Origin of the sequence: Pontibacter sp. HSC-36F09, from assembly GCF_024171605.1 — a bacterium.
Taxonomy (GTDB): domain Bacteria; phylum Bacteroidota; class Bacteroidia; order Cytophagales; family Hymenobacteraceae; genus Pontibacter.
In genome coordinates this window covers 1267084-1324754 of record NZ_JALKAA010000001.1, presented here as the reverse complement: position 1 = coordinate 1324754, position 57671 = coordinate 1267084, and the positions used below count along the sequence as shown (strand labels likewise).

General features: G+C 50.2%; 54 protein-coding genes (2 of these 54 only partly in view). 25 read left to right on the top strand and 29 right to left on the bottom strand.

Going from position 1 to position 57671, the window contains the following annotated elements; translation table 11 throughout:
• The 6 genes from lipA to L1278_RS06030 all read right to left on the bottom strand — a co-directional run.
• Positions 1–503, bottom strand: the 5' portion of a protein-coding gene (lipA, locus tag L1278_RS06055) for a lipoyl synthase (protein WP_229733858.1). The gene continues 400 nt to the left of window position 1, outside the view; only the first 503 of its 903 coding nucleotides appear in the window; its start codon is at positions 501–503; the stop codon falls past the left edge of the window.
• A gap of 134 nt (positions 504–637) precedes the next feature.
• Positions 638–1366: a hypothetical protein gene (locus tag L1278_RS06050; protein ID WP_253401912.1), complete on the bottom strand. Its 729-nt coding sequence runs from the start codon at positions 1364–1366 to the stop codon at positions 638–640.
• 157 nt (positions 1367–1523) lie between these two features.
• Positions 1524–1865, bottom strand: coding sequence for a bacillithiol system redox-active protein YtxJ (gene ytxJ, locus L1278_RS06045; RefSeq protein ID WP_253401910.1), 342 nt, complete (start codon positions 1863–1865; stop codon positions 1524–1526).
• A 16-nt stretch (positions 1866–1881) separates the two neighbouring features.
• Complete coding sequence (locus L1278_RS06040) at positions 1882–2232, bottom strand: hypothetical protein (RefSeq protein ID WP_253401908.1); 351 nt, start codon at positions 2230–2232, stop codon at positions 1882–1884.
• A gap of 54 nt (positions 2233–2286) precedes the next feature.
• Positions 2287–2490: a hypothetical protein gene (locus tag L1278_RS06035; protein ID WP_253401906.1), complete on the bottom strand. Its 204-nt coding sequence runs from the start codon at positions 2488–2490 to the stop codon at positions 2287–2289.
• 35 nt (positions 2491–2525) lie between these two features.
• The gene (locus L1278_RS06030) at positions 2526–4505 is read right to left on the bottom strand and encodes a thiamine pyrophosphate-dependent enzyme (protein WP_253401904.1); all 1980 of its coding nucleotides are present in this window, start codon (positions 4503–4505) and stop codon (positions 2526–2528) included.
• 297 nt (positions 4506–4802) lie between these two features.
• Between L1278_RS06030 and L1278_RS06025 the strand changes: the two genes are divergently transcribed.
• From L1278_RS06025 to L1278_RS05985, 9 genes are all read left to right on the top strand, one after another.
• Positions 4803–6068, top strand: a complete 1266-nt coding sequence (locus tag L1278_RS06025; RefSeq protein WP_253401903.1) for a pitrilysin family protein — start codon at positions 4803–4805, stop codon at positions 6066–6068.
• 165 nt (positions 6069–6233) lie between these two features.
• Positions 6234–6686 carry a PepSY-like domain-containing protein gene (locus tag L1278_RS06020; protein WP_253401901.1) on the top strand — a complete coding sequence of 151 codons (453 nt, stop codon included), beginning with the start codon at positions 6234–6236 and terminating at the stop codon, positions 6684–6686.
• A gap of 238 nt (positions 6687–6924) precedes the next feature.
• On the top strand, positions 6925–7365 hold the full coding sequence (locus L1278_RS06015) for a hypothetical protein (RefSeq protein WP_253401899.1): 441 nt from the start codon (positions 6925–6927) through the stop codon (positions 7363–7365).
• Positions 7366–7475: 110 nt separating this feature from the next.
• Positions 7476–7925 carry a MarR family winged helix-turn-helix transcriptional regulator gene (locus L1278_RS06010; protein WP_253401897.1) on the top strand — a complete coding sequence of 150 codons (450 nt, stop codon included), beginning with the start codon at positions 7476–7478 and terminating at the stop codon, positions 7923–7925.
• Positions 7926–7984: 59 nt separating this feature from the next.
• A complete protein-coding gene (locus L1278_RS06005; protein WP_253401894.1) occupies positions 7985–8812 on the top strand; it encodes an aldo/keto reductase in 828 nt (275 codons plus the stop codon).
• A 278-nt stretch (positions 8813–9090) separates the two neighbouring features.
• Positions 9091–10191 (top strand): alkene reductase, encoded by a 1101-nt coding sequence (locus tag L1278_RS06000; RefSeq protein ID WP_253401892.1) that lies wholly within the window; start codon positions 9091–9093, stop codon positions 10189–10191.
• A gap of 198 nt (positions 10192–10389) precedes the next feature.
• Positions 10390–10875: a 2-C-methyl-D-erythritol 2,4-cyclodiphosphate synthase gene (gene ispF / locus L1278_RS05995; RefSeq protein ID WP_253401890.1), complete on the top strand. Its 486-nt coding sequence runs from the start codon at positions 10390–10392 to the stop codon at positions 10873–10875.
• A 34-nt stretch (positions 10876–10909) separates the two neighbouring features.
• Positions 10910–12562 carry a M28 family peptidase gene (locus L1278_RS05990; protein ID WP_253401888.1) on the top strand — a complete coding sequence of 551 codons (1653 nt, stop codon included), beginning with the start codon at positions 10910–10912 and terminating at the stop codon, positions 12560–12562.
• A 149-nt stretch (positions 12563–12711) separates the two neighbouring features.
• On the top strand, positions 12712–14088 hold the full coding sequence (locus tag L1278_RS05985) for a LutB/LldF family L-lactate oxidation iron-sulfur protein (RefSeq protein ID WP_253401886.1): 1377 nt from the start codon (positions 12712–12714) through the stop codon (positions 14086–14088).
• A 577-nt stretch (positions 14089–14665) separates the two neighbouring features.
• On the opposite strand, the gene L1278_RS05980 is transcribed toward L1278_RS05985, so the two are convergent.
• Complete coding sequence (locus L1278_RS05980; protein WP_253401884.1) at positions 14666–15619, bottom strand: asparagine synthetase A; 954 nt, start codon at positions 15617–15619, stop codon at positions 14666–14668.
• Positions 15620–15773: 154 nt separating this feature from the next.
• On the opposite strand from L1278_RS05980, the gene L1278_RS05975 reads away from it, so the two are divergent.
• Positions 15774–16238 (top strand): Lrp/AsnC ligand binding domain-containing protein, encoded by a 465-nt coding sequence (locus L1278_RS05975; protein ID WP_253401882.1) that lies wholly within the window; start codon positions 15774–15776, stop codon positions 16236–16238.
• Between the two features lie 76 nt (positions 16239–16314).
• On the opposite strand, the gene L1278_RS05970 is transcribed toward L1278_RS05975, so the two are convergent.
• The 3 genes from L1278_RS05970 to sdaAA form a co-directional block, all read right to left on the bottom strand.
• Positions 16315–17571 (bottom strand): pyridoxal phosphate-dependent aminotransferase, encoded by a 1257-nt coding sequence (locus tag L1278_RS05970; protein WP_253401881.1) that lies wholly within the window; start codon positions 17569–17571, stop codon positions 16315–16317.
• A 531-nt stretch (positions 17572–18102) separates the two neighbouring features.
• On the bottom strand, positions 18103–19278 hold the full coding sequence (locus L1278_RS05965) for a DUF4407 domain-containing protein (RefSeq protein WP_253401878.1): 1176 nt from the start codon (positions 19276–19278) through the stop codon (positions 18103–18105).
• Between the two features lie 273 nt (positions 19279–19551).
• Entirely contained in the window at positions 19552–20460 is a 909-nt protein-coding gene (gene sdaAA, locus L1278_RS05960; protein ID WP_253401876.1) for an L-serine ammonia-lyase, iron-sulfur-dependent, subunit alpha, read from the bottom strand.
• A 202-nt stretch (positions 20461–20662) separates the two neighbouring features.
• Between sdaAA and L1278_RS05955 the strand changes: the two genes are divergently transcribed.
• From L1278_RS05955 to L1278_RS05940, 4 genes are all read left to right on the top strand, one after another.
• Entirely contained in the window at positions 20663–20950 is a 288-nt protein-coding gene (locus tag L1278_RS05955; protein WP_253401874.1) for an acylphosphatase, read from the top strand.
• A 58-nt stretch (positions 20951–21008) separates the two neighbouring features.
• On the top strand, positions 21009–21869 hold the full coding sequence (locus tag L1278_RS05950) for a YDG/SRA domain-containing protein (protein WP_253401872.1): 861 nt from the start codon (positions 21009–21011) through the stop codon (positions 21867–21869).
• 7 nt (positions 21870–21876) lie between these two features.
• A complete protein-coding gene (locus L1278_RS05945) occupies positions 21877–22428 on the top strand; it encodes a Crp/Fnr family transcriptional regulator (RefSeq protein WP_253401870.1) in 552 nt (183 codons plus the stop codon).
• Between the two features lie 86 nt (positions 22429–22514).
• Positions 22515–23072 (top strand): DinB family protein, encoded by a 558-nt coding sequence (locus L1278_RS05940; RefSeq protein ID WP_253401868.1) that lies wholly within the window; start codon positions 22515–22517, stop codon positions 23070–23072.
• 27 nt (positions 23073–23099) lie between these two features.
• Here the strand turns inward: L1278_RS05940 and L1278_RS05935 are convergent, their stop codons facing one another.
• Positions 23100–23780 carry a hypothetical protein gene (locus L1278_RS05935; protein ID WP_253401866.1) on the bottom strand — a complete coding sequence of 227 codons (681 nt, stop codon included), beginning with the start codon at positions 23778–23780 and terminating at the stop codon, positions 23100–23102.
• Between the two features lie 278 nt (positions 23781–24058).
• Between L1278_RS05935 and L1278_RS05930 the strand changes: the two genes are divergently transcribed.
• Positions 24059–24685, top strand: a complete 627-nt coding sequence (locus L1278_RS05930; RefSeq protein ID WP_253401864.1) for a YitT family protein — start codon at positions 24059–24061, stop codon at positions 24683–24685.
• An 11-nt stretch (positions 24686–24696) separates the two neighbouring features.
• On the opposite strand, the gene L1278_RS05925 is transcribed toward L1278_RS05930, so the two are convergent.
• Entirely contained in the window at positions 24697–26115 is a 1419-nt protein-coding gene (locus L1278_RS05925) for a thioredoxin-like domain-containing protein (RefSeq protein ID WP_253401862.1), read from the bottom strand.
• Positions 26116–26302: 187 nt separating this feature from the next.
• Between L1278_RS05925 and L1278_RS05920 the strand changes: the two genes are divergently transcribed.
• The 3 genes from L1278_RS05920 (at position 26303) to L1278_RS05910 (ending at position 28210) form a co-directional block, all read left to right on the top strand.
• On the top strand, positions 26303–26791 hold the full coding sequence (locus tag L1278_RS05920; RefSeq protein WP_253401860.1) for an NADH-quinone oxidoreductase subunit A: 489 nt from the start codon (positions 26303–26305) through the stop codon (positions 26789–26791).
• A 135-nt stretch (positions 26792–26926) separates the two neighbouring features.
• Positions 26927–27550 (top strand): NADH-quinone oxidoreductase subunit NuoB, encoded by a 624-nt coding sequence (nuoB, locus tag L1278_RS05915; protein ID WP_253401857.1) that lies wholly within the window; start codon positions 26927–26929, stop codon positions 27548–27550.
• Positions 27551–27610: 60 nt separating this feature from the next.
• Positions 27611–28210 (top strand): NADH-quinone oxidoreductase subunit C, encoded by a 600-nt coding sequence (locus L1278_RS05910; RefSeq protein ID WP_253401855.1) that lies wholly within the window; start codon positions 27611–27613, stop codon positions 28208–28210.
• A gap of 8 nt (positions 28211–28218) precedes the next feature.
• Here the strand turns inward: L1278_RS05910 and L1278_RS05905 are convergent, their stop codons facing one another.
• From L1278_RS05905 to L1278_RS05890, 4 genes are all read right to left on the bottom strand, one after another.
• Positions 28219–28671, bottom strand: a complete 453-nt coding sequence (locus L1278_RS05905; RefSeq protein WP_253401853.1) for a GNAT family N-acetyltransferase — start codon at positions 28669–28671, stop codon at positions 28219–28221.
• Between the two features lie 15 nt (positions 28672–28686).
• Positions 28687–29715, bottom strand: a complete 1029-nt coding sequence (locus L1278_RS05900) for an OmpA family protein (protein ID WP_253401851.1) — start codon at positions 29713–29715, stop codon at positions 28687–28689.
• Between the two features lie 46 nt (positions 29716–29761).
• Complete coding sequence (locus tag L1278_RS05895; RefSeq protein WP_253401849.1) at positions 29762–31051, bottom strand: M1 family aminopeptidase; 1290 nt, start codon at positions 31049–31051, stop codon at positions 29762–29764.
• 374 nt (positions 31052–31425) lie between these two features.
• Positions 31426–31908 carry a hypothetical protein gene (locus L1278_RS05890; RefSeq protein WP_253401847.1) on the bottom strand — a complete coding sequence of 161 codons (483 nt, stop codon included), beginning with the start codon at positions 31906–31908 and terminating at the stop codon, positions 31426–31428.
• Positions 31909–32129: 221 nt separating this feature from the next.
• On the opposite strand from L1278_RS05890, the gene L1278_RS05885 reads away from it, so the two are divergent.
• The 4 genes from L1278_RS05885 to L1278_RS05870 all read left to right on the top strand — a co-directional run bounded on the left by L1278_RS05885 (position 32130) and on the right by L1278_RS05870 (position 38480).
• Positions 32130–33335, top strand: a complete 1206-nt coding sequence (locus L1278_RS05885) for an NADH-quinone oxidoreductase subunit D (RefSeq protein WP_253401845.1) — start codon at positions 32130–32132, stop codon at positions 33333–33335.
• Between the two features lie 143 nt (positions 33336–33478).
• The gene (locus L1278_RS05880) at positions 33479–34336 is read left to right on the top strand and encodes a phosphatase PAP2 family protein (RefSeq protein ID WP_253401843.1); all 858 of its coding nucleotides are present in this window, start codon (positions 33479–33481) and stop codon (positions 34334–34336) included.
• 81 nt (positions 34337–34417) lie between these two features.
• Positions 34418–36832 carry a DUF5686 and carboxypeptidase-like regulatory domain-containing protein gene (locus tag L1278_RS05875; RefSeq protein ID WP_253401841.1) on the top strand — a complete coding sequence of 805 codons (2415 nt, stop codon included), beginning with the start codon at positions 34418–34420 and terminating at the stop codon, positions 36830–36832.
• A gap of 136 nt (positions 36833–36968) precedes the next feature.
• On the top strand, positions 36969–38480 hold the full coding sequence (locus L1278_RS05870; RefSeq protein ID WP_253401839.1) for an NAD(P)H-hydrate dehydratase: 1512 nt from the start codon (positions 36969–36971) through the stop codon (positions 38478–38480).
• Here the strand turns inward: L1278_RS05870 and L1278_RS05865 are convergent.
• The 11 genes from L1278_RS05865 to L1278_RS05815 all read right to left on the bottom strand — a co-directional run bounded on the left by L1278_RS05865 (position 38477) and on the right by L1278_RS05815 (position 47758).
• Positions 38477–39361, bottom strand: coding sequence for a UbiA family prenyltransferase (locus L1278_RS05865; protein ID WP_253401837.1), 885 nt, complete (start codon positions 39359–39361; stop codon positions 38477–38479). The genes L1278_RS05870 and L1278_RS05865 overlap by 4 nt on opposite strands.
• Before the next feature lie 113 nt (positions 39362–39474).
• Complete coding sequence (locus L1278_RS05860; protein WP_253401835.1) at positions 39475–40047, bottom strand: inorganic diphosphatase; 573 nt, start codon at positions 40045–40047, stop codon at positions 39475–39477.
• Positions 40048–40095: 48 nt separating this feature from the next.
• The gene (gene pafA / locus L1278_RS05855; protein WP_253401833.1) at positions 40096–41811 is read right to left on the bottom strand and encodes an alkaline phosphatase PafA; all 1716 of its coding nucleotides are present in this window, start codon (positions 41809–41811) and stop codon (positions 40096–40098) included.
• A gap of 169 nt (positions 41812–41980) precedes the next feature.
• A complete protein-coding gene (gene atpG / locus L1278_RS05850) occupies positions 41981–42868 on the bottom strand; it encodes an ATP synthase F1 subunit gamma (RefSeq protein ID WP_253401831.1) in 888 nt (295 codons plus the stop codon).
• 68 nt (positions 42869–42936) lie between these two features.
• Positions 42937–44517 carry a F0F1 ATP synthase subunit alpha gene (gene atpA / locus L1278_RS05845; RefSeq protein ID WP_253401829.1) on the bottom strand — a complete coding sequence of 527 codons (1581 nt, stop codon included), beginning with the start codon at positions 44515–44517 and terminating at the stop codon, positions 42937–42939.
• A 2-nt stretch (positions 44518–44519) separates the two neighbouring features.
• The gene (atpH, locus tag L1278_RS05840) at positions 44520–45077 is read right to left on the bottom strand and encodes an ATP synthase F1 subunit delta (protein ID WP_220627318.1); all 558 of its coding nucleotides are present in this window, start codon (positions 45075–45077) and stop codon (positions 44520–44522) included.
• Between the two features lie 54 nt (positions 45078–45131).
• Positions 45132–45626: a F0F1 ATP synthase subunit B gene (locus L1278_RS05835; protein WP_220627317.1), complete on the bottom strand. Its 495-nt coding sequence runs from the start codon at positions 45624–45626 to the stop codon at positions 45132–45134.
• 132 nt (positions 45627–45758) lie between these two features.
• On the bottom strand, positions 45759–46022 hold the full coding sequence (gene atpE, locus L1278_RS05830) for an ATP synthase F0 subunit C (RefSeq protein WP_007653345.1): 264 nt from the start codon (positions 46020–46022) through the stop codon (positions 45759–45761).
• Positions 46023–46059: 37 nt separating this feature from the next.
• Positions 46060–47094, bottom strand: coding sequence for a F0F1 ATP synthase subunit A (gene atpB, locus L1278_RS05825; protein ID WP_253401827.1), 1035 nt, complete (start codon positions 47092–47094; stop codon positions 46060–46062).
• A gap of 44 nt (positions 47095–47138) precedes the next feature.
• Positions 47139–47522, bottom strand: a complete 384-nt coding sequence (locus tag L1278_RS05820) for a hypothetical protein (protein WP_253401825.1) — start codon at positions 47520–47522, stop codon at positions 47139–47141.
• Between the two features lie 5 nt (positions 47523–47527).
• The gene (locus L1278_RS05815; RefSeq protein WP_253401823.1) at positions 47528–47758 is read right to left on the bottom strand and encodes an AtpZ/AtpI family protein; all 231 of its coding nucleotides are present in this window, start codon (positions 47756–47758) and stop codon (positions 47528–47530) included.
• 315 nt (positions 47759–48073) lie between these two features.
• Here L1278_RS05815 and L1278_RS05810 point away from each other — a divergent pair, with 315 nt between their 5' ends.
• Genes L1278_RS05810 through uvrC form a run of 3 tightly spaced genes read left to right on the top strand, consistent with a single transcriptional unit; the run spans position 48074 to position 55091 of the window.
• Positions 48074–50953, top strand: a complete 2880-nt coding sequence (locus L1278_RS05810) for a tetratricopeptide repeat protein (RefSeq protein ID WP_253401821.1) — start codon at positions 48074–48076, stop codon at positions 50951–50953.
• Position 50954: 1 nt separating this feature from the next.
• The gene (locus L1278_RS05805; RefSeq protein ID WP_253401818.1) at positions 50955–53261 is read left to right on the top strand and encodes a penicillin-binding protein 1A; all 2307 of its coding nucleotides are present in this window, start codon (positions 50955–50957) and stop codon (positions 53259–53261) included.
• 12 nt (positions 53262–53273) lie between these two features.
• Positions 53274–55091 (top strand): excinuclease ABC subunit UvrC, encoded by a 1818-nt coding sequence (gene uvrC / locus L1278_RS05800; protein ID WP_253401816.1) that lies wholly within the window; start codon positions 53274–53276, stop codon positions 55089–55091.
• Between the two features lie 277 nt (positions 55092–55368).
• On the opposite strand, the gene gldN is transcribed toward uvrC, so the two are convergent.
• Together gldN and gldM are read right to left on the bottom strand one after the other, a co-directional pair.
• A complete protein-coding gene (gene gldN, locus L1278_RS05795) occupies positions 55369–56226 on the bottom strand; it encodes a gliding motility protein GldN (protein WP_253401814.1) in 858 nt (285 codons plus the stop codon).
• 24 nt (positions 56227–56250) lie between these two features.
• Positions 56251–57671, bottom strand: partial view of a gliding motility protein GldM gene (gene gldM, locus L1278_RS05790; RefSeq protein ID WP_253401812.1) — the 3' portion only. Its footprint extends 178 nt past the window's final position; the window shows 1421 of its 1599 coding nt (coding positions 179–1599); its start codon lies off the right edge, out of view; the stop codon is at positions 56251–56253.

The window sequence follows — 57671 nt, the reverse complement described above, 5'->3', positions numbered from 1 at the left end:
ATCGTGATCAGCGCGTCCCAGCTAGCTTTTACATCAGGTATAAGGGTTTCGATGGTAGTGGCAGGAGAAAGTTCTTTTACCATGCGCACAGTCTCGTGCCAGATGGCGGCACCGCGGTCTTTCAGTTCGTCGCGGTTCACAGAAGTTATCACGGCGTGCTTCACGCCCATCAGCTGAATAGCTTCAGCTACGCGGCGTGGCTCGTCTACGTCGTATTCGTTAGGGCGGCCCGTGGCCACGGCACAGAAAGAGCAGCTGCGCGTACACACATTGCCCAGAATCATGAAAGTGGCTGTGCCGGCTCCCCAGCACTCGCCCATGTTCGGGCAGTTACCGCTCTCACAGATGGTATGCAGCTTATACTCGTCTACGATGTTTCTTACCTTCGCATACTCTTTCCCTACCGGCAGCTTTACGCGCAGCCAATTTGGCTTGCGGGGCTGACCCAAAGCGTTGAGCCCCTCGGGCTTAGCGTTAGGTTGTATTACCGGAAGTGTCATCATTTCATCCATGCTGCAAAGATAGGTATAATGCGTTAAGACTTCAGCAAATGCGCCAGGAAATTAAGGCAATACTGCCTATGCCCCGGGCACTTCTTTCTCAACAAACGGTTGCATGGAAATGTTCTTGGTGCCTCTTATTTGCGACGGCCGTAGTAGATGTTCAGGTACACGGAGGTGAAGGTACTGTAGTTTTCGGTCTGCGGGATCATGACCATGTCCTTAAAGAATTTCTCCACCATAAAACCCAGTTCTATACCTGTGATGCTCTCGCGGTAACGGCCGTACTCAAAGCTCATACCTAACTTAGCATGCACGCCCAGGTTGATGTTGGTTTCGCCCAGACCGGTCAGCACGTTGGCGTTCCCCAGTGTGTTTTCGAAGCTCAGGTGTTTGTTTGGGTCATAGGCCTCAGTGCGCACGTCATTGCCCAGGCCGCTGCCATAGTCGTACCGGATGTAGTAAGGTATAAGCAGGCCGAGTGAGGGCCCGACAGCTCCCAGGGCGTTCACCTGAACACCACTTTCTGCTGCCTTGCGGAACAGTACATGTTCCAGACCGTAATGTGGGCGCACTGAGAAGAAGTGGTTTTGCTTACCTGCAATGAAATGGTCGCCGGAGCCCGGGTTGTAAAGTCTGTTCTCTTTTGGATGCTTGATTTCCACGACCTCGAGTCCGCCGAAACGGTAGAGCCGCTCTTTCATGAACCAGGAACTACGCACAAAAGCACCGCCCAGCAAACCGCCATTCGAGTTCAGGTTGATGCCGTAACTTAGCTCATTGCTAAAGTCATCGTCAGACTGAGCTGTTGCCGGCAACACCAGCAGCAGCGTCATGGCAATTGTGAGTACCAGGTTTCTAGCCACCTTTATACAGTTTGGGTTAGGTATGTTCTATCAAAAAGCCAGATCCAAAAGCAGGCAGGTATCAGGCGTTCGAAGCCATACAGCCCGGCACAAAACCCCAGGCAGGTAGGGCTACTTATAAATGCGTACTAAAGCTTACCGTCTACGCAGCTGCGCATTAAACCGCCAGGCTCTTTTTCATAGAGTCAATGCTGATACCCAGGTGCGAGGCATCATACGTGCACATACCGTCCTGGATCAGCAGCAACTGGGGCGATTGGTGCTGTACCTGGAACACCTCCGCTATTTCGTTTGAAACCGGGCGGTAGCGCAACAGGTCAAGGTAATAGGGCTTGATATGGTCTACGCTGGCGCCATCCCACTGGCGCTCCAGTCTGCTTTTGGCAGTGGAACTGATAGAGCAGGACGTGCTGTGCTTGAATATCACCACCGGGGTGTTCTTCGACTCTTCAATTATATTATCTAACTGCTCTACGCTTGTAAGCGGATGCCAATTCATTGCTATCTGGTTAGGTTTACTTTTCCTTCTTCCGGAAAAGCCTGAATTTCTTTTTTTCACGTTCGGCTGGGCCTTGCTGCACAGCCTCTTTCGTGCTGGAGTGCTTTGGCTTGAACAAACCCTGACGCTTACGCACTTTGCCGGACTCGCCTTTCTTCAAGGTATAGGCATCCATGTTCAGGTGGGATTCCTTGTAGGTGGTGGCCTCTACCTGGTCGGCATCGCGCAGCGCTTTCCGCATCAGGCGCCCATGCTTGTCCGTCATGTTATAGGTGATCTGACTAAAGGCAGGCATAGCCGCTAAAAGCAGCATACCTGTCATTACCACCAAACGCTTCGTTTGTTTATCAAATCCCAGGTTCTTCATAACAGCTTTCCGTCTACAGTTGTTATACTGAATTCGGGAATAGGGGTTGCTCCCCTAAAAAATTCCCATGCGCTTCTTTTTCACACGACCATTCTTGTCCATGCTTACTTTCACCGACTCCAGCCCGGATGCATTCTTACCCGATACCTTGGCTGTTTTTCCAGGTTTCGGACAAGGTATACCCTTGCGCTGGCAGCCCGTTCCGAATAGCAGCGCCATGCACAGCAGGCCCATTACCCAATATCTACTTTTCTGCATCACACTGCAATATAAGTTTATCTAAGCTAATTTCCTTAAAACGCCATGATGCTCTCCACCTTCTCGCGCAGACGCTGCTTTGGCAGAAACTCCTGCTCCAGCGGCGGCGCAAACGGCACGGCTGTGTCCAGACTGGCAACCCGTGTCACCGGTCCGTCCAGCAGCTCGAAGCAATGCTCTCCGATCCAGGCCGCAATCTCGCCGCCTATACCGCCGGTCATGGTGTCTTCGTGCAATACAATAACGCGTCCAGTGCGGGCCACAGTATCGCGCACGGCTTCTTTGTCCCAGGGCAGCAGCGAGCGCAGGTCGAGTATGTCGAAGCTGATATCCGTCATCTCCTGCTGCAGTTGCTTGGCCCAGTGCACGCCCATACCATAGGTGACGATGGAAATATCAGACCCCTCGGCCACCAACCTGGCTTTGCCGATCTCCACGGTATAGTAATCGTCCGGAATCTCCTGCGAAATGGAACGGTAAAGCATCTTGTGCTCAAAATACATCACCGGGTTCGGGTCTTCAATGGCCGCGTTCAGCAAACCTTTCGCGTCGTATGGTGAGGATGGGTATACGATCTTGAGCCCCGGCGTATGGAAGAACCAGGCTTCGTTGCTCTGTGAGTGGAATGGTCCGGCGGCCGTACCGGCACCTGTTGGCATCCGCACCACCACATCGGCATTTTGGCCCCAACGATAGTGGCTCTTGGCGAGGTTGTTCACGATCTGGCTGAAGCCGGCACTCACGAAATCTGCAAACTGCATCTCGACCATGCTCTTCTTACCCTTCACCGACATACCCAGGCCTATACCTAAAATAGCCGATTCGCAAAGCGGCGTATTGCGCACACGATCTTTGCCGAATTTATCAACAAAGCCTTCTGTTATTTTAAACACGCCTCCGTACTCGGCAATGTCCTGCCCCATCAGCACCAGTTCCGGATAGCGCTCCATGCTCTGGCGCAGTCCGTCCGAAATGGCGTCTACATAGCGTCGCTCGGTTTTGGCATCTGTTTCCGATTTGATCACTTCCTGCTCGAAAGGACGGTACATGTCTTCCAGTTCTTCCTCGCGGTTTGCCTCTGGCATTGGCGTGGCGAAGGCGGTCTGTAGTCCTTCTTCGATCTCAGTCTTTATTTCTTCGCGTATACCTTCTATCGCTTTTGGCGTCAGAATCACTTCATCCAGCAAGTACTTTTCAAAGTTCTCTACCGGGTCTTTCTTCGACCACTTCTCGAACAGCTCCTGCGGCACATACTTAGTGCCGCTGGCCTCTTCATGCCCGCGCATGCGGAACGTGATGGCCTCGATCAGCATCGGACGCGGGTTCTTGCGCATGCTGTAGGCAGCCTGTCGCACCGTGTCGTATACCTCTACTATATTATTGCCATCGATCTGCAGGGCGTCTATGCCATAGGCCGGGCCTTTGTCTGTGAAGTGCTTGAATTTGAATTGTTCGTTGCTTGGTGTGGAAAGTCCGTAACCGTTGTTCTCGATCATGAAGATAACCGGCAGGTTCCAGACAGCTGCCACGTTCAGCGCCTCGTGGAAGTCTCCTTCACTAGCACCGCCGTCGCCACTGAACACCAGCGCTACTTTCTCTTTGTTATCCAGCAGGTCAGCCAGGGCTATACCGTCGGCCACTGCCAACTGCGGACCCAGGTGCGAAATCATGCCCACAATATGGTGCTCGTTGGAGCCGAAGTGGAAAGAGCGGTCGCGGCCTTTTGTGAAGCCGGTTTTTTTGCCCTGAAACTGCGCAAAGAGTCTGTCCAACGGCACATTACGACCCGTGAATACACCCAGATTGCGGTGCAGCGGCAAAATGTATTCATCTGACTCCAGCGCCATGGCCGATCCTACGGAGATAGCCTCCTGGCCTATACCTGAAAACCACTTGCTCACCTTGCCCTGGCGAAGCAGCACGAGCATGCGCTCCTCAATCATGCGGGGTTTCAGGATACCTTTATATAGTGCGATCAGTTCGTCGTCGGAATATTCTTTGCGGTTATAGTTCATCTTATGATGCGAAAAATTCGTTGTGATATGGCAGCATAACGTTTGCTTTAGCCGCCGATTATGGTGCTAATTTATAAATTTGTTCGGTACTTCGTGCCTTAGCGGCATCGGCATTCGCAACAAGCGGCAACCGAAAGACCGTAAAGAGAGCAAAAGCTACAGAAAACCTGTCAGGCCTGCAAGTATTTGCCGGTTTTGCTTGAACAGGACACAAGGTATACCTGTTGAAAAAGAAATGACAGGAAAGAAATCAGGCTAAGGTAACGTCAGTTGCCGTCCTTTAAAGAGAAGAAGATTATGATACATTTCGAGGAATTTACGCTGGATAACGGCCTCCGTGTGATCGTGCACGAAGACCATACCTCACCTATGGCCGTGCTGAACGTGCTGTACGACGTGGGCTCCCGCGATGAGGTAGAGCAGCACACCGGTTTTGCGCACCTGTTTGAGCACCTGATGTTCAGCGGCTCTAAGAACATACCAGTATACGACGAGCCCCTGCAGCGCGTGGGCGGCGAAAACAACGCCTTCACCAGCCCTGATATCACCAACTATTACCTCTCCCTGCCGGCCCAGAACATTGAAACTGGTTTCTGGCTGGAGTCGGACCGTATGCTGGACCTGGCCTTTAGCGATCATGGACTCGAAGTGCAGCGCAAGGTGGTGGTAGAGGAGTTTAAGCAAAATTACCTCAACCAACCTTACGGTGACGTATGGCTGAAGCTGCGCCCGCTGGCCTACGAGCAGCACCCGTATAAATGGGCGACCATCGGCAAGGAGATCGCGCACATCGAAGACGCGACCATGGACATCGTGAAAGCGTTCCACAGGAAACATTACTCCCCAAGCAACGCCATACTAGTGGTAGCCGGCAACGTGACCTTTGACAGGGCGAAAGAACTGACTGAGAAATGGTTCGGCCCTATACCTGCCGGTGAAAAGTACGAGCGCGCTATACCTCATGAGCCGAAGCAGCAGGCGCCGCGCGTGCTCGAGACCAGCGCCGACGTACCGTTGAGCGCCATCTATAAGGCTTATCATATGCCGCACCGCAACCACGAAGACTACTATGCCGTCGACCTGATCAGCGATATACTGGGCCGTGGCAAATCTTCCCGTCTTTACGAGCAGCTTGTGAAAGAGCAAAAACTATTCAACTCTATTTCCGCTTCCGTGACAGGCTCCATTGAACCAGGCTTGCTGATCATCCAGGGCAAACTCAACGAAGGTATAGACCTGCAGGAAGCCAACACCGCCATTGAGGCCATCAACAAAGAACTGATGGAAAAACTGGTAGATGAAGAAGAGCTGAATAAAGTAAAAAATCAAGCCGAAACCTCACTCGTGTTCTCCGAAATTGAGCTGCTGAACCGCGCTATGAACCTGGCTTATGGCAAACTTCTCGGCGACGCGAACTTCGTGAACACCGAAGGCGAGAAAATTCAGGCCATCACGCCGCAGGATATTTTGCGCTGCGCCAAACAGGTGCTTGACCCGAACAATTGCTCCACGTTACTTTATAAAGCCGAAAAGAAAGAGCAAGCAGTAGAGCAGGAGGCGTAAGCAAGGTATAGCAATTATTTTAAAAAATTTAAAAAGCGGCTGCCAGGTATATGGCAGCCGCTTTTTGTTGCTCATGGTTTGCAAAAAACACCGATCCTCCAGATTTCCTTCAAAATCGCTCAGTAACTAGGAATAAGTAATTTTTTAAACATAAAACTTAATACCATGAGAGCAACCGCTTTTGCATTCCTTTTAATGACCGGCACCCTACTGTCTTGTGATAACAACGATGATGATATGAAGATTGAGGACGTGCCTGCTACTGTGCGCGAAGCCCTGCTGAGCAGCTTCCCGGACGCAACAGGTATAGACTGGGAGAAAAAGGGAGAAGACTTCGAAGCCGATTTTGATGTAGACAGGGTAGACTACAACGCCATGCTCAACGCATCCGGCACTGTGATGAAACATAAGTACGATATACCTGAAACCGAGCTTCCGGAGGCAATCCGGGCAACCATCAGCCAGAGTTACGCTGACCATAAAATAGACGATCCGGAAGTGCTGGTACAGAACGGCGATACCTTATACCAGGTAGAACTGGACCATACGACCAGCACGGACGAAAAACTCGTCTTCTCGAGCGACGGCCAAAAGGTAGATCAGGCTTATTGGGATTAATTTCCTGTCGAACGCATTTTAAAGGAGGCCCGGGGCAATGCGCCTTGGGCCTTTTTTGAAATAATGACTGATCTATCTCTGCTTGTCTTGTTCCTGCTTTTCTCTGCCAGCCTTTATACCTATACATCGGCCTCAAAAGCTTCAAATGTCCTAAAATAAGTATTCTACAAATTTTCTTCAGATTTACTTTGTAATCTTAGTTCCTAATTACCTACTTGTCCTTTATTACAGCCTATTTATGAAGCAGCAACTTATCGCCACCGTTCTGTTGTCAGCAACTATGATTTCCTGTGATGACGACGTTATGCCTGAGAAAGTACCACTGGAAGTGCGTCAAAATTTACTGACTACTTTTCCGCTTGCCTTCGATATAGCCTGGGAGAAAAGTGGCAAAGACTACGAAGCTGACTTTACCGTGCATGCCGCCGAGCACAGTGCGCTTTTCCAAAATGCGGGAGCACTGACGCAGTACAAGCGCGCTATACCTACATCAGAGCTACCAGAAGCCGTTGCTAGTGCTATCGCCAAAAACTTTCCAAGGTATAAGCTTAAGGAAGCAGAAGCCTTCGTAAAAAACCACACCACTTCTTACCAGATCGTCCTTGAAAGCCAGACAGCAGAAATTGAAGCTGTTTTTTCAGCAGACGGCCAGCAACTCCGGCAACCTTATTGGGACTAGGGAAAAACTTCTTTCTATTTCTGAGTCAGATAAATTGCCAGGTGCAACTTTTCGGGCACAACATTTGTATATACAAACAACAAGATTAACTTTGCACCAACAACCAGCCTATGCGGATAGAAGACGAAATACAGCAGAAAGACTTCAAGGACGATCACCGTCGGATGGTGGTTAATCTGTTGTTCACAAACAATTGGCTGAATCAGCAGTTTATACCTTTCTTTAAGCAGTTTGGGCTAACGCTGCAGCAGCACAATGTATTGAGTATTGTGCGTGGGCAGCAACCGAAACCGGTTTGCTTCGGCGAGGTGCAGGAACGCATGGTAGACCGCAACTCCAATGTAACCCGCCTTGTGGACAAGCTAATCGAGAAAGGTTACGTGACCCGCGACATCTGCCAGGCCAACCGCCGCATGATCGAGTTACGACTAACCTCGAAAGGAACCGATTTGATGAACCAGATAGACGAGCAAATGCCCGCCTTCTTTCAGCGCTTCCATAACCTGACGCAGGATGAGGCTGTTTTAGTGAGCAAGTTGCTGGATAAGCTCAGAGGCTGAGCTATTTTTTTATCTAAATATTTGTATGCACAAATAATGTACACACTGAAATTATACCTATGAAAAACATCACCATAAAAAACGCGACTATACCTGCCATAGGCTTGGGCACTTTTCAGTTAGAGAACGAATTGGCCCGCGAAATAACGGCAGCCGCCATTTCAGCAGGTTACCGCCACATCGATACAGCGCAGGCATACAAGAACGAGTCAGGCGTTGGCTCCGCCATTAAAGATGCAGGTATAGACCGCGACGAGATTTTCCTGACCACGAAAGTTTTCAGGGAGCGATTGTCGAAGAAGGATTTTATGCCCTCAGTAGAGGACAGCCTGCGCGAACTCAAAACCGATTATGTGGACCTGTTGCTGATCCATTGGCCGAACCGCAACGTGCCCGTGGCTGAGTACATGGACCAGTTGATGGAAGCCCAGCAAAAAGGCTACACCAAACACATCGGCGTCAGTAACCACCCCACCGCCCTCCTCGACGAGGTGCTGGCCACGGGCGCCGACATCATTACTAACCAGGTAGAGTACCATCCTTTGATCAACCAGACAAAGCTTTATACCTACCTACGCGAGCATGGCATTTCGCTGACGGCCTACAGCCCGATCGCGCAAGGTAAAGTGCTCGGCAACCCTGTCTTAAAAGAGATAGGCGAAAAGTACGGCAAGAACGAAGTGCAGGTATCGCTGCGCTGGCTGGTGCAGCAGGACGGTGTGATGGCTATACCTAGAACTTCCAAAACAGAGCGCCTGAAGGACAACCTGAACATTTTCGACTTTGAGCTGTCAACTGAAGACACCGCTCAGATAGACCAACTGAAAAAAGATAACCAGCGGGTAGTTAATCCTTCTTTTGCACCTGACTGGGACCAGGTAGTTTAGGAATTCAGGAATTTGAGAAGTTTGAAGTTATAAACTTACTAAATACGACTTCGCTAACCTTTCACCACCTGTACCTGGACAATCAAAAGAAGCTATCAGAGTCAGCACGATAACACACACTCGCCAGAGGCGAACGAGAGCATAGAGCAGATTTTGTAGGAACAGGTTGCGACCTGTCCGAATCGTGCACGAAAAATCCATGATCAAGCAACGGATTATGATTAACAGAATCGTGCACCTAACCATTTAACAATCCAATAATTTAACAATTCATAAAAATGTCACAACCACTTTTAAGACCGATAAAACTCCACGATTTAGAACTGAAGAACCGCGTGATCATGGCACCCATGACGCGCAGCCGCGCCAACAACGAAGGCAACGTAGCCAACGACCTGATGGCAACCTACTATAGCCAACGCGCCAGCGCCGGTTTGATCATCTCTGAAGGGTCTCAAATCTCAGAGCAGGCCGTAGGGTATATCAACACGCCCGGCATTCACAGCCAGGAGCAGGTAGCGGGCTGGAAAAAAGTAACCAGCGCCGTGCACAAAGAAGGAGGCAAGATTTTCGCACAACTATGGCACGTGGGCCGTATGTCGCACCCTGACTTCCATGGCGGAAAGCTGCCGGTTGCTCCATCGGCCATTAACCCTAACGACAAGGCCTTCACGCCGGAGGGTTTCAAAGATACTGTTACACCACACGAGCTCACTATACCTGAAATCAAGCAGATTGTGCAGGACTTTAAAACGGCTGCCCGCAACGCAATCGATGCCGGTTTTGACGGTGTGGAAGTGCATGCCTCCAATGGCTACCTGCTGCACCAGTTCTTTGTGAGCACAGCCAACGTGCGCACCGATGACTACGGTGGCTCTGTAAAGAACCGCGCCCGCATCCTGTTCGAGGTACTGGACGCCATTAAGGAAGTGGTGCCGCAGCATCGTATCGGTGTGCGCCTGAACCCAAGCATGCACGGCGGTTTCGGCATCACGGTGAATGAGGACACTATCCCGACTTTCGACTACATTGTAGAGCAACTGAACAAATACAGCCTGGCATACCTGCACCTGACCGAAGCTTCGCCAGCCAACAAGGATGTACCGCACATTGAGCCGCAAGTGGCTAAGCGCTATCGTCCGAAGTATAACGGCAACCTGATCATCAACGGAGGCTTTAAGCAGGAGACAGGTAATCAGGTGATTGCCGATGGCGACGCTGACATGGTGGCTTTTGGGGTGCCGTTTATTGGAAACCCTGACCTGGTGGAGCGTTTTGCCGAGAACGCGGAGCTACAGCAGGCAGACCCAGGCAAATTCTATGCGCCCGGCCCTGAAGGCTATGTGGATTACCCGACCCTGGCAGAAGTGGAAGCCTAAGCGGTTCTTAAATAGAACATAGGCAAGAGCCAGCTACCGTAACCGGTGGCTGGCTCTTGCTTTTTAAACCTTTCTGCCTGATTTAAGTCTATACCCTTGAAAAATGCGCCTGCCGATTAATGACTAAAGTGTAAAAGAGACTATATTTACTTTTTATACCTGCCTTATCAGGCATGCGCTATACCTTCAACACTTACTATGAAATTTAAAATAAGAACGGGCTTTGGCTACGACGTGCACCAACTGCAGGAAGGGCTGGACTTCTGGCTTGGTGGTATTAAGATTCCGCACACGCACGGCGCACTCGGCCATTCTGACGCCGATGTGCTGACGCACGTTATCTGCGATGCGCTGCTGGGTGCTGCCAACCTGCGCGACATCGGCTACCATTTCTCTGACAAAGACCCGCAGTACAAAGGCATCGACAGCAAGATCCTGCTCAAAGAAGTGGTGCACCTGCTCTCCCGCGAAGGCTACGAGATCGGCAACATCGACTCGACCATTTGCTTGCAAGAGCCGAAAGTAAATCCGCATATACCTGATATGAAAGCCTGCCTGGCAAATGTAATGGGTATACCTGAAAGTGACATTTCCATTAAGGCCACCACCACCGAGCACCTGGGCTTTGTGGGCAAAAAAGAAGGCGTGGCCGCTTTTGCAACTGTACTTATCTATAAGCAATAACAATCACTAACCCTTTTCTTCACCTACTACAAACATGAAGTATAACAAGTTTTATGTGTATGCGCTGGCAGCCTTCCTGACCACAGGTTGCGCCACGACGCCTACTACAACTACCAGCACCACAGCTGAGGCACCGGTTGCAGACGCTGAGCGTCTTCGTGAAGCAGCTCCTAAGTATGCGTCCACTATCACTGCCGCTGACCTGTCCAAGCACCTCAACATCATCGCTTCAGATGAGTACGAAGGTCGCGATACGGGATCTAAGGGTCTGCAGATGGCCGCTGAGTACATCTCCCGCGAATTTAAAGAAGACGGCCTGGCCGGACCTGTAAAGAACAACGCCAACCCATACTATCAGCCAGTTAATCTGGAGCGCAGCCAGTGGGGCGAAGGCTACATCATGATCGGCAAGCAAAAGTTCATGATGGGTCAGGACTTCTTCGTGCTGGGCGCTTCGCCATACCAGACCGAGCAAACTGCTGAAGTAGTTTTTGCAGGCTACGGCATCGATGCTGATACCTACTCTGACTACGCCAACCTCGACGTGACCGGTAAAATGGTTGTGGTGCTGGCCGGTGAGCCGAAAAGCGCCGACGGCAAGTTCCTGGTGAGCGGCACTGAAAAGGCTTCTGACTGGGGCAACGACTTCCGCACCAAGCGCAACGCCGCTACCAAGCGTGGCGCTAAAAGCGTACTGATGGTAACAGGCAACAACGCCGATGAATTCAAGACCATGACCCAGCGCTATCGCAACTTCCTGACGCGTCCGTCCATCGGTTTGAAGGGCAACGGTGCACAGGGAGGAGCCACAGCTGCCATGATGGTGTCGCCACAAGTAGGCGCAGCTTTGCTAGGTACTACACCTGAGAAAATGCTGGCCTATGCCAACACTATAGCCAAAGCAGGCAAACCAACTGCCGGTACGTTCACTGCTGTGAAGGACGTGAAGGTGAAGACTGAGCGTAACAGCACAGCGCTTCCGTCTGACAACGTACTGGGCTACATTGAGGGCACTGACAAGAAAGACGAAGTGATTGTGGTAACCGCCCACTACGACCACGTAGGTATAGAGGACGGCCAGATCTTTAACGGCGCCAACGACGACGGCTCTGGCACCGTGGCTGTGGTTGAGCTGGCCGAGGCTTTTGCTCAGGCTAAGAAAGACGGCTTCGGCCCACGCCGCAGCATCCTGTTCATGCTCGTGACAGCTGAAGAAAAAGGCCTGCTGGGTTCTGAATACTATGCCAACAACCCGGTATTCCCGCTGGAGAACACGGTAGCCAACATCAACATCGACATGATCGGCCGCATGGACTTCGACGCAGAGAAGACGAATGACCAGAACTACATCTATGTAATCGGTGCTGACAAACTTTCTTCTGAACTGCACAAGATCAACGAAGAGGTAAACCAGAAGCACGTAGGCCTGCGCCTTGACTACAAGTTCAACGACGAGAACGACCCGAACCGTTTCTACTACCGCTCTGACCACTACAACTTTGCCAAGCATGGTATTCCGATCGTGTTCTACTTCAACGGCGTGCACGCCGACTATCATAAGGAAAGCGACACAGTAGACAAGATTCTTTTTGAGAAAGCTGAGAAGGCTGCTCGTCTGGCGTTCCACGTGACCTGGGAGCTTGCCAACCGCGACAACCGCATTGTAGTGGACAGCAACAAAAAGTAATACACTAAACCCGCACCAGCGGCCGTTTATCATAAAAACAATCCGCTTTTATTAGCTTTGAGGAAAACACCCTAACTTTAAGGGTGTTTTTCTTTTAATAGCACTTCCTGAAATCAGCCATTTTCGGGAAAGACCATAGGGTTTAACTTATGAGTAGACTTAAACAGTTTCTGCAGGACGCCGAAACGAAATCATTTGATTTGGGCCACCGCTCCACCATTAAGTTCAACATCGGCAAGTATAACGCCGCTGTGCAACGTGGCCTTACCCAATACAGCGATCACGAGCTCGCCCGCGAAAGGGCTTCTTTCATAAAAACTAACGCCATCAACAACTTAGACAAGTACCTGATGGAGTTTGAGTCTAACTTCACGGCCCGTGGTGGCAAGGTGATCTGGGCCCGCAATGCCGAAGAGGCGCTCAAGGAGATCGGCCAGATCATGAAGCGCAAGCGCGCCCGTTCGGTGGTGAAATCGAAGTCGATGACGACGGAGGAGATTCATTTGAATAACTTCCTGGAAAAGAATGGAATCGAAACGGTAGAGACGGACCTGGGGGAGTACATTGTGCAGTTAGCTGAGCAACGGCCTTACCATATTGTGACGCCTGCCATGCATATGTCCAAGAAGGATATTGCTGACCTGTTTGTAAAGAAGCTTAACATCGCCCCGACCGACAGCGCCGAAGAACTGGTAGCCACTGCCCGCCGCTTGCTGCGCGCCAAGTATACCGAGGCCGAAGTAGGTATAACCGGTGGCAACTTCCTGCTGGCCGACATTGGAGGTATCGCAATTACTGAAAACGAAGGCAACGGCCGTTTGTCCACTGCCTTCCCGAAAACGCACATCGCCATTGTAGGTATAGAAAAGATGCTTCCTTCGGTGATGGACCTCGACCTCTTCTGGCCTTTGCTCAGCACCAGCGGCACCGGTCAACAAGTGACGATCTACAACACAATTTTCACAGGTCCGCGCCAGGCAAACGAGAAGGACGGTCCGGAGGAAATGTATGTGGTGCTGCTCGACAACGGACGCACAGACTTGCTGGCCCTGCCTGAGAAGCGGGAAGCACTGAACTGCATCCGTTGCGGCGCCTGCCTGAACGTGTGCCCGGTATACAAGAACATCGGCGGCCATACCTACGAGAGCACCTACAGCGGCCCGATCGGTTCGGTAATCACGCCGCATTACAACGGCATGGCCGAAAATAAGCACCTGAGTTTTGCCAGTTCGCTTTGCGGCGCCTGTACCTCCGTCTGCCCTGTCAAGATCAATATCCACAACCTATTGCTGCTTAACCGTCGCCAGAGTGTGGAACAAGGTTTTACTGAAAAGAGCGAGCGAACCACCTTTAAGCTTTGGTTAAAAGCCATGAAGAGCCGCAAACTGCTGAACATGGCTCCGGCCGGCGTGAAAAACTTCGTGCTGAAGCAAGTGCTGAAAGATACCTGGAGCAAGCGTAGAGAACCTTTGCAAGTAGCGCCGAAGTCGTTTAACCAGCTTTGGAAAGAGCGGCAAGGGAAGTAAATGTTGTCTGAATCTTCATATAGGGCTCCTACCCCAAGGATTTTCAGGATTTAAGGATTTGCAGGATTCCCACAAATACCGGGTCAAACCACCCCTGCCCCTCCTTGTCCAAGGAGGGGAGTTTTAGGCCGCTGCCAGTTCAAAGGTATAGGCGCTGCGGTCTCTGTTAAAGACCACTGACACGCACTGAAAGACTACCTTGCACGGCAGCTATGAAACTGACAGCAGTGCTAGGTGCACCCTTGACGATTTTGTGTTTGAGCGGTCAGCGAGTTTAAAAGCGTCTTGATTTTTTTGCTTACTTTTTTCATCAAGGAAAAAAGTAAGGCCCGCCCGGCCAGGGCAAGCTATAGAACAAATTAGGTTGCTATACCTGCAGCAGCAGTTGCTACAAAGCAAAGTAACCAATACTTGGGCTAGAGGCCCCTCCATAGTAGTCAAGAGCGAGGACGCTCGCGCTATAAACTTTCTTCAAAATACAAAAAGGCCTGCAAACTCAAATTGCAGGCCTTTTATGTTCCATTATCCGCCTGGTCTCCCAGGCAATTATTATTACCGTCGTCCATACTTTATACCTTTAAAAAATGGCGGGGGTGCATGGTTTACGGGAAAATACCGTTACTTCATTCACATCTTTCAGACGGCAGATAAAGCGCGTCATACGTTCCACACCGAATCCGGCACCGGCAGTTTTAGGTAGCAAGCCCGCTCTGGCGATTTCCAGGTAATGCTTAAACGTTTCGGTATTGGTGCCGACTTCGGCCATGCGCTTCAAAATCTGCTTGTACTCGTGCTCACGCTCGGCGCCTGACAATCCCTCGCCAAATCCCTCCGGCCAAATCACGTCGTAGTTCAGGTAGGTACCGCGGCGGCTTGGGTCTTCCTTGTCGTAGAATTCGCGCTTGTGGTTGATCAGCCAGAACGGCTCAGTCGACTCTTCAGATTGAATCGCTTCATAGTCCGGGCCAAGTGCGGCTTCCAGCTTTTCGGTGCGGTATACGGGCCACTTCTCGTACTGCGGCAGCAACTCGCCACGCAACTCTGTAAGAAGCTCCGGAATATCTCTGTTCAGGCTGGCGAAGATGTAGTTGACCAGTTCTTCCATAAACTCCATCACAAAAAAGCGGTCCTTGCCACGGAATTCGAAGTCTACCTGTGTGAACTCGAACAAATGGCGGCCTGTGCCAGCGCGATCCGAAAACTCAAGGCGCACGTTGGGCGACACAATGTAGAGGCTTTCCAGTTCAGGATTTACCAATGCCAGTTGCTTGTGGAAAATCATCGATTTAGTGAGGCTCCAACGCTGGTCCGCATAGCCGATAGAGGCATCCACAACGCCATGATTGAGCGGATCGGTAATAGGCGAAAGCATCAGCGGCATCAGCTGCGTGAGCCCTTTTTTGAACATGAAGTCGTGCGTGGCACGGATAATTCCCTGCTGTACTTTGAGCACTTTGGGCAGGGACGGGCGGCTCAGGTGCTTCATCGTAGCTTCGAGTGCCGTCGGTTCTGTGAGTGTCTGCAATTCCATTCTATCTAATTATTAATGAATTGGTGTATTGCAAACATACTTAATCATTATTTTTGTTGAAAATTATTTAACATTTAAATAGATTTGTTGAAAATTGACTAATATATATCATTTGTTTTTACTGAACCTCTAAAATTTAGCTTTCATATAGGGTATGGATTTAAAAATTGATAATCTCGACCGCCAGATTCTGCACCTGCTGATGCAGAATGTGAACCGCGCCTACACGGATATTGCCAAAGAACTAGGCGTTTCAGGCGGCACGATACACGTGCGACTCAAGAAAATGACGGAGATGGGCATTGTGCAGGGTGCACAACTGCTGATTAATCCGGCGGCCATAGGCTACGATATTTGCGCCTTTATCGGGGTGTTTCTGGAGAAGGGCTCGGCCTACAAAGAAGTGGTGGAGAAAATGCGACTTATACCTGAAATTGTAGAGCTCCACTATACCACTGGCGCCTACAGCATGTTCGTCAAAATTATTTGCCGCGACACGAAGCATCTGCGCGAAGTGCTCAACGAGAAAATGCAAGGTATAGCAGGCGTGCACCGCACCGAAACCTTCATTTCGCTGGAGGAGAGTATTACGCGGCAGATTTCGGTAGGGGTTGAGTAGGTATAGCAAAGCCGCTCCAAACTGATTTGAAGCGGCTTTGTTATACCTGAGTCTATTAATGTGATTTCGTTATACTTTATTTCAACTTCTGAAGCGCTTCTCTTAACCTGCCCAGCGAGTCTTTTATACTTTCCAGCGAAGCACCGCCAACTGACAGTCGGAACCAGCCTAGCGCCGGATCAGAACCGAAGGCAGAGAACGGAACAACGGCCAGTTTGGCTTCCTGAAGTATGTAGAAACTGATGTCTTTGCTGGTTTGCAGCACCTGGCCAGATGGTGTGATTTTACCCGCCAGGTCGAGTTTGGCAGAAAGGTAAATAGCACCCATCGGCTCGATGGCATCCACATTATACCCTTCGTTTTTCAGGTCTTTGAAAGCGTGGTAGAGCATGTCCAGACTCGCGCGCACGTTGTGCTTGAACTCGTCCAGGAACACATCCACCGCATCGGTTTGGTGCAGGAATCGGGCCGTTGCCATTTGCTCGGCTTTCGGAGCCCAGGCACCTACGTGACCCAGAATCGCCTTCATTTTATCAATTACCACCGTTGGGCCGAAAGCGTAACCAACCCGCACGCCGGTAGCAGCGAAGCATTTGGAAGTGCCGTCGATGTAAATGGTATAGTCGCGCAGTTCAGGGCGCAGGTTCACGGGGTCGTAATGCTTGTGCTCGCCAAAAGTCAGCATCCAGTAGATCTGGTCATACAAGATGTAAAGTGGCTTTTCGCCTGCACCACGACTTTTGTTTTCGGCAATCACCAGATCACAGATGTCTTCCAGATCTTTTTTGGAGAACATCGTGCCCGTTGGGTTGAGTGGAGAGCAAAGAGCCAGTAGCGTCGCGCCCTTCAGGCTGGAGGCTACATCGGCAGCGGTCGGCATGAAGTTATTGTCCGGGCTGGTCTCTACCATTACAGGCGTTGCGCTGGAAAGGTGGCAGTAATGGTTGTTGTTCCACGATGGCGTCGGGAAAACCACTTTGTCGCCCGGATCCACGAGGGCCAGGTAAGTTGCGTAGATAAGCGGACGGGAACCACCGGCTACCAGAATATCATTTTCGGAGTAAGTCAGGCCCAGTCGGTCGCGGGTGAAATCGGCGACAGCTTTGCGTAGCACGGCTACCCCATTGGCGGGCGGGTAATTGGTATGTCCTTCGGCGTAGGCTTCAGCAATGCCAGCCCGCAGTTCGCCAGGTATAGGAAATATCTTTGGGTCGAAGTCGCCGATGGTAAGGTTGCAGATTTGCTCACCTTTGGCAATCATTGCGTTTACTTCACCGGCGAGTTTGATAATCTCGGAGCCGATGAGGTTTTGCGCCATTTTTGAAACGTTCATGCGCCAGTAAGTTAGTACGCGACAAGATACTAACTTCTGGAAAAAGTATGGCCCTAACGCGGTACAAAAACTGATTTATACCATCGTTGAGTTGATCCGGTGCTGTAGGGTTATACCTTGTGCTGCATGACTTGCGGGAGTATCTTCACCTTATGCTCAACCATAAATTTCAGCTTTGAGGCCCTGAGGATGTATAGCACACATCATGACTATCCCCTTGAGGACAGAGTCATTTCATTCTGGCAGATTCTCCCCTTGAGGGGAGAGAGGGGTGTTTACAGCTTCGTACAAATTGCAGATTAGTCGATCACTGGCAATTTAACTTCGAAAGTTACACCCCTATAATCCCCTCAAGGGGATAGTCTTTGAGATTGCAACAGGCCATCCCTCAAGGGGACAGTTGCTAGAAAGAGATGCATCTAAACCAAGAAATATGAGAGAAGATAAAGTACTCTCGCTTGCGCTCTAAGTATAGAACCAGAACGTGAACCCTATATCTTACTCAGGTATAGAACAATCTCAAGAACCTGCCTACCATTTATAATAACTACTCTCCTCCCCGTCATTCAGAATATCAGCGGCGGTATTGGGGCTGCGACTGATGTCGGCTAGTTTGCGCTCGCGCCACACGGCAGCTGACTCGCGGACTACATCGAGGTGTGCATCTGATTTCAGGCGCTCTTCTTCGCGCTTGGCGTCGATTTCAAATTCCTGACGAGCTGCAAATTTGGCTTCGGCTACAGCCTGACGGGTATCGTACTGTTTCTGGCGCTCCTGCACCCGGTGCATTTCCTGCGTCGTACGCTCGTGCTCCAGACCTTTCAGGATGTCGTCGTAAGGACCTTTGCTCGTGATCAGCTTGGTGAAGATCGGGGCTGTTTCGAGGCAGACAAACAGCAGCGTAATGAAGAACACGGGCAGCCACGGCAATTGGTTCAAGGCATCAATTCTGGCCATCAGACCGTCGTAGTTCGAAAAGCTTTCCTGTCCTTCTGCCACGGTGCTGTCGTACTGCTTCATGAGGTCGGCAATTCGCTGCTCTTTTACCAGAATGCGGTCGGCGGCACTGGCTTGCAGGAGTTTTAGTTCTTCGTCTACCTTATCGTACTGGCGTTTTTTCTCTTCGTAAATAGGACCTCTGCCTATTTTGCCGGTACCGCCTGTGCCATCGGCTTCAGCGGCCACCTGTTCGTAAAGCTTGTTGCGCTCCTGTATTTTGGCTTCCACTTCTGCCCGTATACCTGCAATCTCTGACTTTACGGAATCTACCTCGACAAACTGCTTGTTCACCAAGGATTTGTGCTGAATAGCCAGCTCAGCCTGCTTTTCTTTCAGAACAGCCTGTATCTCTTTGTCGAATATCTTCAGTTCCAGCGGTTTGGAAATAACCACGGCCAGCACCAGCGCCAGCAAGATACGCGGCGTTACCATCAGCAGCTCTTTCCAGAATTTGCCTTCTTTGCGGATGGTGGAAACGATAAAACGGTCGAGGTTAAAGATAACGGCACCCCACAGCAAACCAAAGCCAACGGCCATCGGCACGGAATCAAACACCGTGTAGAGGGCATAGCCGCCCGACAAACTGGCCAGCACGCCTGTGAATAGAACGGTCGCGCCGACACCGGCATATTTAATGTGCTCCGACTTAGAGCATTTTTCAAGTATAGTATCGTCGGCACCGGCGCACCACCAAAAAAATTTCTTCATGTATAATCCTCTTCAGGTTAAAACTGACGCAAAGACAGCATGCAATAACAACGCCTAACTTACTGACTTTAATACTTTTACCCTTTAAAATGTGACGAACTGCCTCTAATATGTGATGAACATCGGTGCTTAAGCGACAACAGTGGCTAAAAAGCTAACGGGACATAGGTATAACCATTAAAACGAAAAGGCGGCGACTTCTCCAGCCGCTGCCTTTTTTATTGGGTGAGATCTTTAAGCAATCCCTCTCTAACTCTTAAATTCCTAAACTTCTTAGCTGTGCTCGTCTTCGTCCGGAAGTATCTCTACATCCTGCACCAGCACGAATTTCTCTATTTCGCGGGCACGTGGGGTGTTGGCCAGTCCGCCGAGGGCAGTTTCTTTGTACTTGCGCTCCATGCTTTCGCCTACTTCGCCGAGGGCCGCCACGCACTGATCGACCGGAATAACGGCATTGACACCGGCAATGGCCAGCTGCGATGAAGAATAAGCAATAGCAGCCGCACTGGCGTTGCGCACAATACAAGGCACTTCTACCAGTCCCGCCACCGGGTCGCATACCAAGCCCAGCATACACTGGATCGTAATGGCGACTGCCGTGAACACCTGGTCCACGTTACCGCCGAGACAATACACAATGGCACCCGCCGCCATGGCTGCCGCACTGCCCGTCTCGGCCTGGCAACCGCCCACGGCTCCGGCCAGCGAAGCATTTTGCTCGATGATGAGCGCTATACCTGCCGCTACCAACAAGCCTTCGTGAATGCTGCGGTCTGACAAGCCGTGCAGTTCCTGCAGCGTGGTGAGCGTACCAGGCAGTATACCGGAGGCACCAGCTGTTGGAGCGGCCACCACACGACCCATGCAGGAATTCACTTCTTTGGCTCCCAGCGCACGCGACACCAGCATCTGAAACTCCGGCGACAGCACCGTCACCGGCGACTTGGCCACCTTCTTGGCGCTGTTGTTCACCATACCTGAGCGGGAGGTCATGTCTTCGGTAAGGCCCGTGTGCACGGCGTCCTTCATCACCTCGTAGGCTTTGGCGATGTTCTCCCAGATAAACTCCTCGGTGCGGCCCTTCTGCTCTATTTCGTAGTCCAGCACGGGCTGGTATAGCGGTTCGCCGGTTTCAGCACAATGCTTTTCCCAGCTCTTAAAATCGTTGAATAGTAATGACATATCGTATGGGGTATACCTGCCCTGCAACTTGGCGCAGGGACGTGTTAAAGTTAATCTAAATTTCAGGAATCAGCTAAACTCCTGCTCCATTTCATAACACGGCACACGGGGTTAAACGTTCTGTTTCGGCTGATGCTTCTGCCCACCTCAACCTATACCTGCCGCCTCCGTTTTCTGAGTAAACGAGCTATACCTATACCTGATGGAAAACAAAGACAAAAAACGAGTGGCCATGCGCATACATGGCCGGGTGCAAGGCGTATTTTTCAGAGCCAGCACCCAAGGCAAAGCACTTGAATTGGGCCTGTACGGTTTCGTGCAGAATGAACCCAACGGCACCGTATACCTGGAGGCCGAAGGAAAACCCGAAGCGCTGAAAGAACTGGAGAAATGGGCGCACCAAGGCCCCGACCGTGCGCGGGTAGAGAAAGTAGAAGTAGAGGAAAAGGAGGGACTGAAGGGGTTTGAGCGGTTTGAGCAGAGGAGGTAGAACTAGTATTGTTTTTATAAATAACTATATTTACTAATATAACTACTGACAAAAATCAATGGCAGAGCGAATATTTGGTCATATACCTAATATTATTGAAGGTGATGTGTTTGAAAACAGAATAGAGCTTTCACATAACAAAGTTCATAGGCCAACACAAGCAGGTATAAGCGGCTCTCAAAAAGAAGGCGCAGACTCTATAGTTCTTTCTGGTGGTTATGAAGATGATCAAGATCTAGGAGATATAATTATTTATACTGGCCATGGTGGCAGAGATCTGAATACAAAGAAGCAGGTAACTCATCAGATTTTATCAGATAAGAACTTAGCCTTAGCCATTAACTGCCAAAACGGTTTGCCTGTTAGAGTAATAAGAGGAGCCAATCATAAATCTATCTTTTCCCCTGAGTTTGGTTATAGGTATGATGGCTTATACAATGTTGTTAACTACTGGAAGATTAAAGGAAAAGCTGGCTATGACGTATGGCTGTTTCGCCTTGAAAAAGCAGAAACTAGTATCCATAAATTTGAAGTAAAAGAAGACTCTCCTAATTACTTAAAGGCAACCAGAACAACAACCACACAACAAAGGATAGACCGCGATTATAATTTAACGATAAGGATTAAGGAAATTTATGATTTCCGTTGTCAGGTTTGTAATACCAAAATCTTTACAAATGCTGGATTTTATGCGGAAGCTGCACACATCAAACCCCTCGGTGAACCCCATAATGGACCTGACACTTTAGACAATTTACTCTGTCTTTGTCCTAACCATCATGTCATGTTTGATTATGGTGGATTTGCGATCGATGAGGACTTCTCATTAATTGATCTGGATGGAAAACTGAATATTAAGCCAGAGCACGAAATAAATAGAGAGTTCGTCAGATATCATAGAGAACACTTTACTATTTAACCTCCCCATGCCCCTCTCCCTCCTCAGCCAAATCCCATACCTCACCCCCGAAGACCTAGCTGCTTTCCTGCCACTGTGGAAGAAGAAGGTGCAGCTGAACCGCTATGATTTTCTGATACGGCAGGGGCAGGTGGAACAGGGGCTATACCTTGTCGCGAGTGGGGCACTGCGCATTTACTACCCGCTGCCTGACGAGGAGATTTGTGTGGGCTTCGGCTACCCGCATACCTTGCTGGTGTCGTTTCCTTCTTTTGTCGATGGCAAACCGTCCGACTACTACATTCAGGCCCTCAAAAGAAGTGAGTTGTTAGGTATAAGCAAAACCGATCTGATGCAGTTGATTGAGCAGCGGCCGAACATCAGGCGTTTCTGGTATGAGCAACTCGAGAAGGCGTTGGTTGGCAAGATAGAGCGGGAAGTGGACCTGTTGCTGCCTGAACCGGAGCAACGCCTGAAGCGCGTTATGCAGCGGAGCCCGCACCTGTTCCAGCACATCCCCAAAAAGTACATCGCCTCATACCTGCGCATGTCGCCCGAAACGCTAAGCCGGATCAGGTAGCTGCTTCGTAAATCTTGATGCCCGTCAAGGATTGGGGTTAGGCCAAGCTATACCTTTGGTGCGTACAATCTAAAACGATGAACGCTATGAACACCTTAGAGCAAATCTCCCGCACCGTCGAGAACCAGAAGCACACCGTTATCGCCGCTTTTGTGCCGCTGGAGCTTTCCCTTCTCAACTACAAACCTGCCCCGGATAGCTGGAGCATACTCGAGTGCCTGGAGCATCTGAACCGCTACAGCCGCTACTACAACCAGGTTCTGGCGAAGGCTATCAACGCTAATACAGGTAGTGAACACGAGCAAAAGATCAGCTATACCTGGCTTGGCAAAAAGTCGCTGGACATGGTGCGGCCGGACAATGGCAAAAAGAGCAAAACCGTGCGGCACATGAATCCCAACAACAGTCAACTGAGCCACCAGACGCTGGAGGAGTTCCTGGACCACCAGACTGAATTGCTGCAACTTCTCGACAAAGCCAAAGACGCCAACCTGAACAAAAAGGCTATACCTGTGGAGTTCTTCAAGCTGTTGAAGCTGCGCATCGGGGAGACGCTGGAGTTTGTGGCACTGCACCAGGAGCGGCATCTACAGCAGGCCCTGAAAGTAAAAAAACAGCTACCCGTTACCCAGGCAGCTGCTTAAATTATTGTCAATAAGCTTTACGAAAGTCTACAGCGAGTTGTAGTAAGCCACGAGTTTGGCCATGTCGTTGTCGTCGCGCAGGTTCAGCGCATTCGACTTGATGTACGTTTCCAGGTAATCTTTCTTGTCAGGTATAGCAGCCAGCAGGGAATTTTTCGATTTCTTCACTTTTACCGCCTTGTCGCCCACGGCAATGTAGTAGTCTTCGCTTTCCTGCACCTCTCTATCGATGGTAGCCGAGCTGTAGTTCTTGCGGTCAAAGATCTTTTTGGAAGTATGCTTCAAAAGCGCCACCTGCCCGTCGGCCAGCACTTCCATAAAGGCTTTGGCGGGCACCCCGTCGCCGCTAAACCCTGAACGGAAAGTACGCTCTACCTGCTTGTTGTTTTCGATATACCCGATCTTAAACTCCTGCACCGGCTCCAGCAGCTCCTTCACGTCTCCGTTCTTCGTCTTAAAGATAATAACGTCCTTCACCTGGTCATACATCAGGTCGATGCCCTGGTATACGGTGCCGTTCTTGAGCGTCAGGGAGCCCTTCGCCCACTCCTTGTGCAGGTATGGCGAGCCTGTCATCGTGATGGTGTTGTACTCGTGCACCGGACGGGCCTCCATGTTGTTGGTATGCGTGAACTGCGCCACCGCACTTGCACTAAACAGACAAATCACCAGCATAGCCAGACCGAAACGTAAAACAACTGTTTTCATATACCTGAGGGTTTGAGATAATAGATTCGTTTCCAAAGAGATAAACACATCACCAGCATTGTCATACCTGGCCCAGCCGGTTGGCTTTACGGTACTGCCTTGCCAATAAAATAAAGCTAAACAGTGGATGAATATAAGACTTTCTTGTGAGTAATTGCAGTCGGGCTTCCGGAATAATGTGAAGTGTATTCTAAGCTTTTCTTAATGCGGCCAAATTTAACTTTCTTGCGCCCGATTTTGTTCTTACTCAGTCCCTCGGTAAAACGGACTGCCTCATCATGCGCGAAAAAATAGTTAGTTATAGTTTCTTCTTTCTTGGATTGCTTTTGTTCGGCTTTGCCAACGCCATTGCCGTGAAGGTGAAGTACCTGGGCCTGCACCCCTGGGAGGTTCTGAACGTGGCCCTCTTTCAGCACCTGGGCTTTACCATCGGTACCTGGAGCGTGATCGTGGGATTGCTTTTTGTAGTTATTTCGTGGTTCGTTAACCGGAAGTACATCAATGTGGGCACTTTCCTCAATGCGCTGCTCATTGGGCCCTTCATGGACATGTTCCTGTGGCTCGACATTCTGCCGTCGGCTACCAACACCTCGCTCGACTACCTGAACCTGGCCGCTTCCGTTATTATTGGAGGTATAGCCGGTGGACTGTATGTAGCAGGCGGTGTGGGCGCCGGTCCGCGCGACGGGTTTATGCTGGCTTTGTCGGAGCGTTTGAACGCATCTGTTAGCCGCACCCGCATTGTGGTGGAGTGCGCGATTTTAGGTATAGGCTATGTGCTGGGTGGCCCGATCTTCATTGCCACCTTCTTCTATACCTTCATCATGAGCCCGATCTTCCAGGTTACACTCCGTTTCTTCCAGCGGATGCGCAACAACCTGATCGAGGCGAAAGTGACGGCGTAACTCCTCAACTCTTAAACTTCTCTCACTTTCACTTCTTCTTTTTCACCTGTGTGCAAATCGATCTTGTAGAGCTGGTGGCTGTTGGTGCTGGTGACCCAGAGGTGGCCGTTCAGGTATAGCACGTCGTTGGGTTCGTGCAGGCCTGCGGTGAGGGTGCGTACGCGGTGGCGCTCCATGTCGAGCACTTTAATTTTGCCATTGTAGGTATCGGCAATGTACACGTCGCTGTCGATCACCTCCAGCCCGACGCAGTGCTGCAGCAGGGCATCGTCTACGTGGCCGTCCACATCACCAAAATCGAACAATCCCTGGCCCAGCGGGGTGAGTACCATACCTGTTTTAAGGTTGACGGTCCGGATGGCACTGGCTTCGGCGTCGGCCACGTAAAGCACTTCTCCCCGGATGGAGAGACCGCTGGGCTGGTTGAAGGCAGCTTCGTCCAGAAGGCCGTCGGTGAGGGCTTCGCGACCGCTTCCGGCAAAGCGGTATACCTGTTCGGTCTCCAGATCCATGCGCAAAATCTGGTGGTTGCCGGCGCTGGCGATGAACATACTTTTGCCATGTATGAGCAAATCCCAGGGACTATTGGGGTTCACGGGTTCGCTGCGCTTGTCGTCGTGGAAGTAGTATTCGAGTTCACCGGTGCCGGCGCCAGTGCTCACCAGTTGGTGCTGCAGATCTACTTTGCGGATGGCGTTGTTTTTGGCATCGGCTACATAGAGTATAGCATCATGCAAGGCTAGTCCGTGTGGTTCGTTGAAGGTCGCCTCAGCATAGTCGCCATTGTGGAAACCCCTTTCGCCACTGCCGATTACCTCAAGCACCTGGCCCTGCTGGTTTAGCTTCAGAATACGGTTGTGCCCACTGTCAGACAGGTATAGGTTACCTTCGGGGTCGCTGATCAGTTTGGAGGGGAAAGACAGAATAGCCGTCTCAAACTTCTCCGGCTGCACAGGTATAGGCATCTGGTTGAGCTCGTCTTTAAACTCCTCTTTCATGCGCTGGATGTAGGGCCGCACCGTGTCGTAGACACTTTCTCCGGCATGTTGCCCCACCACTTTCCCGTTCGGGTCGATGAGCACGGTCGTTGGCCAGGCTTTTATGCCGTACTGGTTCCAGATGGCGTAGTCGGCATCGTTTACCACCGGGTGCTCTATCCCGAATTTCTGAATGGCCTGCCGGATGGTTTCCGACTGCTTCTCGGCATCAAACTTGGCAGAGTGTATACCGATCACCAACAGCACATCCGCAAATTCTTCTTCCAGCCGGTTCAGGTCCGGCACAATGTGCTGGCAGTTGATGCAGCCAAATGTCCAGAAATCCAGCAACACGATCTTGCCTCTGAAGTCTTTGATAGACCAGTTCCGGTCGGTGTTGAGCCAGCCGTGCGGGGTGTTGATCTCTGGTGCATTGACGCGTCCGGTGAGCATTTGCTTTTGGTTTAGTGTGGATTATCTCGTACAGGTATAGATCAGGAAAAGTTGTTTGTATAACGTCGGCACGTAGCTTTTGGGTATCTGTGCTATGCCGCCCTGCTATACCTGTGCCTGCAGCTAAAACAGCGCTTATGCCAAGAAGTTATTTTATCGTAAATTTGTGTAAAACTACTGCGGCGCTATGGAGGAAACCTACCTTTCAGACTTCGGAACCATCCTGCTCTTCCTGATCGGGGGAGCAATCTTCGTGGTGATCGGTCTGTTTACCGCCCGACTTATCCGCCCCAGCCGACCTAACCCCGAGAAGCTGACAACTTACGAGTCAGGCGAAGAACCAATTGGCAACTCCTGGATACAGTTCAACCCGCGGTTTTATGTGGTAGCGCTTATTTTCATCATTTTTGATGTGGAGCTCGCCTTCCTGTTTCCGTGGGCCACGGTGTTCGGCCGCCGCGACCTGATCGAAGCTACTAACGGCGTATGGGGCTGGTTTGCCCTGATCGAGATGTTCATCTTTATTAGTGTGCTGGCGCTGGGTCTGGCTTACGCCTGGGTAAAAGGTCACCTCGACTGGATCAAACCGAAGCCGGTGGTGCCGCAAAGCCGCTCCCGTATACCTAATGAGGTATACCAGCGCGTGAACGAGCGGAAGTACGAGGTAAAGAAATAGTTTTTGGCAGAGGTTCTCTATTGTGGACCTTATGACAAAAGACTATTTGACAAAGGACAAAAAGTATGACGGAAGGTATAGCCAGGAGCTAGCTTTAGGTACCTTCCTACACAATATTTAACTGATCATTTAAACTTGAACATTCCACAGGACAAGACGGGAGAAGGCGGTGTGATCATCACCAAACTGGATGACCTGCTCAACTGGGCGCGACTGACCTCGCTGTTCCCGATGGGTTTTGGTCTGGCCTGCTGCGCGATCGAGATGATGGGGGCTTATGCTTCCGGTTACGACCTCGATCGCTTCGGCATTATACCGCGCGCCTCGCCTCGTCAGTCGGATGTGATGATTGTGGCCGGTACAGTTACCTTTAAGATGGCCGACCGCGTGCGCCGCCTCTACGAGCAAATGCCGGAGCCACGCTACGTGATCTCGATGGGCAGCTGCTCCAACTGCGGCGGCCCCTACTGGGAGCACGGTTACCATGTGGTGAAGGGCGTGGATCGCATTATACCTGTGGATGTCTACGTACCTGGCTGTCCGCCAAGGCCGGAAGCGCTCATCGGAGGCTTCCTGCGCCTGCAGGAAATTATCCGCCAGGAAACCATTCGGGAGCCAAGAGCCGTGCAGCAGATCATGGCCAGGAGAATGGGTAATATGGAAGCTAAGAAGGAGGAAACAGGCGTAGCGAATAAGGAGCTAGCAGCAGATGATCAAGCAGGGCCAGAAATGAATGACACGCAACTTCCAACCTCATAAATTCATTCGTCACTAACCATCAATCACTCATCCACTCAATCACTCATTCACTAATTTAAAATGACCTTCGGAGAGATAAAGGACTTTATAGCAGCTCAGTTTGGTGCGGAGGTGATCGTTTCGGAACACACCGACAACCTGCAGCCTTACCTGGTGCTTCAGTCGGAGCGCCTGGCGGAGGTATGCCTCGAGCTGCACGACAATGAAGCCACTTATTTCGACTTTCTCTCCAGCGTGACAGGTATAGACAACGGTCCTGAGGCCGGTACCATGGAGGTGGTGTATAATCTCTACTCTATACCTTACAACCACCACCTGATGCTCAAAGTGATTGTACCGCGCAACAGCACACCAGCAGAGCCTATACCTGCTATACCTACTGTCAGCCACATCTGGCGCACCGCCGACTGGCAGGAGCGCGAGATCTTTGACCTGGTGGGTATCCTCTTCAACGACCACCCCGACATGCGCCGCATCCTCTGCGCCGCCGACTGGGAAGGCCACCCGCTCCGCAAAGACTACAAACTACAAGACTACTACCACGGCATCAAAGTACCCTACGACAACCACAACGAGTACAGCGGATTTCGGGGTGAGCCTGTTAAGTTGACCTCACATGAGGATCCTTTTACTGATAAGCGGGAGAAGCCGGAGGCGTAGAAAGTGATCTAGCCCAGCACCTTCTCAAAGCACACACTGTTCTCCACGCCGGCATACTGCCCATAGTTCGGGATTTGCTGGTAGCCGTTCTTTTTGTAGAGCCTAATGGCTTCCGGCTGCATTTTTCCGGTTTCCAGGATACATTTTTCAAAAGAGATTTCACGTGCCCATACCTCCAGTTCAGCCAGTATGATGGTTGCTATACCTTTATTTCTGCCTTCCGGTGAAACATACATACGCTTTACTTCCATGGTGCCCGGCTCAAATTCCTTTATCGCGCCGCAGCCCAGGGGCTCTTCGTCTTCATAAGCCAGCACCACATGCTTTATCTTGTCGATCTTGTTGTACTGCGCATAAAAAGCGTGCTCTTCCCCATCCCGGATAGCCAGATCTGCATCGAGCAGTTTTACAAGCGCTACAAAGTCAGGATCGTTCGAATCGGTTCTTTTCAGGTATAGCATGGGTTATTGTGGCAATCAAATCTTAACGAGCTCCACCCTTCTGTTCTGCGCTTTGCCCTCTTCCGTGCTATTGTCGGCGATGGGGTTTTCCTGCCCGAATCCTTTTGATGTTAAGCGGTCGGGGGCTATACCGGCTCCCGATACTTCAGCTTTGACAGCTGAGGCTCTGCTTTCGGACAGGTTTTGGTTGTGCTCCTTGTTTCCTGAATTATCAGTATAGCCGTTTATCGCAATTCTGAGCGCGGGGTCTTCTTTCAGCACTTTTACAATTTCGCTTACCACTTCCATTCCGTCAGGTTTTAGAGTGGCTTTATCGGTGTCGAAGTTGATATGCAGAACAATTTTGCCATTCTCCAAAAGGTCTTGCTTGATCTTTTCAGAAGTTATTTTGGTGATGGTCTGCTCAAATGGCTTTTCCTGCACAATCTGGATAGAGGTAGAGCTTGGCATTCCTTTACCCATTGCGATGTAAACATTGCCGTCGTTGCGTCTGATCACATAAGTGACAATCGGATTGTTCCAGATGTCTATACTGCCATTGTCTCCTGCATAAGTACATAGGTTTTTGTAAGTATCTTTTCGCTCTCCCTCCAGCTTTCCTTCAAACACCTTCACGCCGCCGGCTTTGATGATGGCATCTTCAAAACTCTTCTCCAGGAAACGTCCGCTCACTCTCGTCTCACTTTTACGGTCCGGATGTACGTGCGCTCTGAGTGTTTTGCCCTCTACTTCATAGACGCTTTCCGGGGTGACAAACACGATGAAATCAAAATCGATTACTTTAGCATTGTTGATGTACTCAGCACCCTGTGGAGCTGTGAAAAACGGAAAATCGCCTATATCTTCCGACGAAACAGGTATAGCACTGATATCAAATGCCGGATTTTCTGCAGGCTGATTGGCTACAGCTGGGTTTTCTGCCGCAACGTTTTCTTCGAGAGCAAGCACGGTTTCTTGTTGCGAAGCCTGGTTGGTTTCACCATTTTCATTGTTACAGGCAAGCAACAATGGCATTGATAATAGTGCGATAAATGTCTTTTTCATTTCTGTTTTATTTAGGGTGTACAATGTCGCGTTATACCTGCTTCGTTTAACTGTGTTTCTTTACGATCGCATTCACGATATTTTGCTTAAAGTCTTTGCTCTCCACAAATGCCTTCTCAAAATCGCGGAAGTCTTTTTCAGGTATGCCTTGTTGCAGCGCTGCCTGTTTCCAATGTTCCAGCGTCAGGGTTTCGGATTTAGATGCGCGTAGCAACGATTTTATTACACCGTTCATTTTCTCGCGCCCGAATGTATCCTCAAAGCACTTTAACATTAGTGGCGCCAGCACATACCGGTAAGTGTTGTCAATGTCTTCGCGCTGCTTCACTTCATTTAAGGGAGTAAACGTTTTGCCTTCTAGCTGCTTGGCCTGCTTGAGTAGCGTTTGATTCAGGAAGTCCTGCCCAACTATATCTTCAGCTACGTTATAGGACAGGTACTCGGCAAAAGACTCTAACCAAAACCAGCTTAACTTACCAGAAAACACATTGTTACCAAAGTAGTTGTGCCCAAACTCGTGGCCATAGTACTTGTAGATGTTATCCGGAAATTTATTCTCCTTCGTGATCAGGTCTTCGAAGTTAAGCCCGGTAAAAGCAAAACTAGGATAGGTGTTAAATCCCCAGCTGCTGCCCTTGGGCCGCTCGTTCACGGGACTGTGGTTTATCAGGTAAATATTGTCCGTAAAATCAAGTTGTAGGTTAGCGGCCAGCACCGCTTTTATCTTTCCGATATTATTGAATATTTTTTCTGCCGTTTGCTGGCTGATGTCAGCGTTCAGGATGTAGTCGCCACCATTGTGCAGAAAGTTATAGTTGCCGGCGAAAAGCAGCAAGGGATAAGCTTTGGTTGAAGTGAAACGTGCTTTTTGCTTTTCCTGCGGGGCGCTACCGTTTATAAAAATTGAAGAGCCGTCTTTTATACTAATAGTGAGGTCGTAGGTATAGTCATGCAGCAATCTGTCATTGGCAGCGTCATAAATGACCGGGTACCATTTGGTTTGCTCAGTAGCCCGCACAGTCTGACCATTAAATGCAATTATACCTTTGTAGTCAAAAACATTCAGGTCGTTTTTGGCATATACCGGAAAAGCACCTTTGTACTCAACCTTAAAAGCCGAAGGTAGTGCCACGGTATCGTTAGCTGCATTTGTAAAGGCATAAGCAATGGCCTCACCGTTAGTATTGCCACCAAAGTGCCCGGCATAGTCCATCAGTTTGTCCTCACTGTCTTTAAAATACTTCACATTCATGCCCTTGTTAAGCAAGATGCTATACTTTTCCAGCGCGGGAACATTAGTCAACGTAAAGCGGCAGTTAATCAAACCTGTTTTCATCTCTATTTCTATATGTCCTTTGAGATGAGGCTGTGCTAGAAGGGGAGCTATTAAAATAAACAGGAAAGCTGTCGTAAATGCTATACTGCGGTACAATTTCATAGTTAATATACTTGCTGGTTAAGTTGTTGTAATGCTGTTCGCGAGAAAAAGTCATGCTTTGGATTGATGCTAATTCCTTGACGAGTTTAAGGGCCAAGAATAGGCATAGTGTGAGATTATAGAGCAAAGCGTGCCACCTGTTTTAACCCTATATAGCTCGTACCCGGAGTTTTATCTGTACTCAATTGCTCTTTTCTTTCTCCCCGAGCATGTACTTTAATGACTCGACTCTGGCACTGTGTCGAGGAGCGTGCACTTCATAATAAGCCATATTATGGCTGAAGGGGCTTAAATAAGTAAGAATTCATTCCGATTGTAAATTCAGGTTGTTCTGGGGCGGAGTAGTCGGTAATAGGTTCTGTCCGGAGTGTATTTGTGTTTAAAGCAGTGATCTTCCAGCTATTGATAAAGACCTTTGTCTCGGTCCTTTCATTACCTACATACAGCGTATCTACTGGCCCATGGAAATCAATGATGTCTTTATCGATAGAATAACTTCCATACAGGGTGTCTAACTTCACCGGGTCCGGAAGTTCTGAAACCCCGCCATAATCCAATATTATTTCATAGGTATTATCAGTCCGGAATTTTATCCTGTGGAATTGCTTAAGATTTCCGTAATAAACGTTGTCAACTATACCTGTTACTTGCTCCCACTCCTGTTCCGTGAGGGTTTCTTTGTAATCGATGCTCTCCTCTTTTTCGCAGGAAGTGAATAGAAAGAGTAAGACGATTGGAAGCAGGTTTCTTTTCATAGTTTCTATTTATTGCACGCACTGCAACGATTTTATGAACGGAATAAACAGCCGGGTTTTATCAATTTTAACAGATAACCCGAACAGGACAACCGAATATACTATATATTCATTAAACTATATATTTCTTTCTCAAATATTTCTATCTCACAAACCCCTCCATAATTCCCCATTTTTCCGAACTTTGCTCAACTCATATTAAACTCATAACTAAATCTCCCTTGTCTACCACGCACAAAGAATACCTGCTGCAGTCGGAGCCGAACAAGTTCAGCCTGGAACACCTGCGGGCGGGCGAGATGATCGTGAACATGGGGCCGCAACACCCGAGTACGCACGGTGTACTGCGCCTGGAAGTGGTCACAGACGGGGAGATCATAACTGAAGTGGCGCCGCACATCGGCTACCTGCACCGCTGTTTCGAGAAGCATGCCGAGAGCATGGCCTATAACCAGACTATTCCCTACGTGGACCGCATGGACTACCTGGCTGCCATGAACTCGGAGCATGTGTGGTGTATGGGCGTGGAGAAGCTGCTAGGTATAACCGATCAGATTCCGAAGCGGGTGGAGTATATACGGGTGCTCGTGACGGAACTTAACCGACTGGCTTCGCATTTCCTGGCTATCGGTACGTACGCCATCGACATCGGGGCTTTCACGCCTTTTCTGTGGCTGCTGCGCGACCGCGAGCACATCCAGCGCCTGCTCGAGTGGACGAGCGGCGCCCGTATGCTGTATAACTATATCTGGGTGGGTGGTTTGTACTACGACCTGCCCATCGGTTTCGAGGAACGCTGCCGGGAGTTTATCCATTACCTGAAGCCCAAGCTCGACGAACTCGACATCATCCTGCTCAACAACAAAATATTCATCGACCGCACGGCCAATGTGGGTATACTGCCGCTGGATGTGGCCATCAATTACGGCTGCTCCGGCCCGATGCTGCGTGGTTCCGGCCTACGCCACGACCTGCGTCGCGTTGATGGGTATAGCGTATACCCGGAGCTGGAATTTGATGTGCCGATCGGCGAAGGTATGATGGGCAGCACCGGTGATTGCTGGGACCGCAACTATGTGCGGGCGCTCGAATGCCGTGAGTCTGTTAAAATTATCAGCCAATGCCTCGATAAGCTGATAGGTGAGCACAAGCGCACCCCCGACTTCGATCCGCAGGCGGCCTGCCCTAAAAAGATGCGCATGACCGGCACGCGGGAACTCTACTTCCGGGGCGAAACGCCACGTGGCGAGCTGGGTTACTTCTTCCGCACCACCGACCGTAGCGATGTGCCTTTCCGCTGCCATGGCCGCGCGCCCAGTTTTGTGAACCTCTCCGTACTGCCCGAAATCAGCCGTGGCTGCATGGTAGCCGACCTCATTGCCATTGTAGGCTCCGTGGATATCGTGCTGGGCGAAGTAGACCGTTAAACCCCTTGCCACTTCTGGCTGGCAGTGTTAAGGACAATACATTGTGGCTTCCTTTCAAAACTCATGGCAATAGTAGACGTTAAAAATCACTGATGTGCTTTTTGTTGCACTCCGAGAATCACACGAATTTCTGTAGCATGCATATGAGATTGAACCAGCTATTCACCATACATCTCCTTTGGCTTAGTATACTTTTTGCACCTGCCACAGCCATGGCACAGGTGCAGAAGCCTCCGCAGCAGAAGCCGAAAACAGATACGCTAAGGTCTGTAAGTGATGATTTTTTCACACTTCCTGCCGACACCATACTTCCCGGTCAGAAACACCCTTTTACAGAGTCGCAACGACGGGAGGGCGACAACAAACGCTACCTCAAGCGGGCCGTTATGCCTGCTGCCGTGCTTATTGGTGCCGGCGTTTACACCATGGGGGGACACGGTATCCTGAACAGCGATGATGTTTTTAACTACCGCCACAGGGTATTCCCTAAGTTTGCAACCAATGCCGATGACTTCGCCATGCTGGCACCGCTTGTTGGCTTGTATGGGTTCAACATCATATCGTCTCAGAACAGGCACGAACTCGGACGCCAGACCTTGCTGCTCCTTTCATCCGGAGCACTCGCATCGGCTATTGTCTGGCCTACCAAAAAACTGACAGACAGAGACCGTCCGAATGGCAAGCCTTATGCCTTCCCTTCTGGCCACACGGCCTATGCGTTCACCATCGCTACTTTCATGGACAAAGAGTTCCGGCACAAGAGTCCCTGGGTAAGTGTGGTGAGCTATGGTATAGCCGGCGGAACCGGTGTGCTGCGGGTGCTAAACGATGCGCATTGGCTTTCTGATGTGCTGGCCGGCGCTGGCGTAGGTATACTATCCGTGAACACTGTCTACTGGATACATGCCAAGCTCACCCATGGAGGCGGTTTGAACACGGCCATGTACCCGGTTGTGTTGCCCAACGGACAGATGGGTATGGCGATGTCATATACCTTTTAATTCCCAGTAATTTCAAACAAGGTATAGCCTGGCGCTTTCTGCTCTGAGAGCAGGCGCCGATTCTTTTTATATCTTTACCACATGCCCATACGCCGTCTGCTTTTATGCTTATACCTATACCTGCAGGTGAGCCTTGCTACCGCACAGGTATACCAGGTGCAGGGCACGGTGCGGGATGCCAACACTCGTGAAAAATTGCCTTTCGTGAGCATCGTGGTGAATGACGGCGAAACAGGCGCGACTTCCAACCTGGAGGGACGGTACCAGATCAGGTACCATCGCCCGATCACCAATCTGCGTTTCAGCTACGTGGGCTATACCCCGCAAACCATCCCGGTCGATTCGCTTTCGCAATTTAACATCGCCTTACATCCTTCGGCAGCCCAGCTACGGGAAGTCGTGATTCGATCCGGCATCAATCCGGCGCACCGCATCATCCAACTGGCTACCCAGAACCGTGATCGGCACCGCCTCGAAAACATCCCGGCTTATACCTACCGCACTTACAACAAATTCATCCTGACGGCCAACGCCCCCGATGACCTCGACCTGAGCGATACCCTGCGGCTTTCTGAGGAAGACTCCTCGACATGGCGCATGCACAACCTGCTGGCCAAACAGCACCTCTTCCTGATGGAGAGCATTACCGACTTTGCACAGCTGGGCAGCAATCTTTCAAAAGAAATCATCCTGGCAACCCGGGTATCGGGGCTGCAGCAGCCTAGCTTTGGAGTGGTAGCCGCAGAGGCGCGGATGTTTTCGGTGTACGACGACATGCCGGTGTTCTTTGGGAAGCGCTACCTGAGCCCACTGAGCAACGGCAGCATCAGGCGCTATGACTTTGTGCTACAGGAAACAGCTGTAGTGGGAGCAGACACGGTCTTTATCATCTCGTATGCGCCGCAGCCCGGCAAGAATTTCAATGGCCTGAAAGGACTGCTTTACATCAACAGTGATGGCTGGGCCGTGCAGAACGTAGTGGCTGAGTCGCATGCCGATGACAAGCGCGGCTTGAAGTTGCAGCAGCAGTTTGTAAAAGTCGATAATCAACAGTGGTTTCCTGCGGAGCTGGATGTGGAGATAACCGTGCAACAGATCTACATGCGGGGCCACCAACCCTACGCACACATCCGCACCTACATCACCAATGTCAACCTGAACCCACCGCTCCGGCGAAGCGATTTTGGGGTAATTGCGCTGGAGCAGCGGCCGGATGCCTGGCGACAACCGGAGCAACTCTGGCAACAATACCGTCACGATTCCCTGTCACTGAAAGAGCAGACCACCTACCAACGCCTCGACAGCGTAGGTCAGGCGCAAAAACTCGACCGCACCATCCGCACCATGGAGTACCTCATGGCAAAACAGCTGCCCATTGGCCCCATCAGCCTGGATCTGAACCGGTTAATTAAGGTGAGCCGCTTTGAGGGAATGCGTTTAGGTATAGGCGCTCATACCAACAACCTCCTTTCGGAGCGCTTTACTGTTGGTGGCTACTGGGGCTATGGCCTACGTGATAAGGAACATAAATACGGAGCTGATGCTGCCGTTAAACTACACAAGCCATCTGAACTCACCATTTCGGCGGCTTATGCCGAAGACGTGGAAGAACCGGGTGGTCGTCGGCTACCTTTCAGGGAGCGGAGCCTGCTCAGCGATCTGCGTCCTGCTTTGTTGCCCAACCTGGACTATACCACCCAGCGAAGTGCCTGGCTGAGCGGGCGGATGCTGCGTTACGTGCAGTGGCAGGCAGGTATACGGCAGGAACAGCGCCGCCCAACGCTGTCGCTTTTCACGCCCGAGCCAGGTATAGGTATGCCGGAGTTCAACCTGGTTGAAGCCACGGCAGGTCTTCGCTTTGCCTATGGCGAGCAATATATGCAGCTCTTCAACCGCATGCTGCCCATGCCGGGCCGCTACCCTGTGCTCTGGCTCCAGTACAGCAAGGGCATTGATGCCCTGGAAAGCGACGGCTATACCTACAACAAGTTCGATCTGCGTGCTGAAGGGTCTTTTAGGCAGCGCAGCCTCGGCGAGACCCGCTTTGTGTTGGCAGGCGGCTTGGTGCAAGGCGATGCGCCTTTCGTGAGTCTTTACAATGGCTACGGTAGCTACAGCTCCAATTATAAGGTATATGCCGGCGAGGGTTTTGAAACGATGCGTCCTTATGAGTTCTTCTCTGATCGGTACGTGGCTCTGTTCCTCCGCCAGGACCTGGGCAAGCGCCTGCTCAACACCAAACTCTTTAAACCCGACCTGGTCCTCGTACAAAACATGGGCATCGGTGACCTGCGCCAGCCTATACCTGAGCTACAGCCCCTGGAGTACAATAACATGCGCAAAGGCTTTTTTGAGTCCGGATTGATGCTCAACAACGTCATCAGCTCTGCCTTTTCGGGCGTTGGGGTGGGTGCCTTTTACCGCTACGGCCCTTATGCCCTGCCACGAGCAAAGGATAATCTCAAAATCAAGCTGACGGCCACACTGGCGTTTTAATTGTACGGGCTTCGTGAGAGCAAACTGTTCCCTTTTCTATACCTGTTACTGCTATACTTTGTAAAGACGTTCCGCTAAGTGCAGGCCTGGAAAATGCGCACAACCATCTCCAGTTAAAGAAGTATAAAATTAACGTATGAAAATCCTATCCGCTCAACAAACCCGTGAAGCTGACGCACAGACCATCAGCGAGGAAGGCATTGCTTCAGACGAATTGATGGAACGAGCGGCACGGGCCTTTACAGGTTGGTTTGAAAACAAGTTCATGCCGGAGCAACCTGTCTGTATCTTCTGCGGCCCCGGTAACAATGGGGGTGATGGGTTAGTGGTAGCCCGACTCCTGCACCAGCGCCTCTACGATGTGCAGCTATACCTGATTAACGACGGCAATGAGGCGTCTCCGGATTTTCAGATCAACCTGGAGCGACTGCCGCGTGAAGTGCCCCCATACCACATCAGCAATAAAAACGACCTGCCTGCTATACCTGACAAAGCCTGCATAATTGATGCCCTGTTCGGTACCGGCCTCTCCAGACCCGTCACCGGGCTCTATGCCGATGTCATTAACTGGCTAAATGAGCACAGCAGCTGTACCGTCGCTATTGATACCCCTTCGGGTTTGTACACGGACAAACAGACGCCTGCCGAGGGCGCCATCGTGCAGGCAGATCATACGGTGAGCTTCGAGTTACCTAAGCTTGCTTTTTTTCTTCCCCAGCATGCACAGTATGTAGGCGACTGGCATATCGTCAGTATTGGTCTGAGTCCCGCATACCTTGCGGAGGCTGAATCGAACTTCCATTATGTGGAGCAGAAAGAGATGCAGCAATTGCTAAAGCCGCGCAGCAAATTCTCGCACAAGGGCACCTACGGGCATGCGCTGATGCTTTGCGGAGGCTATGGCAAAATAGGAGCAGCAGTGCTAGCGGCCAGGGCCTGTCTGCGCAGCGGCGTAGGCCTGCTCACCGTACAGGCGCCTGCCATTGGCTATGATGTACTGCAAACTGCCGTGCCGGAGGCCATGCTTATACCTGATAACAACCGCAAGCATTTGTCCAGGCTGCCGGAATCCATGGAGAAGTTTAACGCCATAGGTATAGGACCGGGCATCGGAACAGAACGAATGACCAAAACGCTCTTAGGTCAGCTACTGGCCACTACCGATCTTCCATTGGTCATTGACGCCGACGCCATCAACCTGATTGCCAGCAGCGACAAACTCAAGGCCCAGCTTCCGAAAGGAAAAGTCATCTTCACGCCACATCCCAAAGAGTTTGAACGGCTGGTCTGCAAAAGCAACAACGAATATGAAAGACTGGAGGAAGTGAGGGAGTTCTGCCGGATATACCAATGCTACATGGTGCTCAAAGGAAGTCATTCGGCCATTGCTACGCCCGAAGGAGACATCTACTTCAATACGACCGGCAATGCAGGTATGGCCACAGGCGGAACCGGCGATGTGTTGACCGGCATCCTGACAGGGTTGGTAGCGCAAGGCTATACCTTAAAAGAGGCCTGCCTGCTGGGCGTATACCTGCATGGACTTGCCGGTGATCTGGCCAAAGATACGGTGGGAGAAATTGCCCTGATCGCCTCGGATGAGATTCAGCATCTGCCACAGGCTTTTCAGAAGTTGGGCCGTGCTTAGGTGACGGCCAGGTATACGAACGCAAAATGTACCAGCATGGCACCATCGGCCAGCAGCGCATAATAGATGCGAGGTTTCTCTTCCGACGCATTCCACACGATCAGGCCAGCCACCAGGGCAGCGCTCATCAAACTTATGAGAATGGCTCCTTCTTCCGTCAGCAGCACCAGCAACAGGTATAGCAGCAACAGCCCAAGGGATAGGAAGCGCGTATAGTTTTCGCCTAGCAGCCCGGGGAAGGTGAGGGTGCTGGTGCGGCGGTCGTAGGTATAGTCGCGGATGTCGAACAGCAGGGCCAGTGCCAGAATGAACAGGAAACGCCGCAGCCAGAGCAGCATCACCGGACTGTCTACCTGCACTGCTGCATCGATCAAAGGAAACAGCACCGTTACGGCAGACCACACCAGCGCAATCAAAAAGACCTTCAGCAAAGGCACACTCCGGAAAGGTTTGAAACGGTTTCGCGCAAGCGGTACAGTATATCCTACTGAAATCAGCGCCAGCACCAGCACAAACCAAAGGTTAATCCTAAGCTCATACAGAAAGAACAGGATAACAGCCCCTGTCAAGCTGAGCAAGGCCAACACCGCCAGCTTCCGCTGATGCCGTATGTTCCAGGGCTGTCCGGCCTCGCCGACACGCCAGCCACGCCATGTACGCTGCAAACTGCTGGTGTTATAGGTAAAGAGTGTCGCCAGAAACACAAACCCCGCCATCGGCAGCGATACCTTATTTCCTGTCAGTAAGTACGTTTCTACTGTTAGTCCGAAAGCGCAGAGCGAAATGAACACACTGCTGTAGAGCAAAGCTTCTATACCTGCTCTCAGCCAATTGGCCAGTGGTTGCTGGTGTCTTATCTCGTTGTATTCTCTTTCTAACATCCTTCTCTGCAAGTTCGCAATTCAGGTACGGCTTTCAAACCCCGGCCGACTGTAAATAAAAAAGCCTGACACAGGTTTTACCCCACATCAGGCTTTACAGGAAAAGTAAAGTTTTAGATCGTGCTTTTCGGCTCTGTTTCGATAAAGGTAGCGTCATACAGTCTGATGCTCTCCTTGATGATCTCGTAAGCCTGCTCACGACCCAGGAACTGCTCTACAATTACTTCTTTGTGTTCCAGTTTCTTGTAGTCTTCAAAGAAGCGGCGCATCTCCAGCAAAGTATGCGGAGGCAATTCAGAGATATCGTTGATGTGACGTACCGACATGTCGTTGTTCGCCACGGCGATGATCTTGTCGTCTTCTTCGTTGTTGTCGATCATGCGCATCACACCGATCACTTTCGCATCGATCAGGCACATAGGCACTACATCCAGCGAACAGATTACCAGGATATCGAGCGGATCTTTATCGTCGCAGTAAGTTTTAGGTATAAAGCCATAGTTGGCAGGGTAGTTCACCGATGAGAAAAGTACACGGTCGAGTTTCAGCATGCCGCTCTCTTTGTCCAACTCGTACTTTGCTTTCGAACCCTTCGGAATTTCAATAATGGCAGTAACGACTGCCGGGGCCTCCTCACCGTAGCTCACGCTGTGCCACGGGTTATTCTTTTCTAAATTCTCCATCATATAATCTTTCTTAAAAGTCGTCGAAACCAATTTTTTCGACAGGTATTGTTACTTCATTAATTCTTGCAAGGGGCGCCCCACGCTACCGTTCGGCTCCTGTATGTATAGCCAGGAGGCGATGGTGGGTGCAATATCTGCTACAGCTGTTTCAACAGAGCTTTCGCCCGGCTTCACTTTCCAGCCATACCATACCAGTGGCACGTGCGTGTCGTAGTTGCTGTGCGAGCCGTGCGTGGTTCCTTTCTGCGGTCCGCTGCCATAGCCTTCGAACCAGCCTGGCTGCAGCACCACCACCACATCGCCGGAGCGCTGGGCGTTGTAACCGCTCTGGATGCGCGCCATCAGTCCGCCAGTCGCACCTACACGCTGTACTGCCTCAGCCGGAATGGCTCTGGCCACTCCTTCAAAACGCATCACATAATTGGCCACCGCTTCCTGCACATCTGCTCTCTTCAGCTTTTTGGCCTCAATCGTTTTGTGGTCCAGGTATACCTGCTGGTTGGTATAACGCTCCACCCAACGACCTTTGCCCAACATTTTGTTCAGGTGCAGCTCCAGCGAGTCACGCATTATGCCGGAGTTGGCTGTGCCTGCCGGAATCTTCAGCGACTCCATATAGGTAGGCACATGCGCCGCGCCATGGTCTGCCGTCAGGAAAATCAAAACATTGTCCTTGCCGATTTCCTTCTCCAGCAGATTGATCAGTTCTTCAATCTCACGGTCGAGGCGCAGGTATACATCCTGTACTTCAATAGAGTTGGGTCCGAACGAGTGCCCGGTGTAGTCAGGGGTAGAGTAGCTCAGCGCCAGAAAATCGGTATGCTTTCCTTTACCCAGATTCTCACCGCGCAGGGCTGCTTTGGCAAACTCCGTGGTTATTGTGTTGCCTGCAGGTATAGAGCGGATCAATTCATAATCCTTACCACGTAAGGCAGGGATGTTGTGCGGAAATACCGGTCTTTCTTCGCCTGGCAGGGCACGCTCCCACGGCATATCATCTGCTGTACTTTCGGTATACTGTTCGATCGGAAGGAGTGTGTTCCATACCTCACCCAACAGTTTGTCCGGATGCTTTTGGTTGTTGAACTCCTGTACCCAGTTAGGCAGGTTATTCGCATAATACGTGCTCGTGATCCAGTTTCCGGAAGGAGAATCGAACCAATAGGCACCATTGGCGGTATGGCCGGCTGGCAGAATAGATCCTCTGTCTTTCAGGGCTATACCTATCACCTTCGACTGCATGTTGTTGGAAAGGCGCAGTTCATCTGTGATGGTGGTCGTCAGCAGGTTCCTAGGCGACATCAGGCCGGCATCGGAAGTGCTGCCTACCGTTTTCACGGTCTTATCTTCCACACAGTACACAGACTTGCCCGTGGTGCGATCATACCAGTTATTTCCGATAATACCGTTTAAGGCAGGTACGCTACCGGTATAAACGGATGCGTGGCCTGGTCCGGTATACGTCGGCACGTAGCTGTACTGGTTATTTTTGAAGTTGAAGCCCTGTCTTACCAGTCTTTTAAACCCGCCTTCGCTGTACTTATCCCAGTAGCGGTACAAGAAGTCGTAGCGCATCTGATCCACCACAATGCCTACCACCAGCTTCGGCCGGCCTTCTACACCAATCACTGACTGGTTTACCTGTTGCTCATTTACTACGTTTGGGCTGTTGCCAGTATTAGTAGTAGTACAAGCCTGCACTGCAACTAATACAAATGCTGCAACCAAAGTCTGAAAACCGGATCTAAAACCGCTTAACTTCATGTGTCTGTTGTTGAGTTTCTCAAATATAGGCAACACGCCTCAACTTACCCGCCGGCATACATACCCGTACTCGATGTTTTAACAAAAATATAACACACTGTATTATATCCCCAAAAAAAGAACGCCCACCAGGTGTGATGGGCGTTGCTTTTCTATCTGGTAATTCAATCTATTTTGCAGCAAGCGCCTCTGCTCCACCCACGATCTCGAGAATCTCCTTCGTGATGGCCGCCTGACGCGTCCTGTTGTAGGTAAGTTTCAGTTCTTTCAGCAGTTCGCCGGCGTTTTCTGTCGCTTTGTCCATGGCAGTCATTCGGGCACCGTGCTCGGAAGCATTCGACTCCAGCACCGCTTTGTATACCTGAATCTTAAGCGACTTAGGTATAAGCTCTTCAATGATCTGCTCTTTTGATGGCTCAAAGGTATAGTCAGACACCATGCTGTTGGCAGTTTCCTCCACTGGCTTATCCTCGATTGGCAAAAACTGCTCCGTGCGCACAATCTGCGTAGCCACGTTCTTGAACTCGTTGTAGATAATATCCACCTGATCGAACTCACGGGCTACGAAACCATCCATGGCACGCTCCGCTGCAACGCGAACGGTGTCAAAAGAGAGGTTTGCGAAAGTACCGGTATAGTCACCGATCACTTTATAACCGCGCTTGCTCAAAGCCTCAGCACCTTTACGTCCAATTGTCAGGAAGGTAAGGTTACCGGCCTCATACTGGCTGCGGTATTTGCCCTGTGCCAGTACATTGGCGGCTTTAATGATGTTTGAGTTAAAAGCACCTGCCAGACCACGATCAGATGTTACCGCGATCACAAGTACTCTGTTCGCTTCACGCTTTTCAGAGTATTTGTTCGACACAGAACCCTCTGTCAACTGAGACAGGTTGGCCAGGATGCCACTCAGACGCTGCGCATAAGGGCGCATACGCAGAATGTTGTCCTGAGCACGTCTCAACTTGGCAGCTGCCACCATTTTCATGGCTTTGGTGATCTGCTGAGTAGACGATACAGATGTAATGCGGCCTCTAACCTCTTTTAAACTTGCCATTTTCTATATGTTATGAGCATAAAGTTAGAGACCGCCTTTGTCAGCAGTCTCTAACTCATAACTAAATATTACTTTTTGTAACGGGCAGAAAGCTCTCTGGCTACCTGCTTGATAACACCTGTCGTCTCGTCGTCCAGCTTACCGGCCAACAGAGCGTTCAGGGTGTCCTGGTGCTGAGCACGCATGGTGCGCAGGAAGTCTTTCTCGAAAGTTCTAACTTCGTTCACAGGCACGTTGTCCAACAGACCGTTTGTTGCGCAGTAGATAATAGCTACCTGCTCAGAAACTGATACTGGAGAGAACTGTGGCTGCTTCAGGATCTCGAGGTTACGACGACCACGCTCAATTGTCAGCTTAGTCGCAGCATCCAGGTCAGATCCGAATTTCGCAAACGCTTCCAGTTCACGGAACTGCGCCTGGTCCAGCTTCAACGTACCAGATACTTTCTTCATCGCCTTGATCTGAGCGTTACCACCCACACGCGATACAGAGATACCTACGTTGATCGCAGGACGGATACCAGAGTTGAAAAGGTTCGTCTCCAGGAAGATCTGACCGTCTGTAATCGAAATTACGTTCGTTGGGATATAGGCAGAAACGTCACCAGCCTGCGTCTCGATGATTGGAAGGGCAGTTAAAGAACCGCCACCTTTCACGAGGTGCTTGATAGACTCTGGCAAGTCGTTCATGTTACGAGCGATCTCGTCAGAAGCGTTCACCTTAGCGGCACGCTCCAGAAGGCGAGAGTGCAGGTAGAATACGTCACCAGGATAAGCTTCACGCCCTGGAGGACGACGCAGCAGCAGAGACACTTCACGATAAGCAACTGCCTGCTTGGAAAGGTCGTCATAAACAACCAGTGCAGGACGGCCGGTATCACGGAAGAACTCACCGATAGCAGCACCTGTAAATGGAGCAAAGAACTGCATTGGAGCCGGATCAGAAGCAGAAGCCGAAACAACTACTGTGTAATCCATCGCGCCACCTTCAGTCAATGACTTCACTACCTGGGCTACTGTAGATGCTTTCTGACCTACGGCAACATATATACAGAATACTGGCTGTCCTTTTTCGAAGAACTCGCGCTGGTTCAGGATCGTGTCAATCGCTACGGCAGACTTACCTGTCTGGCGGTCACCGATGATCAGCTCACGCTGGCCACGGCCGATCGGAATCATGGAGTCAATCGCCTTGATACCAGTCTGCATTGGCTCGTTTACCGGCTGACGGAATACCACACCTGGTGCTTTACGCTCCAGTGGCATGTCATACAGTTCACCTGCAACAGGACCTCTACCGTCGATTGGCTGACCCAGTGTGTTTACCACACGGCCGATGATGCCATCACCTACTTTTACAGAGGCAATACGGTTCGTTCTTCTTACAGTGGCGCCTTCTTTGATTTCGCTGTAGTCGCCAAGCATTACGGCACCTACGTTGTCTTCTTCCAGGTTCAGAACAAGCGCCTGAAGTCCGTTCTCAAACTCTAATAGCTCACCAGACTGTGCTTTGGAAAGGCCATAGATACGAGCGACACCGTCACCCACTTGCAGTACTGTACCTACTTCTTCCAATTCTGCCTCAGAACGGAAGCCAGATAGCTGCTCTCTTAGTATGGCTGATACTTCGTCAGGTCTTACTTCTGCCATGATTATAATTTATTGATATAGGGGTTGTCTTTAAATTTATTTCTCAGCTTGTTCAGGTTATACTTCACAGAGCTGTCAATCTGCTGATCGCCCACACGGAGCACGAAGCCACCGATCAGGGTTGTATCAATCTTTTCTTCTAATTCTACGCGCTGACCTGTCTGGGCTACTAGGCGCTGGCCAAGTTCGTTGCGAAGTTCTTCTGTAAGCGGCACTGCAGTGGTTACGCTGGCTGTTGTGATGCCTTTGTACACATTGTACTGCTTCGTAAACTCAGGAGCAATAAACACAAGCACCGACTCACGGCCTTTTTGGGCCACGATCTTAAAGAAAGCCAGGGTAAGGTCGTTTACTTTGCCTTTGAACACCGCATTGATCACGGCTAGTTTCTTGTCTGACTTCACTACTGGATTACGCATCAGGAGCTTCAGTTCTCTGTTCTGGTCAAGCACTTTGGCGAACAAATCCATGTCCTCCTTCACTTGCTCCAGTACACCTCTTTCCTGCGCCAGTTCAATCAGCGACTTTGCGTATCTCGAAGCAATTCTAATTTCTGACATATTGCTTTATTATGGCCTCTTTGCTATTTGAGCAGCCTGGCTATGTTGATACGATTAGTTAAGCGTTACTTCGTTGATGTAATCCTTGGCTAGCTCTTGCTGTGCCTGTGGGTTACTCAGCTCTTTGCGCAGAATGCGCTCAGCAATGTCCACTGAAAGTACGGCAGCCATGTTTTTCACTTCCGTAATAGCAGCGCGCTTCTCGTTTTCGATAGACTCACGCGCCTGCGCGATCATGCGGGCACCTTCTTCGTTTGCTTTCTGTCTTGCCGTCTCTACCAGGGCGTTACCAGCATCAGAAGCTTCTTTCAGGATCTTGTCACGCTCCATACGGGCTTCGGCCAGCAGTTTCTCGTTCTCAGCCTTCAGACCCTGCATCTCCAGCTTTGCTTTTTCAGCAGCGCTCAGTGCATTTTCAATAGAAGTCTCACGCTCGTTCAGCGCATTCATGATAGGCTTCCAGGCGAACTTGGAAAGCAGGAACAGCACGATGATGAAAGTCACCGTCTGCCAGAAAATTAAACCTATACCTGGGGTTACTAATTCCATTGTGTATGAATTTGAATAATTAGGTTTTAATCAGTTCACCGGCTATCAACCGGCATTGCTTTTAACTATTTAACTATTTTGACCTCTCCGTCCGGACCATACGTCCGGACGAGAGACCAAATACAAAGGATATTAGCCTTTGAAAGAGATTAGCAAGCAAACTACCACACCGAAAAGTGCAACACCTTCGATAAGGGCAGCCGCGATAATCATAGCAGTCTGGATTTTACCACCAGCTTCTGGCTGACGCGCGATAGACTCCATGGCAGAGCCACCGATTCTACCGATACCCAAACCAGCGCCAAGGGCAACCAGACCAGCACCGATACCGGCACCCATGATAGCCAAACCGAAGTCGGTTGTAGCTGCTACTGCTTGAAGCAAAATTGCTAACATAATTATAGTTATATATAGTTAAAAAATAAAAAACAGATTAATGTGCGCCATCTCCGTGACCGTGGTCACCTACATGATCGTGCTCTTCTACCGCTCCACCAAAATACATCGCTGAAAGCAAGGTAAAGATGTACGCCTGCAGCAGTGCCACGAACAATTCCAAGAAGAACATGAAGATTGCGAAGGCCACGCTTAGTGGTGCAACAAATATGCTCTCGAAGATAAAGATGAGGCTGAACAGCGACAGGATGATAATGTGACCTGCCGTGATGTTAGCAAAAAGACGAACCATCAACGAGAACGGCTTTGTCAGAATACCGATCAATTCCACTGGAATCATGATCGGAGCAAGCCAGGTAGGCACACCAGGTGTAGCAAATATATGCGACCAGTAACTCTTATTACCACTGAACACCGTGATCAACAGGGTCATGGTAGCCAACACCAGCGTTACAGCAATATTACCTGTCAGGTTGGCGCCACCCGGCATCAGACCAAGCAGGTTGTTAAACCAGATAAAGAAGAAGATCGTCAGCAGGTATGGCATGTAGCGCTCATACTTAGGACCAATGTTCGCCTTAGCTATTTCGTCACGAATAAAGATGATGATCGGTTCAAAGAAAGACTGTATACCTTTAGGAGCTCTGCCTTTACCCTTTGCGTAGCTACCGGCAATTACAAAGAACACCACTAACAACAGGGCCACACTAATGAAAAGAGAGGCAACGTTCTTGGTGATAGAGAAGTCCAGAAGAGAAGACTGATCAGCAGCCTGCTGGCCACTGGCATCCGCACGGTAGATGTGGCCGTGGCTCATCATATAGCCTTCGTAAGGTACTACCGCGTGATTTTCGTCATAGAAGTTACTGGATGAAAACACCTTTGGAGTACCGTTATCGATCAGGATAACAGGAAGGTATAGCGTTACACCATCGGCAAAATGCCAGGTATAATCATCTGCGATGTGATGGGTGATCATATCGCCTGGCTTAAACTCGCCGCCTTCCGCTGCAGCCTCTACCTGGGCAGAGATCGTCAGGAAGGAAAACAGTAAAATAAATAACTTCTTCATTAAGAGAGATTTAAAAGCAAAGTTAAAATCCACAAAAGCTATTTCTAGTCTTGCTTTTTCAATTGCGGTGCGAAGTTAGTTATTAAGCTGTAGATTTCAAACCCGGTAAATAGAAAATATAACGCGAAGAAGTTGAAAACGAACTGCAGCTCATTTTCGGAGTACATGTATATGTAAACAAATATAACGGCGATGCTGAGGATCATCCGGAAGCCCATCGAGCCAAAGTAGTACAGCTGAAAGTTATCCGGGTCATAGCCCACGCCTAACCGCGACACATAAAAGGCCAAGGCCGTAACAAGGACCATAAAACCTAAAATATACCAGACTAGCGGGTGAAGGAGCGCCGTGCCAGTATAAAAGGAGAGAAGGCCAATGCCGATGCTCACAACACCTGTGAAAATGAGGAGGTTTTTAAAGAATTTCAATGCGGTTACTTTTTATTTAAGGATACTATTACCAACACCATAGAGGCCACCACTGCCAAAACTAGCAGCACGATCGTCATCCAGGGGTTCTCATTGCCCATGCGCTCGTCCAGCGCCGAACCACCCCAGGCAGCCAGCACCATCGCCCCAATCATCTGGAAGGCCAACCCTGAGTACTTCAGGTAGCCTTTAAAAGAGTCTTCGCCCTTTGGCTTTTGTTCGTCTGGCTGTGACATGCGCTGGGTTGTTTTTCAATGATTTACAAAATTACACTTTTTTCATGGGGTTCTGTGCAATTCTACTTTAATTAGCCAGCTTTTCGGAGCGTTTCCGACGCCTTCTGAGGCCTGAAACCATTTCTTATTTTCGATAGTTCAATAGCGGACTCCAGGCTTTATCAACAACCCCTTACATAATTGGCATATTATTGTATTTTTGTAGATGGCTTACAGCTTGCGCGCTGTTTCAGCTCGGATACTTTCAGGTATAGCCAGGCCGTTATCATAAGATAAGCGCAGGGCGGGCCAATTATGCTGCACACAATTGATACTTTGAGCAAAAACTCACCATACCTTCTCTTCGTGCTAGCCTGCCTATTACTGGCGGGCTGTTCTGCTGAGCGCAATAATCCGCTCAGCAAAGCCTATCATAACACCACGGCTCGTTACAATGGCTATTTTTTAGCGAAAGAGAAACTGGATGCCATCGAGAAGAGCATACAGGACCAGACCGTTTACGATTACAACCGGCCCCTGCCCATCTTTCCACCCATCGACTCTGCTACTTATAAAGCACACGCCGCCGACCTGGAAGATGTCATCAAAAAAGCCTCTTTCCCGATACAGTACCACCCGAACAGCAAATGGATCGACGACAGTTACCTGGTCATCGGCAAGGTGCGCTTTTATGAACTCAATTTCCCGGAGGCTGCCCAGACATTCCGCTATGTGAACTCCACAGGCAAAGACCGCCACGTGAAACATGAGGCGCTGGTGTGGCTGATGCGCTCTTTCCTGAAACTGGGGGAGACAGACAATGCCTGGCAGGTGTCGGAGTTTCTGCGCAAAGAACGCCTGAACCGCGACAATGCCCGCGAGCTATACCTGGCCCGCGCCCAGTACCACCTCATGCAGGGCGATACCGCCGCCGTGATCGAGAACCTAGACCTGTCGCTGCCGAACTTTACGGAGCGGGACGACCAGTCGCGCGTACGATTCTCGCTGGCCCGCCTGTACCAGGACCGCGGCCAGAGCAAAGAGGCCTACCAGCAATATAGTCGCATCCTGCGCCGCAATCCGCCTTACGACCTGGGTTTCTTCAGCCGGCTATACCTTGGCCAGGTATCGGAACTGGACGATGCGCAGGACCTGAACCGCATTGCGGGCTACTACCAGAAAATGCTGCGGGATGAGAAAAACGCCGAGTACCGCGACAAGATTTATTACGAAATGGCTGTGTTTGAGCGCCGCCAGCAGCACTACGACAAAGCCCTGCAGAACATTGAGGAGTCTCTGAAAACGCCTGGCACTATACCTAACCAGAAAGCCTATACCTACCTGCTGGCCGGGGAGATCTATTTCGAGAACCTCAACAAGTACGACCTGGCACAGGCCTATTATGACAGCGCCGTGCAGGTATACCCGCAACAGGCCCTGGAGTATGAGCAGGTGCTCGAACGTCGCAATGTTCTGGCTGATTTCACGAAGCAATACAATACGATCCAACTGCAGGACAGTCTGCAACAGCTGGCTGCTATGAGCGAAGGCGAGCGTCTGACTTTTGTGCAAAACATTGTGCAGCAAGAAGAGGAAGCACGCTTGCAGGAGCAGGCCAAACAACTGGAGCAGGAAAAGCAGCGCAAAGCCCGTCGTTCTCAGGAGCAACAGGCAGCCGTTACGGTTGGAGGTCGTAATAACCCGGATGCAGCAGCAGCAGGAGGCAACAATACAGGAGGCGTATTTTACTTTGATAACCCGGCGGCCATGGCCACAGCCCGCTCCGAATTCGTGAGGCGCTGGGGCGACCGTCCGCTGCAGGACAACTGGCGACTCCTGAGCCGTGGCGAAACCGTAGGAAGTCAGGAAGAAGTGGTAGCGATGGAAGCTCCCACCGACACTGCAGCAGCTGAAACCGAAGAAACCCGCTCTGCCCGACTACAGGCCCAGGTCGAAACATACCTGCAAAACATCCCGACCACAACGCTGGCTTTACAGCAGTCCGAGAAGTTGCTAGAAGATGCCATGTTCCATTTGGGCAACATCTATGCGCAAAAGCTCAACTCAACGGAAGATGCGACTGCCACCTACGAGAAGTTACTGCAGCGATTCCCGCAATCCGAACATGCCGCCGAGGCACACTATAGTCTATACCTGATCTACAGCCGGGCAGGCAGCGAGCAGAAAGACACGTATTACACCAGGATCAAACAGCAGTACCCGAATACGATCTATGCCAAATTGGTAGACGACCCGAATTACATGAGTCAGAATGCACTTGACAACATCAAAGCGCACACACTTTATGACTCAGCTTTTGCGCAGTATGAATCGGGAGAGTATCAGCAGGCGACCACTTTACTCACAGAACTGAGCCAGGTATACCCGCTCAACGATATACCTGACAAGGTGGCTTTCCTACATGTGATGATCACTGCCCGTTCTGAAAGACCGGAATTGCTTCAGCAGCAACTACTGGCCTTTAAGCAGCAGCATCCTTCCAGTCCGCTGGCTCCTCGCGCCGACGAGTTGCTGAAGCGCTACCAGGACCTCGAGAGCAAACAACAACTTCGTCAGGAAGCACCTGCACCGCCCACGGCACAAAAACTGGACGAACGTACGCCGGAGCAACGGGTCAGCAACAGCATTGCCCTGGCATCGGCACGTGGCCAAAACACGAGACCGTTACAGCCGCGCCCACTTAACCTGAATACGATCCCTGACACTGCCATTGCTAAACCGGACACGGCTAACATAACTCAGACTGGCACACCTTTGGATACAACAGGTATAGTACAGGACACAGTAAGCACTCAGGTCGCAGAGGTTCAGCCTCCTGCCGCTGACCCGCTGGCTTATACCAGTGCTCCTGATTCGGCTTACTATTTTGTGATGCTATACCCTACGGAACATGCCGCTTTTAAGGAAATCGGGGCCAAGTATGAGAAGTATAACAACACATATTTCCGCAATCAAAAGCTCGCTGTAGAGCAGCAGCCATTTGATGGCAACAGGGGAATTTTGCTGCTGCGGGCTTTCCCTAACATGAAAGAAGCTCAGGCTTATACTATAAAACAAAAAGCGCCTCAATCCCCGATTGGCAAAATTAGAGGCGTAGAATTCATTACCTTTGCAATATCATCCGACAACTGGCAGAAGTTGCTTCAGAAGAAGGATATAGTAGAATATCTGAATTACTTCAGAACGAATAATTAACATGGCAACAACCACCCGCCCCAAACCAAAAACGGTATTCCCTAAGATCATTTCCACACTCTGGCTGCTCTTCCTGAGTAGTTTGGCTGTGTTCATACTTTACATTTATGCGGTCAGCGTCAATTTTCTGAACCTGTTCGGTGACCTGCCCAACATGCGTACGCTTGAGAACCCGAAAAGCGCCCTTTCTTCCGTGCTTTACTCAGCCGACAACAAGGAACTGGGCAAATACTTCCGCGAGAACCGTACCCCGATCGAGTTCACCGACCTACCTGACAACTTTGTGCATGCCCTGATGGCAACAGAGGACATCCGTTTTGAAGAGCACTCCGGTATAGACCCGGAGGCAATGGCGCGCGTAGCTGGCTCCCTGATGATCGGCAGTTCAAAAGGAGGTGGCAGTACCATTACGCAGCAGTTGGCCAAAAACCTGTTCCGTACCCGTGGCGAAGAGCTCAACAACGGCTACCTCAATGACAAGCCGGGTTTCCGTACGCTGATTCACAAAACAAAAGAGTGGATTATGGCCGTGAAGCTGGAGCAATCCTATACCAAGCAGGAGATTATGACCATGTACCTGAACATCTTTGAGTTCGGTAGCAACGCCTTTGGCCTGCAGTCCGCGTCGAAGACTTTTTTTGGCAAGGATGTTCCCGACCTGGAGGTACAGGAATCAGCTGTACTGGTAGGTTTGTTTAAAAACCCGAACTACTATAGCCCTAAATTCAAGCCGGAGAACTCAAAGCATCGCCGCAACGTGGTGCTCTCGCAGATGGTAAAGTACGGTTACATGACGCAGGCTGAATATGACAACCTGAAAAACACGGATATCGAACTAAAGTACCGGGTGGAGAATCAAAACATCGGCCTGGCACCTTATTTCCGTACCGAAGCCAGTAAGTTTTTGCTGAAGTGGTGCCGCGAGAATGGCTATGACCTGTATGCTGACGGACTTAAGATCTATACCACCATCGACTCACGCATGCAGCGCTATGCCGAGCAGGCAGTAGAAGATCACATGAAGGATCGCCAGAAAGAATTCTTCTCGCACTGGAAAGGCCGCAATCCGTGGATCGACCGCCAGGGCAAGGAAATCCCGAACTACCTGCAAACCGCTATTAAGCGTACCGATCGCTACCGCAACCTGAACAGGCAATTTGACGGCAACCAAGACTCTATCAACTACTATCTGAACAAGAAGGTCCCGATGACGATCTTTACGTACGACGGAGAGAAGGAAGTAGAGATGAGTCCGCTTGACTCGCTCAAGCATTACAAGCACTACCTGCAAACCGGTTTTATGGCCATGGAGCCGCAAACGGGTCATATCAAGGCTTGGGTGGGTGGCATCAATTATAAGCATTTCAAGTATGACCACGTGAAACAGGGTGCCCGCCAGCCGGGTTCTGTTTTCAAGCCTTTCCTGTACACAGCAGCTATCGAAAATGGCTACTACCCATGCTACGAAACACTCGATACGCAGGTATGTATACCTTTAGGCGACGGTACGATGTGGTGCCCGAACAACGCCGATAATAAATTCTCCGGCGAGAAATTCACGCTGCGCAATGCGATGGCAAAGTCTATTAACTCGATCTCTGCGTTCCTGGTGAACAAGCTTGGAGCTGAAACACTGGTTAAAACGGCCAAGCGCATGGGTATCACTACACCGCTGGAGGCAAATCCTTCGCTTGCACTGGGTGTAAACGACGTGACTTTGTTTGATATGGTGGGTGCTTACGGTACTTACGTGAACAGCGGTACCTGGATAGAGCCGAACTTCATTACCCGTATCGAAGACAAGCATGGCAATGTGCTGCACGAGTTTGTGCCAAAAACAGTTGATGCTCTGAGCGAAGAAACCGCCTATATGATGGTGCACATGCTGAAAGCCGCTGCTGAGCCGGGAGGAACTGCCTACTATGGCCTGCGCCATCGCAACGGACTCAAAAACGAAATTGGAGGCAAGACAGGTACAACCCAAAACTACTCAGATGCCTGGTTCATGGGTATAACTCCGGATCTGGTGGCAGGTGCCTGGGTTGGCGGCGACGACCGTTCCATTCACTTCCGTACCATTGCGCTCGGTCAGGGTAATAAACTGGCGATGCCTATTTATGGTAACTTCCTGCAGAAGGTATACGCCGACAAATCACTGGAAAGATCAAAAGATCCATTCCCTAAACCTTCTACGCCTTTATCGGTAGAATTAGATTGCGCTAAGTATAACAACGGCATGCCGGTAGACTCTTCGCAGCAAGATGAGTTTTACCAGGTTCCTGCCCCGATCGACTTAGATGCTTTCTAATGAGAATTAAGCATGGCTGCAAACGAGAAGCTGCGGGAGAAGATTTCCCATTTACCACATAAACCGGGCATTTATAAGTTTTTTGATGACGAGGGCATCATATATGTAGGCAAAGCGATTGATATCAGGAAGCGTGTCAGCTCCTATTTCAATCGCTCTGCCCAGCATAATAAAAAAACGCTCAAGCTTATTTCCAGGATAAAGGATATCGAGTTCACGATTGTGGACACGGAGGCTGATGCTTTTTTGCTGGAAAATAACCTCATCAAGCAGTACCAGCCCAAGTACAATATCCTGCTCAAAGACGGAAAGACGTATCCATACATCTGTATTGTGAACGAGCGTTTTCCGCGGGTCATCAGCACGCGCAACAAGATCAATGACGGTTCCCGCTATTTCGGTCCTTACCCGAGTGGCACCACCATGCACATCGTACTGGATCTTATCCGGACCTTATACCCTTTGCGTACCTGCACTTATAACCTGTCGCCGGAAAACATTGCAGCCGGCAAGTTCAAAGTATGCCTGGAGTATCATATCGGCAACTGCAAGGGTCCCTGCGAGGATCTGATTGATGAAACTACCTACAACCAGTACATCTCCCAGATCAGAAACATCCTCTCAGGAAACCTGGCCATCGCTAAGACTTATTTTAAGGAGCGCATGGCGGAGGCGGCCGCTGATTATCAGTACGAGCAGGCGCACCGCTACAAGCAAAAACTGGATTTGCTGGAAGACTACCAGGCCAAATCCACAGTTGTAAGCAACACGCTCTCGAATATCGATGTCTTTTCGATCACCTCGAATGAGAAGTGCGCCTTTGTGAACTACCTCAAAGTCATGAACGGCTCCATTATTCAGACGCAATCCTTGGAACTGCACAAGAAGTTGGATGAAAGCGACGAAGAGCTGCTTGCGACTGTGATCGTGCAGTTGCGACATGAGTTTGAGAGCACTTCCCGTGAGATCATCACTAACATCGAACTCACGCTTCCGCTGGATAATATCACCATCACCCAACCTCAGATAGGGGACAAACGCAAGCTGTTGAATCTTTCGTTGAAGAATGCGATGTATCTGCGCAAAGAGCGGGAAGGGCGACAGGAGCAGAACAAAAGTCTTGGAGAGCAGCGTGAAATGCGTGTGCTGGAAACGCTGAAAAAAGACCTCCGACTCACCGAGTTGCCCCGCCAGATCGAATGTTTCGACAACTCCAACTTTCAGGGGGACAATCCGGTTGCATCGATGGTGTGCTTTAAAAACGGCAAGCCAAGCAAGAAGGACTATCGCCACTTCCACATCAAGTCCGTGGTTGGCCCCAATGACTTTGAGTCGATGTACGAGATTGTCACCCGTCGCTACAAGCGACTTATAGAAGAGAACCAACCACTGCCGCAACTGATAATTATCGATGGTGGCAAAGGACAGCTCAGCTTTGCGGTAAAGGCGCTAAAAGACCTCGATCTTTGGGGTAAGATAGCGATTGTAGGTGTAGCCAAGCGGCTGGAAGAAATCTTTTACCCGGGTGATAAATTGCCGCTTTACATTGATAAGAAGTCAGAGTCTCTTAAACTGATACAGCGCCTGCGTAACGAAGCACACCGTTTTGCTATCACCTTCCACCGTTCCCGCCGTGATGCTGGTACTCTAAAGACTGAATTGACTGATGTGAAAGGTATAGGACCTACCACTGCTGATGCGCTTCTTCAGAAATATAGGTCTGTAAAGAAGCTCAAAGAACTCTCTCTGGCAGAATTAACAGAGGAAGTAGGCCAACGCAAAGCACAGATCCTTTTCGATTATTTTCATAAGGTTGAAGGACCGTCTTAGTTCGGGCGCTTTTGCGTTCTTATACCTTCAAACAGAATTGCCTTCGAACAGTATCGATGTCTGTTCCTTGATCTGCTCTTATTCTGCCTCCTTTCAATTTGCACTTTGGAAATTTAGACGCAGATAATATATAGCTTCTTTAGCCTATCTTATACCTGATTCCAGCAGAATGGCTATACCTTACTTACAGCAGTGATTACCTGGTTATGGCTTGGCCTAAAACAAAAAAGGGGGAGATCTTTTCAGATCTCCCCCTTTTCTTATGATTGTCTTGCAATTAGTAGCTCCACAGGCTGTACTCGTACTCGATCAACGCTTCTAGCGCTTCCTGAGCGGCTAACAGGCCTTTTTTACCACCACCATAGATATCACCCAGTGCTCTGTCGTTCGGGTTAGATATTTTGGTAATGTAAGAGCTAAACAGCCAAAGGTCGAATGCATCAGCTAGGTTCTTATGCTGCGCATCGTTCTGCGCGTTGTACCAGATAGCAGTTTCAGGGTTGTTTCTGAATACTTTCACCAGATCGCTCATTTTAAAGCTACCTACTGTCTGCTCAAAACCCAGTGGGTTAAGCGTAGCAGGCACTTTAATGCTGATCGTCTGAATGTCGTGGTACATACGGGAACGCTTCTTATCAAATACTACATTCTCTTTCAGCTCCAGCAGGTATAGCTGCTTTGCAAAAAATTCATTGCTTACGGGAGCTGCATCTTGCGTAGCAGTTGTACCAAGGGCAGCACCCCAGGCATCCTCTTCTTCCTCTTCCTGACCAAAACCAGCTGCGATTTCCTCCTCTGTCAAACCACCGCCCATATCTTTTCCGGTCATGTTTGCGATGAATTCCTCTCTGGATAAAGGTACATTTACAGAGTCTGTCTTATAGGCCACCAATTCGCCACTTTTTACAGCGTCGATCAAAACTTTGGTGATCTCTCTGTTTTCAGAAAACAAGGGTCTGTTTTGCTTTTCGCGCAAGTCGATCTTACGCCAAACCGTTTTCTTAAACAATACATCAGACTCCGGAATAGGTCTTGCTGATGGATTACTGGACTGCGTGGTAGACACTTGCTGTGCTACTGCTCCGTAAGAGAGCATCATACCAGCTGCTACACCTATTACTTTGATAAGTTTCATACTCCTGTAAGCTTCTAATCTTAATTAGTTAAGTGGGATAGTGAAGATACCGTCGCCTGTAGGTTTCGCATCAACTGGCGCTCCCTGGTAGTTCAAACGCTTCACTTGCAGTACCTCGATGGTTACGCGGTCACCTTTTCCAGCTTTTGCTGCAAAACGGGACAAGTCACCAGTTGGGCTCGAAAACTCAGCCTGGTCTACCGGATTTGATCCTCTAACCAGGAATGCTCTCCACTTTGTTACTCTATAACGAGCTTCGTTTGGCAAAAATTGTTTGAACCCTTCGTCTGCAATCGCCTGTATCTCAACTGATCTGATACCTTGAGCCGGTAAACCTCTCTTCTGGTCTACTGGTCTGCCATTCACCACAGTTTGTAGAGACGGTCTTGGCACTGGACGAACTTTGAATGTTTCAGAACCGATTGCATTACCACCGCTGCTTACGTTAAGCTTCACTTCAGTAGTAGTTGGGATAATGGTTACCTGACCTTTCTTAGCACCTTTGATGGCAGAACCACCAGAAGCAGAGAAGCTCGGATCATATACAGCACCCAATGCAGGAACCTGTACATTCAGTTCGTTCGCACAACCCAGGTATAGCGCCTGAACTGCAGCTGACTGAACCTGGATAACTGGTTTTGCTACGATGTATTCCTCTGTTACGTCGAGTACTTCCGGCTCTCCATTCTTGTCAATGATCACCTGACCTTTCCAGGTCTGCTTAGAGTTACCGTCAGCATCGTAGTTTGAAGCTTGAGCCGTGAATTCAATCTGGCCTTTACCGTCTACTACGTTGATTGGCTTACCCTGGAATGTCATCTTTGGCGTGATAGCATCAGAAGAAGCAGCGATAAACATATCAGCTTTATACTTGGTACCGGCAGCTACTGTCTTAGACTCAGCACGTGCCATCGCGAAGATTTTTTCGAACTTGATGATGTCAGCACCAACTTTTTGCGCCAGGTTCTGCAGAGCATCTGCCTCGTACTTCAGTACTTCGGCTTCTTTCTGAGAAAGAGTTGCAAGCGCTGCTACCAGTGGGGTAGCTTCAAAGTTCAGCTGGGCAAAGTCTTTATTGCGCTGAGCGCGGTCTTTAGCAGCCATTGGGTCAGTCTTTCCATCACGAGCCAGGATGTCCGGCATGTTTTGGTTGTACTGCTTCATGAACTTTGCATAGTTGTTCAAACGCTGCTCCAGCTCATAAGCCGCACCGTTTTTAGCACTTGCAGGTCCAATCATGGTTATTGCTACCAGATCTTCGGCACTAGGGTTTGCATATCCGGTTTTCTCTTCGTTCTCACCTCCTGTTTTTTCAATCAGTGTGTTACGAAGACCACGGATATACTCTACCAGCTCACCTGTCTCTTTTCTAACAGCATTGGCACTTTCCAAAACAGTTTTGTCCTTGTCTCGGTTACCGCCTTCGCTGACCTTGGATTTAATAT

Bases quoted from the DNA above. Each gene is read 5' to 3' on its own strand.
- ytxJ (WP_253401910.1), bottom strand. From the start codon at position 1,865: ATGAATTGGCATCCGCTTACAAGCGTAGAGCAGTTAGATAATATAATT.
- L1278_RS06040 (WP_253401908.1), bottom strand. From the start codon at position 2,232: ATGAAGAACCTGGGATTTGATAAACAAACGAAGCGTTTGGTGGTAATG.
- L1278_RS06035 (WP_253401906.1), bottom strand. From the start codon at position 2,490: ATGCAGAAAAGTAGATATTGGGTAATGGGCCTGCTGTGCATGGCGCTG.
- L1278_RS06030 (WP_253401904.1), bottom strand. From the start codon at position 4,505: ATGAACTATAACCGCAAAGAATATTCCGACGACGAACTGATCGCACTA.
- L1278_RS06025 (WP_253401903.1), top strand. From the start codon at position 4,803: ATGATACATTTCGAGGAATTTACGCTGGATAACGGCCTCCGTGTGATC.
- L1278_RS06020 (WP_253401901.1), top strand. From the start codon at position 6,234: ATGAGAGCAACCGCTTTTGCATTCCTTTTAATGACCGGCACCCTACTG.
- L1278_RS06015 (WP_253401899.1), top strand. From the start codon at position 6,925: ATGAAGCAGCAACTTATCGCCACCGTTCTGTTGTCAGCAACTATGATT.
- L1278_RS06010 (WP_253401897.1), top strand. From the start codon at position 7,476: ATGCGGATAGAAGACGAAATACAGCAGAAAGACTTCAAGGACGATCAC.
- L1278_RS06005 (WP_253401894.1), top strand. From the start codon at position 7,985: ATGAAAAACATCACCATAAAAAACGCGACTATACCTGCCATAGGCTTG.
- L1278_RS06000 (WP_253401892.1), top strand. From the start codon at position 9,091: ATGTCACAACCACTTTTAAGACCGATAAAACTCCACGATTTAGAACTG.
- ispF (WP_253401890.1), top strand. From the start codon at position 10,390: ATGAAATTTAAAATAAGAACGGGCTTTGGCTACGACGTGCACCAACTG.
- L1278_RS05990 (WP_253401888.1), top strand. From the start codon at position 10,910: ATGAAGTATAACAAGTTTTATGTGTATGCGCTGGCAGCCTTCCTGACC.
- L1278_RS05985 (WP_253401886.1), top strand. From the start codon at position 12,712: ATGAGTAGACTTAAACAGTTTCTGCAGGACGCCGAAACGAAATCATTT.
- L1278_RS05980 (WP_253401884.1), bottom strand. From the start codon at position 15,619: ATGGAATTGCAGACACTCACAGAACCGACGGCACTCGAAGCTACGATG.
- L1278_RS05975 (WP_253401882.1), top strand. From the start codon at position 15,774: ATGGATTTAAAAATTGATAATCTCGACCGCCAGATTCTGCACCTGCTG.
- L1278_RS05970 (WP_253401881.1), bottom strand. From the start codon at position 17,571: ATGAACGTTTCAAAAATGGCGCAAAACCTCATCGGCTCCGAGATTATC.
- L1278_RS05965 (WP_253401878.1), bottom strand. From the start codon at position 19,278: ATGAAGAAATTTTTTTGGTGGTGCGCCGGTGCCGACGATACTATACTT.
- sdaAA (WP_253401876.1), bottom strand. From the start codon at position 20,460: ATGTCATTACTATTCAACGATTTTAAGAGCTGGGAAAAGCATTGTGCT.
- L1278_RS05955 (WP_253401874.1), top strand. From the start codon at position 20,663: ATGGAAAACAAAGACAAAAAACGAGTGGCCATGCGCATACATGGCCGG.
- L1278_RS05950 (WP_253401872.1), top strand. From the start codon at position 21,009: ATGGCAGAGCGAATATTTGGTCATATACCTAATATTATTGAAGGTGAT.
- L1278_RS05945 (WP_253401870.1), top strand. From the start codon at position 21,877: ATGCCCCTCTCCCTCCTCAGCCAAATCCCATACCTCACCCCCGAAGAC.
- L1278_RS05940 (WP_253401868.1), top strand. From the start codon at position 22,515: ATGAACACCTTAGAGCAAATCTCCCGCACCGTCGAGAACCAGAAGCAC.
- L1278_RS05935 (WP_253401866.1), bottom strand. From the start codon at position 23,780: ATGAAAACAGTTGTTTTACGTTTCGGTCTGGCTATGCTGGTGATTTGT.
- L1278_RS05930 (WP_253401864.1), top strand. From the start codon at position 24,059: ATGCGCGAAAAAATAGTTAGTTATAGTTTCTTCTTTCTTGGATTGCTT.
- L1278_RS05925 (WP_253401862.1), bottom strand. From the start codon at position 26,115: ATGCTCACCGGACGCGTCAATGCACCAGAGATCAACACCCCGCACGGC.
- L1278_RS05920 (WP_253401860.1), top strand. From the start codon at position 26,303: ATGGAGGAAACCTACCTTTCAGACTTCGGAACCATCCTGCTCTTCCTG.
- L1278_RS05910 (WP_253401855.1), top strand. From the start codon at position 27,611: ATGACCTTCGGAGAGATAAAGGACTTTATAGCAGCTCAGTTTGGTGCG.
- L1278_RS05905 (WP_253401853.1), bottom strand. From the start codon at position 28,671: ATGCTATACCTGAAAAGAACCGATTCGAACGATCCTGACTTTGTAGCG.
- L1278_RS05900 (WP_253401851.1), bottom strand. From the start codon at position 29,715: ATGAAAAAGACATTTATCGCACTATTATCAATGCCATTGTTGCTTGCC.
- L1278_RS05895 (WP_253401849.1), bottom strand. From the start codon at position 31,051: ATGAAAACAGGTTTGATTAACTGCCGCTTTACGTTGACTAATGTTCCC.
- L1278_RS05890 (WP_253401847.1), bottom strand. From the start codon at position 31,908: ATGAAAAGAAACCTGCTTCCAATCGTCTTACTCTTTCTATTCACTTCC.
- L1278_RS05880 (WP_253401843.1), top strand. From the start codon at position 33,479: ATGAGATTGAACCAGCTATTCACCATACATCTCCTTTGGCTTAGTATA.
- L1278_RS05875 (WP_253401841.1), top strand. From the start codon at position 34,418: ATGCCCATACGCCGTCTGCTTTTATGCTTATACCTATACCTGCAGGTG.
- L1278_RS05870 (WP_253401839.1), top strand. From the start codon at position 36,969: ATGAAAATCCTATCCGCTCAACAAACCCGTGAAGCTGACGCACAGACC.
- L1278_RS05865 (WP_253401837.1), bottom strand. From the start codon at position 39,361: ATGTTAGAAAGAGAATACAACGAGATAAGACACCAGCAACCACTGGCC.
- L1278_RS05860 (WP_253401835.1), bottom strand. From the start codon at position 40,047: ATGATGGAGAATTTAGAAAAGAATAACCCGTGGCACAGCGTGAGCTAC.
- pafA (WP_253401833.1), bottom strand. From the start codon at position 41,811: ATGAAGTTAAGCGGTTTTAGATCCGGTTTTCAGACTTTGGTTGCAGCA.
- atpG (WP_253401831.1), bottom strand. From the start codon at position 42,868: ATGGCAAGTTTAAAAGAGGTTAGAGGCCGCATTACATCTGTATCGTCT.
- atpA (WP_253401829.1), bottom strand. From the start codon at position 44,517: ATGGCAGAAGTAAGACCTGACGAAGTATCAGCCATACTAAGAGAGCAG.
- atpH (WP_220627318.1), bottom strand. From the start codon at position 45,077: ATGTCAGAAATTAGAATTGCTTCGAGATACGCAAAGTCGCTGATTGAA.
- L1278_RS05835 (WP_220627317.1), bottom strand. From the start codon at position 45,626: ATGGAATTAGTAACCCCAGGTATAGGTTTAATTTTCTGGCAGACGGTG.
- atpE (WP_007653345.1), bottom strand. From the start codon at position 46,022: ATGTTAGCAATTTTGCTTCAAGCAGTAGCAGCTACAACCGACTTCGGT.
- atpB (WP_253401827.1), bottom strand. From the start codon at position 47,094: ATGAAGAAGTTATTTATTTTACTGTTTTCCTTCCTGACGATCTCTGCC.
- L1278_RS05815 (WP_253401823.1), bottom strand. From the start codon at position 47,758: ATGTCACAGCCAGACGAACAAAAGCCAAAGGGCGAAGACTCTTTTAAA.
- L1278_RS05805 (WP_253401818.1), top strand. From the start codon at position 50,955: ATGGCAACAACCACCCGCCCCAAACCAAAAACGGTATTCCCTAAGATC.
- uvrC (WP_253401816.1), top strand. From the start codon at position 53,274: ATGGCTGCAAACGAGAAGCTGCGGGAGAAGATTTCCCATTTACCACAT.
- gldN (WP_253401814.1), bottom strand. From the start codon at position 56,226: ATGAAACTTATCAAAGTAATAGGTGTAGCAGCTGGTATGATGCTCTCT.